Genomic DNA, 51383 nt, shown 5'->3' with positions numbered 1-51383 from the left:
CATGAGTTCCTTGCCCGGGGCCCTGTCGGGGTCGGGGAATACGTCAGCGCCGGGGTGCTGGTCCATGCCTTCAGTGTAGCGAGGAGTCACATTGCGGGGGATTGTCCCGCCGGTGGCGTGCCGCCGCCGACGGCGGCGGCGGGCACCGCGTAAGGTTTGGCCCATGCCGCAACTCATCCTGCAGTGGTTTGCCGCCGACCCGGCCCTGGCCACGGTGGCGGGAATCCTGGCAGCGCTGGCCCTGGCGCTGTACCTGTTCAACGCCGTGCGCCTGACCATCATCGACTTCAAGTCGCACCTGCTGCCCAACCGCATCCTGGGACCATGGTTCATCGCCGCCCTGGCGTTGCTGGGCGCTGCCGCATTGTTGGCCGGGGAACCCATGATCTTGCTGCGCATGGTGCTGGGAGCCGTGATCCTGTTCGCCGGCTACCTGGTGCTGCACCTGATTGCGCCCGCGGGCATGGGGCTGGGGGACGTGAAGCTCGCCGCCGTGCTGGGACTTTACCTCGGTTTCCTCTCCTACACCCACCTGTTGTGGGCCACCGCGTTTGCCTTCATCATCGGGGCCCTCTGGTCGGTGGTGTTGCTTTTGGCGCGCAAGGTCACGCTGCGGTCCTCCGTTGCCTTCGGCCCCTTCATGCTGGCGGGCGGGGCCCTTGCCCTGGCCGTGGCCGGTTAGCCAAGCCAAGACCACGCCCGGAATCCACGACACACGAAAGACACCGGAACATCTCCATGCCCACACCGGAATTCATCATCCAAATGCGCCGCAAGATCGGCAATGACCCGCTGTGGCTGCCCGGCGTGAAGGCCGTGGTGATCCACGAGGGCCGCGTGCTGCTGGTCCGCCGGGCCGACAACGGACGCTGGACGCTTCCGGCCGGCATCCTGGAGCCGGGCGAGGAGCCCGCCATCGCGGCGGTGCGCGAGGTGTTCGAGGAGACCGCGGTGCACTGCGCAATCACCCGGCTGGTCGGGGTGGCCACCACCGACGAGGCGGTGTATCCCAACGGGGACCGCGCCCAATACCTGGACATCATCCTGGCCGGCGAGTACCTGGGCGGGGAGGCGAAGGTCAACGACGACGAGAACCTCCAGGTCGGATGGTTCGGGTTGGGCCGGCTGCCGGCCCTGCCGCCCAAGCACCAGCGCGCCATCGACTGGACCCTCGAGCCGAAGGAAGCCGGCCACTTCATCACCGGCACCCAGGGCACCGCCTGATCCACTGCCGTCCCGACGAACGCAAAAAGCGCCCAGCAAGACCCTGCATCCCCCCCGCGCGGGAAGGAATGCAGGATCTTGCGGGGCACCATTGTTTGGCGGGGAAAGAACCTTAACGCTTCGTCTCGAAGGTCCCGTCGGTTTCTGCCGGGCTGCCGGAGGCGCCGGCGGGCAGCTTGTCGCCGAACCGTGCCGCGTCCTCCAGCGCCTTGGCTTCCTCGCCGCCGATGGCCTCGCCGCGGGCCACCATGCCGGCGGTGTCCGAGAGCTTGACCTGCTTGAGGAACAGCGCCAGCACGAAGGCGATGAGGATGAACGGGATCAGGTACCAGAACACCGGTGCCAGCGAGTCGGCGTAGGCATTGACGATGCCCTCGCGCACGCCCTCGGGCAGCTGCGCCATGGTCTGCGGGTCCAGGGTTGCGGTGGCGTTGCCCGCATCCGCGGCGCTGGCCCCGGCGCCGGTGAAGACGTCGGTGAGCTTCTCGGAGAGCCGGTTGGTGAACATGGCACCGAAGATCGCCACGCCCAGGGACGCACCGACCTCGCGGAAGTAGTTGTTCGTGGAGGTCGCCGTGCCGACCATGGCGGGATCCACGGCGTTCTGCACCACCAACACCACTACCTGCATGATCAGCCCCAGGCCGGCACCGAACACGAACAGGTACACGCAGATCAGCCACAGCGGGGTGGTTGCCGAGAGCGTGGTGAAAGCGAGCATTGCCAGCGCTGTGACCAGGGCACCGGCGATCGGGTATCCCTTGTACTTGCCGGTCTTGGTGATCGCGATGCCCGACCAGATGCTGGTGCCCATCAGGCCAAGCATCATCGGGAGCATCAGCAGCCCGGAAACGGCGGCCGAGGTGCCCGAGGACATCTGCAGGAACGTCGGCACGAAGGCGATGGCCGCGAACATGCCAAGGCCCAGGGTGAAGCCGATGGCCGTGGCATTGACGAAGATCCGGTTCTTGAACAGTGAGAGCGGGATGATCGGGTCCTCGGCACGTGCCTCGGTGATCACGAAGAGCACGATGGCCGCGAGCATTCCCACGCCCCAGGCCCAGGTCTCGGGGGCCGCCCAGCCGTGGTTCTTGTTCCCGCCGAAGTCGGTGAAGAAGATCAGGCAGGTGGTGGCGATGGAAAGCAGCAGCACCCCGAGCACGTCGATCTTCTTGGTGGACTTCTTGTTCGGGATGGTGAGGGCGAACCAGGCGATCAGGAAGGCGCCGATGCCGATGGGGATGTTGATGTAGAACGCCCACTGCCAGGTGAGGTGGTCGACGAAGAATCCGCCCAGCAGCGGACCGGCCACGGCCGAAAGGCCGAAGATGGCACCCAGCGGGCCCATGTACTTCCCGCGCTCAGAGGCCGGGACGATGTCGGCGATGATGGCCTGCGAGAGGATCATCAGGCCGCCGCCACCCAACCCCTGCATGGCGCGGAAGAACACGAACATCCAGAAGCTCCCGGCAAAGGCCGCGCCGACGGAGGCCAGGGTGAACAGGGCGATCGCGATCAGGAAGAGGTTGCGCCGGCCCAAGACGTCGCCGAACTTGCCGTAGATCGGCATGACGATGGTGGTGGCCAGCAGGTAGGCGGTGGTGATCCAGGCCTGGTGTTCGACGCCGCCGAGTTGGCCCACGATGGTGGGCATTGCGGTGGAGACGATGGTCTGGTCGAGGGAGGAGAGCATCATGCCGGCGATCAGCGCGGAGAAGATGATCCAGATGCGCCGTTGCGTCAGCAGCAACGGCGCCGGGCCCGGGGGTGTCCGGGGCGCGGTGGTGGTTGACATGGTGGTTCCTTGGGTGTGGTGGGAAAGATGAGTGGCGGGTCGGACCGTCGGGTCAGGGGGCGGGGGGATGCTCCCCGTGAAGCAGGGGCTGGCCGAACAATTTCCGGGTCTGGCGCATGACGGAGAGGAATTCTTCCTCCAGCGATGGCCCGTCGGGTGAAGCCAGGTAGCGTTCGATGGCACGGTGGGTGGCGAACTGCAGGGCGTGCACCAGCATGCCGATGCCGCCGTGGTCGGCTTCGACTCCTTCGCGCCTGGCCACCATGGCGGTGAATTCGGCCTGGCGTTCCGGGCCGACCTTCATCATGCGTGCCAGCAGTTCCGGCTCGCGGTGCAGGATCGTGAAGAAGCCGTGGACACCGCGGATCTCGGCGTCGTCGATGCGCAGCTGTTCCCGCACCAGGGCCACCAGGTCGGCCAGCAGGGTGGGGGAGATGCCCACGGTGCCGACGGGCCGGGCGTTCATGAACCGCTCGAGCGCCTCGGCTGGCAGCCCGTCCTCGGCGTGCCCGAAGACGGCGTCGAGCTTGGTGGCGAAGTAGTTGAAGAAGGTGCGCCGCGAGATCCCCACGCGGGCGCAGAGTTCCTCGACGGTGAACCCCGCAAAGCCGTTTTCCGCCGTCAGCTCTCGTGCGTTCCGCGAGATGGACAGCCGGGTTTTCAACATGCGGGCGCTGAGGGTCGGCGGGGTGGCCGAGTCGGCGGAAGGACCATTTGCACTATTGTTCACAGAGTGCAGTTTTGCACTATTAGTTGCTGAGTGCAACTTAAGTGGGCCCCCTCACGGAACGCCCCAGCGCCCCTCGGCGCCGCCGCCCGGACACTCAAACGGCGGCCCGCCGAGGAATGGATATACCTTCCTCGAGGGGCCGCCGCTGCTTGCGGGGGTGTTGGGTTGGTGTCAGTGCTTGCCGGTCATGGTGGTGACATCGAGCAGTTCATCGAGCTGCGCCTCGGTGAGATCGCCACGCTCGACGAAGCCGAGCGCCACGGTGGCCTCGCGGACCGTGAGCGAATCGGCAACCGCCTTCTTGGCGATCTTCGCGGCGTTCTCGTAGCCGATGAGCTTGTTCAGCGGGGTGACGATCGAGGGGGAGGCCTCGGCCAGGAAGCGGGCGCGTTCCACGTTCGCGGTGATCCCGTCGACCATCTTCTCGGCCATGACCCGGGTGGTGTTGCCCAGCAGGCGGATGGACTCGAGTAGGTTCGAGGCCATCACCGGAATGCCGACGTTCAGCTCGAACGCCCCGTTGGTGCCGGACCACGCGATCGCGGTGTCGTTGCCGATCACCTGGGCGGCGACCATGATCGCTGCCTCGGAGATGACCGGGTTGACCTTGCCCGGCATGATCGAGGAGCCCGGCTGCAGGTCCGGGATCGCGATCTCGCCCAGGCCGGTGTTGGGGCCCGAGCCCATCCAGCGCAGGTCGTTGTTGATCTTCATCAGCGAGATCGCGATGTTGCGCAGCTGGGCCGAGGCCTCGATGAGCCCGTCGCGGTTGGCCTGCGCCTCGAAGTGGTTCCGGGCCTCGGTCAGCGGCAGCCCGGTGTCCGCGGCGAGCAGCTCGATGACGCGTTCGGGGAACCCCTCGGGGGTGTTGATGCCGGTGCCCACCGCGGTGCCGCCCAAGGGCACCTCGGCCACCCGCGGGAGCGAGGCCAGGATGCGCTCGATTCCGTAGCGCATCTGCGCGGCGTAGCCGCCGAATTCCTGGCCCAGGGTCACCGGGGTCGCGTCCATCAGGTGGGTGCGCCCGGACTTCACCACGTCCTTGAACTCTGCGGCCTTGGCCTCCAGGGATGCTGCCAGCACCTCGAGGCCCGGGACGACGTCACCCAGCAGCCCGGCGGTCGCAGCGACGTGCACCGAGGTGGGGAACACGTCGTTGGAGGACTGCGAGGCATTGACGTGGTCGTTGGGGTGCACCACGGTGCCGGAGCCGGCCGCGGCCAGTGCGCGGGTGGCCAGCTCGGCCAGCACCTCGTTCATGTTCATGTTGCTCGAGGTTCCCGAGCCGGTCTGGAACACGTCGATGGGGAAATGCTCGTCGTACTTGTTGGCGGCGACCTCGTCGGCGGACGCCACGATGGCGTGCGCGCGCTCGGAATCCAGCACCCCGAGTTCCAGGTTCGCCAGGGCGGCGGCCTTCTTCACCTGGGCCAGAGCCCGGATGTGCGCGGCCTCGAGCTTCTTGCCGGAGATCGGGAAGTTCTCCACGGCGCGCTGGGTCTGGGCCCGGTAGAGGGCTGCGGCCGGTACGCGGACCTCGCCCATGGTGTCGTGTTCAATGCGGAAGTCTGCAGAAGTGTCCATGCCAGACACGCTACGCCGCATGCACCCGGTTCGGCAGTGGCCGGGCGCACAGTTCACCCCAATGGCGAACGCGGGAATAAAAGCGCCCGCGGCAGGACCCCCGGCAGGATCCGGAAAACCGGTCCGGGAGGGGCGCGGAGGTGCTGCCTAGAGGATGCCGAAGCCCGAGACCATTTCCGCCTTGCCCTCGGCCAGGCGGTAGGTCACCCCGATCACCGCGGTGCGGCCCTCCTCCACGGCGGAGGAAACGATGCGCGACTGTTCCACGAGGCGGTGGGTGGTCTGCTGGACGTGCTCGACGACGGTGGTGTTGACGTCGCGGATGCCGTTGCGCCGGGCGGTGATCACCGAGGGGGTGATGTGCTCGACGAGGTCGCGGATGAAGCCCGGGGGCATGGTTCCGCTTTCCACCGAGTCGATCGTTGCCGTCACCGCGCCGCAGGAGTCGTGGCCCAGCACCACGATCAACGGGACGTTCAGCATCGCCACCGAGTACTCCAGGGAGCCAAGCGCCGCCGAGTCGATCACGTGTCCGGCGGTGCGCACCACGAAGACGTCGCCCAGGCCCAGGTCGAAGATGATTTCCGCGGCGAGGCGCGAATCCGAGCAGCCGAAGATCACCGCGAAGGGGTGCTGCTTGTCCACCAGGAACTGGCGGCGCAGCGCATCCTGGTTGGGGTGGTCGGTGTGGCCGGCCACGAAGCGGGAATTGCCCTCGCGCAGCTTGCGCCAGGCTTCTGCGGGAGTCAACTCAAGGTGGTCGACGGAGACGTCGGAATCATTCATGTTTTTTAGCTTAGACGCCCGAGACGGGGCACGCCGGTGAATGCATTGTGTCGAATGTCTCATTCGGGCGCAGTTACCGCATGCCCGGGGGCGGGGAGTTAGTTGGCGGGGATCTCGTGCTGGGCCAGGCGGGCCAGCTTGTCGAGGGTGTCCAAGCCGCTGTCACTGGTCAGCACGATGGTGGAGGTTCCGCGCGTCGAGACCAGAATTTGGTCCTTGTCCTTGGTACGCAGTTCCCAGTCGGTCCCGTCGACGGAGTGGGTACCGGCGGGGGAGGCGTTTTCGGTGGCCGCTGCCAGCCATGACGGGTTGGCCCCGGCAGTCTGCCTGACCCACACGAACTCGTCGTCCTTGGTGACGACCCCGAACTCCCAGTACTTGATCCCGTCGACATTCCCGGTGATCCAGCGCGCGAAGTTTACGTAGTCACCCTCGGGAAGGTTCGGTGCCCAGGGCGTGAAATCCGCATCCGCCGCGGCCTGCGAGGCAACATCGGCGACATCCACCGGCGCGCGGAAGGTCTCGGCCTTGTCCGCCGGGTTGATGAGGATGACGGGGACCGCCACCGCCACGGTGAGCAACACCGAAATGATCATGCCCTTGAGCGTTTGGTTGGCGCGCTTGGCCTGCTTGGGAGTCAGCACCGGCTTGGCGGGCTGCTGCGCATCGGCAGGTGCCGAGTCAAGCCCGTGCGACGGCATGGCCGTGTCCGCGGACGCCGGGGTGTTGGCGGATGCGGGGGTGTTGGCGGGTACGGCTGGGCCTTCGGGGTGTTCACTCACCCCTCCATTCTCGCGCATCCGCCGCGCAGAATCTAAACGGGCGGACCCGGGCACCGCAGGGCGCCGGATGCGTCGCACAAGTCGTAGCCAAGGGGGGCGCAGCCAGTGACGGGAGATATGATGGGAGCTGTTGGCCCCTCGGCAAACTAACAGATCTCAACGACGAGGAAGACCGTGACTGAAGCCACGAATTTTGCCCACCTGTCCCCACGACTGTCTGTCAGCGACGCGTCGCCCGACCGCAACCTGGCCCTTGAATTGGTGCGTGCCACCGAGGCCGCAGCGATCGCCTCGAGCCCCTGGGTCGGTTTCGGCGACAAGAACGCCGCCGACGGCGCGGCCGTCGACGCCATGCGTTCGCTGCTCTCCACCGTGTCCTTCAATGGCGTTGTCGTCATCGGCGAAGGCGAAAAAGACGAAGCCCCGATGCTGTTCAATGGCGAACGCGTGGGCGACGGAACCGGCGCCGAATGCGACGTTGCAGTTGACCCGATCGACGGCACCCGCCTGACCGCCCTGGGCATCAACAATGCACTCTCGGTCCTGGCCGTTGCCGACCGCGGCTCCATGTTCGACCCCTCTGCGGTCTTCTACATGGAAAAGCTTGTCACCGGACCCGAGGCGGCCGAGCTGGTCGACCTGCGCCTGCCGGTCAAGCAGAACCTGCACCTGATTGCCAAGGCCAAGGGCAAGAAGATCAACGAAATCACCGTGTGCATCCTGGACCGCCCGCGCCACCAGGGCCTGGTTGACGAGATCCGCGCCGCCGGCGCACGCACCAAGTTCATCATGGACGGCGACGTTGCCGGCGCCATTGCGGCCACCCGCGACAACACCGGCGTGGATGTGCTGATGGGCATCGGCGGAACCCCCGAAGGCATCGTCACCGCCTGCGCCATCAAGTCGCTCGGCGGCATCATCCAGGGCCGCCTGTGGCCCACGGACGACGACGAGAAGCAGCGGGCCATCGACGCCGGCCACGACCTGGACCGGGTGCTGACCACCAACGACCTGGTCACCTCCGACAACTGCTACTTTGCCGCCACCGGCATCACCGACGGCGACCTGCTGCGCGGGGTGCGGTACAAGAACAACCGCATCCACACCCAGTCGATCGTGATGCGCTCCAAGTCGGGCACCATCCGCATCGTCGACGGCGAGCACCAGTCCGACAAGTGGGAAGCCTACACGCGCTAAGCCACACCGGCGGCAGTGCCGCCCGGACATAGCGAGGCCCGGCAGGAAGCGAATCCTGCCGGGCCTCTCTGTGTCTTGGCTGCCGCGGGACCTAGGGGAGCGCCTGCGGCGTCACGGCGAAGGCGCGCCCCGCAGCATTCGCGCTGCGCCGTGCCATGGCCGGGGCCTCGTTGGCGCCGATGAACAGCGAATCGCCGCGACGCAAAAGCTCGTCCCCGCGCGGGGTGTCAATGAGCACCTCGCCCTCGATGCAGAGCACGATGACCGGGCCGTTGGCGGCCACCGGCACGTCCCCGCCGCCCATGTCGGCGGCGTCGGCCACGGCGGACAGTTCGATGTGCTGGAGCTGGAATTCGGCAAAGGGCGGGGTGAAGACCTGCTGGCCGTACATGGTCTCGGTGGCTTCCAGGTGCGGGACGCCCAGTGCCTCGAAGCTGCTGACGCGCAGCAGCTCGGGCACGTCGATGTGCTTTGGCGTCAATCCGCCGCGCAGCACGTTGTCCGAGTTGGCCATGACCTCCACGCCGAGCCCGCGCAGGTAGGCATGCACGTTTCCGGCACCCAGGTAGATGGCCTGCCCGGGTTCCAGCACCACCAGGTTCAGCAGCAGCGAGACGAGCACGCCGATGTCGTCCGGGTAGTGTTCGTTGATCCGCGGCAACTCCGCCAGCGAGGGGTGGTCGGCCAGGGCGGGGTTCGCCTCCATGGCGCGCAGCGCGGCGGCACCAAGCCGCCCGAGCTCCGGGGATCCGCCGAGCAGGTATTCGCAGGTCGAGCGCAGCGCCTCGGCCTCGTCGCGGTTCGAGAGCAACGAGACGATCCTGGCGCAGGTTTCCGCGGCCTCGGCTTCCAACGCCGCGCCCAGGGTGCCAAAGAGCCCGGCGGTATCCGCGGGGGAGCGGAAGCCGCTCAGCGCGGCGAAATCGGTTAGCGCGTAGATCATTTCCGGCTTGTGCGAACCGTCGCGGTAATTGCGCTGCGGAGCATCGGCGGCAAGGCCCGCGGCGTTCTCCGCCGCGTACCCGGCTGACGCCTGATCGGCGGAGGGGTGCACCTGGATGGACAACGGCTTGCCCGCTGCCAACAGCTTCATCAGGAACGGCAGCCTGCCGTAGGCAGCCGCGACCTCGGGACCCAGCAGCCCCTGGGGGTCGGCGGCGATCAGCCGGTCCAGGCCGGTGTCCGCGCCACCGGGCCGTCCGTCGGAGGCCAGCGAAGGCGCGGAAGGGTGGGCTCCGAGCCACATTTCGGCTTCCGGCTTGCCGCTGGGATCGGTACCCAGAAGCCCGCTGATGGCGCCGGTGGATCCCCAGGCATAGTCACGGATGGTGTTTGTCAGGCGATACATCATGGTCCTTCAGGCTATGGGGGATTTTGTGCCCGGACGGGTCAGGGCACCGAGCATTCATTGTTGTTGGCTGCGATTTTCCCCAGCAGGTCGGTGCGACCAATTTGCTCCAGGGTGACCAGGTAGCGCTCGGTCAGTTCCGACCCGTCGGCCTGGGCCGTGGGTACATCCGCAGGCGCCGTGTTGATCTTGCCGGGCTCGGAATTGCGCTTGGTCCCGGAATCCTTGGTCGACTTTGCCGGCGCGGAGGATTCCGTGTCCTTGGCCGATCCCTTGGTGGCCTCAGCGGACTTCTTGGCCGGGGATTCGTTTTGTGCGGCGATGAGTCCATCGATGCGCGAGTGGATCTCGTCGAAGTCCGGGTAGGTGGAGAATTTGTCACCAGCGGACCCGAAGTCAGGGGCACCCAGGGTCAGGCGCTTGAACGGGGTCTGGCGGGCCTTGTCGGCCAGGTTCAGGAAGGAACCGAGCTGCTGCTGCGGGATGTCGGTCTCCACCAGCTGCTCGCCGGCGTCCATGATGGAGGTGAAGCGCGTGAGCATGGTCTTGGGGCTGAACTGGGAAATCATGGCCTGCTGCAGGCACTGCTGGCGCGCGATGCGGTGGTAGTCCGTGGTGAAGTCGCGGGAGCGGGCAAACCAGAGGGCCTGCTTCCCGGTGAGCGTCTGCTCGCCGGGGGCGAACCAATGCGTGTTGACCGAGGAGTTGGGCCAGTACTTGCCGTTGTAGGGGACCCAGCCGCCGGAGTCGACCTTGACCCCGCCCATGGCGTTGATGAACCCGGCGAACCCGGCCATGTCGATCATCACGTACGACTGGACCGTCAGGCCAGTGGTGCCCTCGATGGCGTCCATGGTGGCTTCGGCACCGGGATTCGCCGCATCCGGGTACAGGTCGGCGTGGTTGTCGGTGGCGTCGCGATAGATCGCATTGAACAGGCACTCATCCCCGCAGTTGTACCCCTTGGGGTAGATCTCGCGCATGGGGGAGTCCTTGGAGAACTGGGCGTTCTGCATGTTGCGCGGGATGGAGATCAGCAACGACTTGCCGGTCTTGGCATCGACGGACAGCAGCGACATGGAATCGGTGCGCACCCCCTCGCGGTTGCCCGCCGAGTCGGCGCCGAACACCGCGATGTTGTAGCGTCCGTCGACCGGCTTGAAGGCGGGTCCGGCGGTAAAGACGCTGGAAATGGTCTCGCGGCCCTTGTTCATCACAAATGCGCCGTAGCCCAGGGACCCGGTGATGGCCAGGGCCACCACCAGCAACGTGGCAGTCAGCCCGATCCTGGCCCCGGGGGCCAGGTACCGGGGGCGGATGATCGCCAGCGTGTTCAGGAACATCAAGAGCCAGCCGGCCGCCAGCACCATCAGCAGCAGCGAAGATCCCAGCTGCACCCAGGCCTGGGCAAAGAATCCCAGCAGCCAGTCGCGCTTGAGCAGTGCGAGCGCCAGCACCACCAGGAGCAAGGCCCAGCAGGCGATGGTGACGCGCATGACGAACCCGCCAAGGGCGCGATTCCCGGAAACCCATTGGGCGCTGCCGGGGAAGAACGTTGTCAGCAGCAGCAGGAACAGTGCGCGCTTGGAGCGCACCGGTGCCGGGGCCGAGACAGGGTCCGGTAGCAGGTCGGGGTCGTGGGACGAGCGGCGGGTCGAAGTCATAGGGGTCCTTACGTGCCGGGGGCTTCGGAGGCGACGGCGGCCCGCAGGGCGGCGCCCTTGTCGGCTGCGACCTGGCGCAGCTCGGCGGCGAAGTCAATGAGCTTTTCCTGCAGTGCGGCGGCGAGTTCGTCGGTACCGGTGGCCAGCATCCGCACTGCAAGCAGGCCCGCGTTGCGCGCCCCGCCAATGGAGACGGTGGCGACCGGCACGCCGGCCGGCATCTGGACGATGGAGAGCAACGAGTCCATGCCGTCGAGCGTCTTAAGCGGCACCGGAACGCCGATGACCGGCAGCGGGGTGACCGAGGCGAGCATGCCCGGCAGGTGGGCGGCTCCGCCGGCTCCGGCGATGATCACGCGGATGCCGCGGGTGTGGGCTTCCTTGCCGTAGGCGATCATGTCCTCGGGCATGCGGTGGGCCGAGACGACGTCGGCTTCGAAGGGTATGCCGAATTCGCGCAGCGCCTCGGCGGCCAGCTTCATGACGGGCCAGTCCGAGTCGGAGCCCATGACCAGGGAAACCAGGGGTGCGGGAGTGCTCAAGAAGTTTGTCCTTCGGTGGTGGATGCGGGGGCCGGGGAAGGCGCGCCGTCACGGATCAATGAGGCCACGGTGTTGGCGCGGGCGCGCAGCGAGTCAACGGATTCCCCGGGTTCGGAGACCACGTTGACGTGGCCGATCTTGCGTCCTGGACGCACGGACTTGCCGTAGGCGTGGACCTTCACGCGCGGTTCCGCGGCCAGGGCGGCCTGGAACGCGGAGAACAGGTCCTGGTTGGCCCCACCGAGGTAGTTCTTCATCACGGTGGTCTCTGCCAGCGCGTCGGTGGCTCCCAGCGGCAGGTCAAGGACCGCGCGCAGGTGCTGTTCGAACTGGCTGGTGATCGAGCCGTTCATGGTCCAGTGTCCGGTGTTGTGCGGGCGCATGGCAAGTTCGTTGATGACGAACCCGGCACCGGAGCCGGGGGTCTCGAAGAGTTCGGCGGCCATCACGCCGGTGACGCCGAAGGCCTCGGCGATGCGCAGTGCCGCCTGCTCGGCGGCCTCCTCGACGGCCGGGTCCAGGCCCGGTGCGGGGGCGATGACTTCGTCGCAGACGCCGTCGACCTGAATGGTGTGCACCACTGGCCAGGCCTTGGCCTCGCCGCCGGGGTTGCGGGCGACAAGGGCGGAGAGCTCGCGGGTGAAGGCGACCTTGTCCTCGGCCAGCAGGGCGCCGTTGCCGAACCAGTCAGCCGCAGCGCGGGCATCCTCTTCCGTCTCGATCATGCGCACGCCCTTGCCGTCGTAGCCGCCGCGCGGGGTCTTGAGCACGACCGGCCAACCGATTTTCTCGCCGAATGCCACCAACTCGTCAACGGTTTCCACCGCTGCCCATTCGGGGTTTGGCAGGCCCAATGCGGCGATGGCCTCGCGCATCACGAGCTTGTCCTGGGCGTGGATCAGCGCGGCCGGGCGCGGCTGGACGTTGACGCCCTCGGCGATCAGCGCCTGCAGGTGCTCATTGGGCACGTGCTCGTGGTCGAACGTCAGGACATCGACTCCGCGGGCGAATTCACGTAGCGTCGCCAAATCCGTATAGTCACCTACCGGGGCGGAAGCAACACTGCGCGCGGCAGAGACATCCGGGCCCTCGGCCAGGATGCGTAGTTCGAAGCCGAGATTCAGGGCCTCGGGAGCCATCATTCGGGCAAGTTGACCTCCGCCAACAACGCCAATCACTGGAAACATCACCCGCTTAGCCTACCGAACGCGGGGCCCAACCTATGTTGTCCATGGCGAGTTTGGACACCATTGGCGGTGAACATTCAGTGAACCGCATTAGAATAGTTTGGTTGGCCGTCCAGGGAAATGACGGCCCAACCGCACCGGACGCGCAGTCAGCGAGCCCGCGGCGCACGGTGCATTGAGACGAATCCATGGAGGATCATGCTGAAAGAGATCTGGCGCAAACTCTTGGGCCTGGCGTCCATGATGTGGCGCGAAGTCGCCAAATTCGGCGTGGTCGGGGGTGTCGCGTTCATCATCGACTCGGGCATTTACCTGTGGATGCTTGAGGGGCCGATGGATGACTCCGAGGTCAAGGCAAAAATCATTGCCGGCGTCGTGGCCACGATGTTTTCGTGGGTGGCCAACCGCTTCTGGACCTTCCGCCATCGGCGGCAGGCCAACGTGGTGCGCGAGCTCGTGATGTTCCTCATCATGAACGCCATCGGGCTGGGAATCGCCGCAGCATGTGTGTTCATCACCAAGTACTGGATCGGCCTGACCGACACCACCAGCCTGTTCATCGCCGGCTCCGTGGTCGGCCTGGTGCTGGGCACGATCTTCCGGTTCTTCGCCTACCGTTTCTGGGTCTTTGGCGAGGAAATGGATGCCGAAGAGGAATTCGCCCACGACCGCGAACTGCTGCACGTCGGCCACGAGCAGGCTGATGCGGAGCGTGGTGCTTCCGCACCGGCCCGGAGCCCGGGAACGCCTGACGGCGTCGCCTAGCGCCTTTGGGCCCGGCACGTTGACACCTGCTGCCCCGGGATGTTCCCCCTCTTGCTTCTCCACCACGGTGGAGGGAAAAGCCAAGGAGCATCCCGGGGTTTTTCCTGCCCGCCGCAGGCCGGGCCTTTGGCTTGGGCCTATGATTCCCGGTCCAGGCGCGTCACCACGCGTTCGCCGCCGAGCAGCGAGTCGCTGATCTTCACGCCGTCTTCCACCAGAACCACAGGGTTCCCCGCGCTCCACAGCGACACCAGGGCCGGAAGGAGCCGTTCCAGTGGCCACGCGGTGCTCAGCAGGGTGGTGCCGGTTGCCCCGGTTTCGGGCAGCTCGGCGAACAGCTGGGTGTAGGCCAGCGAGCCGGCGGCCCCGTGCAGTGCCGTGGCGGAAGTGTCGATGGGGGAGGGGCTGAAGGAATCCGCGTAGGCGCGGACCTCCGAGGCGTAATCGGTGGCACCAACCGGCAGCGGGCCGTCGAAGGCCATGGCCAGGGCGGGCAGGGGGACGGCGATGACCTCGACGCTGCCGTTGACTGCTAGGGTTTGCGGGTCGGCGGTAATAAATACGTCGACATCTCCGGGATCCGTTCCGGGGGCCACGCAGCGCACTTCGGCGCCCAGGTGCCAGCACGCCAAGGCCAGCGCCGCGGACTTCCAATGGCCGGGCATGTCGGTGGCAACAATGCTGCCGGGGGCTAAATCGAATTCTTCGTGCAATAGGTTCGCGCTCTTGGCGACCCAGTTGTCAAAAACGCGTCCGCTGAGTTCCACGCGTTCCCCGCCCTGGGAGTACCAGGTCAGGTATGGGTGGGTGGAATGGCGCATTGGAGCGAGTAGTGATTCGACGGGAGATAACGAGTTGGTATCAATGGTCATGGGAAGCTCCTTGTCAAGCCTGTGAATTCCCCGGGAATCCGGGGTCGGGCGAAATCGTGTGTGATCACGGCGAAGTCTCGGGCGTGGCGTGACTCCAAATCTACGACATGTGTGGCTAAAATCGTCGGCCGCACTTGACGCAACCGGAGTTACACCAGTGTAATTAGATAGTGCACCGTCAGGGAGAGGGAAATTGTCTCGCGACGGCTTTTTCTTGAAAGGCCGTCGACGTCGCTCTTTTTGGGTCATATTAGGTATCAAGTTCGTAACGGCGGAAGGTTAGTAAACCATGGGAAACGTGGATCGAAGCTTCAACGAGGCCGCAGCGACGGCGCCTACGCCACCTTATAGCGGGGGCAGAAGCGTTCCGGCGGACTGGTTTGTCGATCCGGCCGAGACAAGCCGGGAACAGGAAGCCGACGGTTCGAAGATCTTGACTCCCGCAGAGGAGACAGCCGCATTCCTGTTGGCGCACGACGCAGCCAGCGATCTGGTCGCTGACCCGACTCCCTCGTGGGCACCCAGCTTCGATGCCATGCCCGACGGCAAGAGCCCGGCCCAGGCCATCTGGATCGGGCTGGGCGCCGAGGACGAAGAAGGCGAACTGGGCTGGCAGTCCGAGGCACTGTGCGCACAGACCGACCCCGAGGCATTCTTCCCCGAAAAGGGAGGATCGACCAGGGACGCCAAGCGCGTCTGCGGCGCCTGCAATGTGCGCTCCGAATGCCTTGAATATGCACTGACCAACGACGAACGGTTCGGAATTTGGGGCGGACTGTCCGAGCGTGAACGTCGTCGCTTGCGGAAACGAGCAGTCTAATTCTCCCTACGATCCACGTCACCGCCATTGTGGCTGCCCACAATGGCGCAGCTTTTCTCCCCCGGACCCTGGCCGCCCTGCGCGACCAAACTCGACTGATTGACCGCTTCGTCGGAATCGACGCGTCGTCCACCGACGGTTCCGCCGACCTCCTGCGCCGACAACTGCCCTCCGACGCCACCTTGCTTCAGGTCCCGGAGCACAGCTTCGGGCACTCGGTCATGGAAGCCGTGCAATCCCTCGGCGAGCCCCGCCAGGGTCGCACCGAGTGGCTCTGGCTGATCCACGACGACTCGGTGCCCGAACTCAATGCCCTGGAAAAGCTCCTCACCGTGGTCGAGGCCACCGAGTCGGTCACCATCGCCGGGTGCAAGCAGCTTGACCTTGACTCCCCACGCCGCCTGTTGGATGTGGGCCTGGGCATGAACAAGCATGCCGAGCGGCTGACGCTCATCGAGATCGACGAGGTTGACCAGGGCCAGTATGACGCCCGCACCGACTCCTTTGCCGTGACCAGTGCCGGAATGCTGATCCGCCGTGACGTCTTCGAGGCCCTGGGCGGTTTCGACCCGGCGCTGCCGGGACTGGGCGACGACATGGACCTGTGCTGGCGCAACCGCCTCATGGGCAACCGCGTGGTCATCGTGCCCGCAGCCAAGATCCACCACAAGGCAGCGGTGGTCCGCGCCCTGGCCGGACCGGCGGAAACCCGCCGCGCCGAGGTGTTCATGCGCCTCAAGCACGCCCCGGCCTGGGCCATCCCCTTCCTGGTCATCGGAGCGGTGCTGGGCGGGATCTACCGCTTCCTGCTCTCGCTGCTGGCCAAGGACCCGGGCTACGCCTTCGGCCAACTGGGCGCCACCTTCAGGGCCGTCGGAACCCCCGTCAAGCTCTCCAGGTCCCGCTCCGCCGCTGCCGCCACCCGGCGGGTTCCACGCAAGTCCATCGCCCGGCTGCTCACCGAGCAGGACCTGGTGCGCGAGCACCGCAAGCACATGCTCGACTCCCTCGATGGCGAAAGCGTCTACGGGGACGGGACCGGCGCCACCGCCGCCCAGGTCCCCAGCGGGGACGCCCGCAACGACTTTGCGGCGCTGGCCGCACCCAACCGCACCTCAGCCTTCGTCAGTGCCATCATCGCGGTGATTGCCACCCTGGCCGCGTCGCTGGTGGGTTTGCGGGCCCTGATCGGCGCCGACGCCGTGGCTGGCGGGGCAATGCTCCCGCTCTCCACCAAGGCCTCCGAGATCTTCGCCAACGCCACCTCCTGGTGGGCCGACCTCGGGGCCGGCAGCCCCGCCGGCGGGGACCCCATCGACTACGTGTACTGGCTGGCCGCCCTGGCCGGGGGCGGAAACGCCAACGCCGCGGCCGTGGTGCTGACCTTGCTCGCCATGCCGCTGGCGGCGCTGGCCGCCTGGCTTGGCCTGGCCGCCGTCACCCGTTCCCGGGCCGCGCGCATGGTCGGCGCCCTGCTCTGGGGCCTGGCCCCGGCTCTGCAGGTTTCGCTGGCTTCCGGCCGCGCCGGCAGCGTGCTGGTCCACGTCCTGGCACCGCTGTTCCTGCTGGCCCTGCTGCGCTCGGTGGGAGCCGCGGTTGATTTCCGCACTGGCCGCGGAAACCGTCCGCTGCCGGCCTCGCGCCCGGGCACCGGAATGGTTCCCTCCTGGACCGCCGCCGCGGCGGCCGCCCTGCTGCTGGTGGCCATCGCCGCAGGTTCCCCCGCCGTGGGTCTTGCCCTGGTCGTGCTCATCGTCCTCGCCGCCATCGTGCTCCGCTCCCGTGCCCGGACCCTGTGGTGGGTGCCGCTTCCGGCACTGGTCTTCCACCTGCCGCTGGTCATCGCCGCGCTGGGCAATCCGCGCGTGCTGCTCACCGATCCCGGACTGCCCCTGCCCTTCGCCCCGGCACCGCTGTGGGCCCAGGGCCTGGGTTTCCCCACGGCCTTTGACCCGCTGGGAACCCCTGCCGGATTCGGCTTCCTGCCCGCCGGGCCCTGGGCACTGGTGCTGGCGCTGCTGGTCGGCGCCCCGCTGCTGGCCTCCGCGCTCACCGGGCTCTTCGCCGGGGGCCGCGACAACTCCGCCTCGCTGGCCCGCACCCTGTGGCTCGGTGGCGTGCTGATGCTTGCCGCCGGGTACGGCGCCTCGCTGGTGCCCGCCGCCGTGGCCGGAAACACCTTCGTCGCCGCCTTCAACGGGCCCTTTGTCTCCTTCTTCGTCCTGGCGCTGGTCTTTGCCGCGGGACTGGGGATCTCCGAGTTCCGCGCCGAGCGCCGCCAGGGCGCACCCTCGGCCGCAGGTGCGCGCACCGCTGCCACCGGCACGCTAGCCTGGGCCTCGGCCCTGCTGGGAATCTCCGTCCTGGTCGCCGGCGGGAACTGGATCGTGGCACAGCTCCCGGCCCCTGCGGGTGTTGCCGCGGAAACCGACCTGGGCACCACCAGCTCCTTGCAGGCGGTTTCCGCCCGCACCCTTCCTGCCACCGCCGCCGACCGCGGACTGGGACCCTACGAGGACCGCACGCTGGTCCTCGCGCAGAACGGCGGCGGGGCGGTCAGCGCCGCACTGATGAACGGGGCAGGCACCACCGCCGATGCCCTGTCCCAGCCCGCCGCCGCAAACCGCCTCATCGGCAACTTGCCGGCCCCCGCCCTGCGCGAATCCGACGACGCCGACCGGCTCATCGAACAGACGGTTGCCACGCTCGTCTCCGACTCCGCCCTGGACCCGCGCGCGGAACTGGCGTCCCTCGGCGCCGGGTTCGTGGTGCTGCAGGATGCCCGGGCCACGGCCTCGGCGCTGGTGGCACGCCTCGACGCGGTGCCCGGCCTGGTCCCGGTGGGACAGACCGAAGCCGGATGGCTGTGGCGCGTGGAACCGCTTGAGCGGATCCCCGGCGTGGACAACGCCACCGACTCCACCTCCCGCGTGCGCATCGTGGCGGGGGACAAGACCGTGGCACTGCTGCCCTCGCACCGCGGGGAAGTCACCGCTGCAAGGGTCGAACCCGGCGAGGCCGGCAGGGTGCTGGCGATGGCCGAACGCGCCGACGCGGGCTGGAGCGCAACCCTGGACGGGGTTGAGCTCAAGCGCCTCGCCGTGGGCGCCGAGGCCGGCGGCGCGGCGGACGCCACCGGGACGGGCGTGGAGAACGCGAAATGGGCGCAGGGCTTTGAGCTCGGTGCCGCCGGCGGCACCCTGGAGGTGCACTACCTGAGCCCGTACAAGCTCCCGGTGGCCATTGCCCAGCTGGTGGTGCTGCTGCTGACCCTGCTGTTGGTCATCCCCATCCCGCGCAGCCGCCGTTTTGCCGCGCGCCGCCTGGATGAATACCGGACCCGCGGCAACGCGGAAAGCATCGACGAGCTCGACCGCGGGCACCATGGGGCCCACGCCAAGGAGACGAAGTGAAAAACGATTCCCGCAAGGCACGACGCGAAGCCGATCGCGTAGCCCAGGCCGCCCGCGAAGCCGCGGGACTGGCTCCGGGTGCCGCACTGCCCGCGGAACGGGACGAGGTGCCTGCCCCCGTGGCCGCCGCGCCACCGGCCCCGGAATCCGGCGACGCGGCATCGCCCGAATCGGCGACAGCACCCGCGGCCACCGTTCAGCCCGCCAAGGACGCCGACGCGGGGACGGACCCGAAGACCGAGGCAGCCTCCCCGGAACCCGCCCCGGAGCGCGTCCACCGTGCCAAGAAACGCGGCAGGGCCCTGGGCCTGGTGGGCTCGCTGGGGGTGCTCTGCCTGGGCGCCGCGGCCATTGCCGCCGGATCGGTGTTTCCCCCCGCCACCGCCGCCACCGGCACCCCGGTCGCACTGACCTCGCTGCCGGCCGGAGACGCGCTGGCCAGCTGCCCGGCGACGATGAAGCTGTTCACGGGCGCCGGTTCCGGCGTCGACCCGGAGTTCGCCCCCGCATCCAAGGACGCCAGGACGGGTGTGCGCGCCGCGGTGCTCTCGGATTCCGCCGGCCGCATCCCGGGCACCGAAATGCTCAGGAACGATGCGGGCGTCGAGGGAACCATCGCCCCGCGGCTGTCGGCAGCCGAGGCAGCGAAGGCCACCGGCGCCGGCGCCGACGGCACCTCCGAGCGCAAGGGCGCACCGGGCGCGGTCAGCAACTACGCCGAGTCCCTCACGGTGCATGCCCAGCCGCTGGGCGGGGTGCAGTCCCTGGTCTCCGCCGTGCGTTCCTACTCCGCCGCGGACGGTGACCTTGCAGGGCTCGCCGCCGCGGGCTGCACCGCCCCGTCGGCCGAATCCTGGCTCACCGGCGCGGTGACCACCCCCGGATCCACCGCCGTGCTGAACCTGGTCAACCCCTCGGTCTCCGTCGCCCAGGTGCGCGTTGACCTGCGCGGTGCCGACGGCATGATCTCCGCACCCAGCCTCGGCGCGCTGGCGGTGGCACCGGGCGAGTCCAAGTCGGTCATCCTCGCCGGGTACGCGCCGAACGAGAAGGCCCTCTCGGCCAAGGTGACCTCCTCCGGCGGGCGCATCAACGCCACCATCCAGCAAAGCACGTTGCGCGGGCTGGTCCCGGGCGGCGTCGACTACCTGGGTGCCTCGGCAACCGCCAACAACACCCAGGTGATCCCCGGGGTCGCGATCCTGGACCCGAAGCTTGCCGGCGAGCTGGCCAAGCCTGCGGCCAACTCCGACGCCGCCGCCGAACTGGTGCTTGCAGCGACCTCCGCCGAGGGCGCCACCGTCAAGGTGCGGGCCCTGGGCCGCAACGGCGAGGTCCCGATTCCCGGCGGCGGGGAAGTGGTGGTGGCCTCCAACGCCACCGCACGCATGCCGCTGGGCGGGCTTCCCGCCGGGCAGTACACCATCGTGGTCGAGGGCGACTCCGCGGTGAGCGCGAGCGTGAAAATGGTGCGCGGCACCAAGGCAAACGAACCCATCGACCTGGCCTGGGCCGGTGCCGCCAACCGGCTGGGCAGCGAAAACCTGATGGTTCTTCCGCCCGTGGGCAGGTCCACGCTGGTGCTCAACGCCCCCGAGGACACCGCCACCGTCTCGGTGCGCGCGCTGGGTGCCGACGGCAAGCTCTCGGCAACGCGGAAAATCGAGCTGTCCGGCGGCAAGACCGTTGCGCTGGCCGCCACCGACTTCGGGGCCGGCACCACGGCCCTGGTGCTCTCGGCCACCGGCGCCCCCGGCTACGCCGCCGCGGTGGTCCAAGACGGGGCCTTCGGCATTGCCGCGGTGCCGGTCAGTGACGCCGCACTGGGAAGCAAGGGCGTCCAGGTCCTGCTGCGCGACTAATCGCCCGGGCCGGCATCCCAGGACCCGTACCCGGGGTCAATGGCCTGCGGGTCCATGGCCCACAGGTCGGCCAGCTGTTCCACGATCGCCATGTGCACCATCTCCGGAAGCAGCTCGGCGCCGTGGCCGCATGCCTCCTCGATGGGGCGGCGGTAGAGCGTGACGCGTTCGGGGCGGCCGGGCCGCGCCGAACGGCTCGTGGCCCACGGCACCCGGGTCCCGGCAGCCCGCGCACGCTCCAGCACCTTGGCGGCGGGGACCATCATGATGCGGAAATCGATGGCCGTCACCCGCTCGCCCCAGCGGTCGGCCAGGCGCTCGGCCGATTCAACCAGCAAGTCCTCGAAGCGCTCGGCCCGGGTGCGCGACCCGGGCAGCGGCGCCAGGAGCAGTGGCCCGCGCCGGCCGCGTCCGTGACGGTTGCGCTTGCGGTCGGCGTATCTCCGGGTACTCCCGCTGTGCAGCGAGGACGGATCGCGCCCGTCCAAATCGATCGACAGTTTTCCGGACATGACACCTAGCCTATGCCACCTCGGCCCCGCGGGAACCGCCTGCCGCACGGCGGTGCGCCGACGCCGTGCCGCCGCGCTGCGGTAGTCTGTGTAACCGTGGGATCATCCAGACTTTGTTCACGTTCGGCGTGCCGCCAGCCGGCCATCGCAACCCTGACCTATGTGTACGCCGACTCGACGGCGGTGCTCGGTCCCTTGGCGACCTTTGCGGAACCGCATTGCTACGACTTGTGCTCGCTCCATGCCCAGCGCCTGACCGTGCCGCTGGGTTGGGAAGTCATGCGCCTGGCCCTGCCCGAGCAGGGACGGCTCGGCAACGACGACCTGTACGCGCTGGCCCATGCGGTGCGGGAAAACGAGGCCGATGCGGCCCTCGCCCCGGCCCCCGAGGTCCCGGCTCCACGCGCCTCCCCGCCGGCCATCGAGCCGGGCAACGCCCAGGGCATGACGCGGCGGCACCTGCGGGTGCTGCGCGAAGGGAACCTGGAGCCCTAAACTGGGTTCCATGTCGAATCTCTCAGCCCAGCTCACCGCCCAGCTCCGTTGCCCTCTCACCGGCTCCACCCTCATCCAGCACGGTGACACGCTGGTGTCCACCGGAACCGGGGACAACGGGGAAACCTACAGCTACGACATCGTCGAGGGCATCCCGGTCATGCTGGCCCCCGAAGCCACCGTCATCCCCGCGAAGACCCAAGGCTAGGGGCCGGGGACATGGCCATCGATTTCCGGGTCGCGAACCTGTCCCTGCACGAGGCGGGACGCCACCAGATCCGCCTGGCCGAGCACGAGATGCCCGGATTGATGTCCCTGCGCGCCGAATACGCGGCGGCGCAGCCGCTGGCCGGTGCCCGCATCGCCGGGTCCCTGCACATGACGGTGCAGACAGCGGTTCTCATCGAGACCCTCGTGGCCCTGGGCGCGCAGGTCCGCTGGGCCTCCTGCAACATCTTCTCCACCCAGGACGAGGCCGCGGCCGCCGTGGTCGTGGGCACCGGCACCCCGGAGAACCCGGCCGGCGTCCCGGTGTTCGCCTGGAAGAACGAGTCCCTCGAGGACTACTGGTGGACCGCCGAGCAGATCCTTACCTGGCCGGGGGCCGAGACCGAGCCGGAGCTCGGACCGAACATGATCCTGGACGACGGCGGGGACGCCACCATGCTGGTTCACCTGGGCGCGCAGTACGAGGCCGCAGGAGCCGTGCCCGGCCCCGAGGCCGCGACAAGCCACGAACACTCCATTGTGCTGGACACCCTGCGTGTTTCCCTGTCCAATGACCCGGCCAAGTTCACCCGCATTGCCGCGAGGATCAAGGGCGTCACGGAGGAAACCACCACCGGGGTGATGCGGCTGAACCAGATGGCAGCTGCCCAAACGCTGCTCTTCCCGGCGATCAACGTCAACGACTCGGTGACCAAATCCAAGTTCGACAACAAGTACGGCATCCGCCACTCCCTGCCCGATGGGCTCATGCGCGCCACCGATGTGCTGATCGGCGGCAAGGTGGTCGTCGTTTGCGGCTACGGGGACGTGGGCAAGGGTGCCGCCGAGGCCATGCGCGGCCAGGGCGCCCGGGTGATCGTCACCGAGATCGACCCGATCTGCGCGCTGCAGGCGGCCATGGACGGCTACCAGGTGGCCCGGCTGGAAACCGTGCTGGAACAGGGCGACATCTTCGTCACCACCACCGGCGGCAAGGACATCATCACCGCCGGGCACATGCAGCTGATGAAGAACAAGGCCATCGTGGGCAACGTCGGGCACTTCGACAACGAGATCGACATGGCGGGGCTCGCCGCGATCCCGGGCGTTCAAAAGGTCGAGATCAAGTCCCAGGTGCACGAGTGGACCTTCGAGGCCGGTTCCACGGCCGAACGCTCCGTCATCGTGCTCTCCGAGGGCCGGCTGCTGAACCTGGGCAATGCCACCGGCCACCCCTCGTTCGTGATGTCCAATTCCTTCGCCAACCAGGTGATCGCGCAGATCGAGCTGTACTCCAAGGCCGGCACGGGGGAGTACGCGAAGTCCGTCTACGTGCTGCCCAAGATCCTGGACGAGAAGGTCGCGCGCCTTCACTTGGCCGCCCTGGGTGTCGAACTGACGGAGCTTTCGGACGCGCAGGCCCGGTACCTCGGACTTGATGCCGCCGGCCCGTACAAGCCGGAGATGTACCGCTACTAGGCGGATCGCGGCCCGGCCGCCGAAGCACTCCCGGCCGCAGGTATCGACGCCCGCCTTGCCTCCACGCCTCGTGGCGGCAGGGCGGGCGTCGGTGCGTTGCCCGTCCGACACGCGGACCGAAAACACGCTGGTGGGCCGCGGGTGAACCCTCGGCTCGATAGGCTTAGCTGTGTGTTTGGCAGTGGGCGTTGGTGGCCCGCAACGCCCCGCACCGCAAGCGCACCGCATGTCAGAGTTTTGAGGGAGAAGCATGGCTGAGCAGGACGAACCGCAGACCGGCAAGCCGGGAAAGCCGGCGACCGCACAGGCAGTGCCCGGTGCCGGCGCCAAGACCGAGGCCGGATCCGGCTCGTTGAGCGCCGCCGCCGCGTCGGCCGCCGCCCGGATCGAGGCCTCGATTGTCGCCTCGCGGACTGCCGCCGCGCAGAAGGCCGCCGAAGCCAAGACGCCCGCAGCGCAGGGAGCGAAGCCCGCAGCAACGACCGGCGCTGCGCCGGCCAAGCCTGCGCAGGCCCCCGCCGCCGCACCGGCGGCCGCGGCCCAGCCAGCTGCCGCACCCCTGAAGCCGGCCGACCCGGTAAAGCCGAGCCCCGCCGGGGCAGGCGGCCAGAAGCCGGCCCCGGCCAAGGCGGAGGAGCCCGAGGAAGTCGAGGACATTATCGCCAAGATCCCGGTGGAACCGCTCCCCGAAACCGCCAAGGTCGACAAGTCGTCGTCACCGGCAACTGCCGGCTCCGCAGCCTCGACGGAAAACGACCAGACCCGCGCCATGCCGCGCCCGGTGGCCCCGGCCACACCGCAAACCGCCTCCGCGATCGCCGAGGCACGCAGCCGGGTCTTCGGCGCCTACACCCCGGTGCCAGAGCCGACCCCCGCGGCCCGCGAACGCAGGGCGGCCCGCGAGGCGGCCCTGGAATCCAAGCCGCCGCTGGCCCGCACCCTGCAGGTGCTGCTGGCCATCGCCTACCCCTTCGTGCTCTTGATCCTGGCCATCCGCCTGGTCGCCAGCCCCATCTTCCTCTGGATCGCCTACCAGCGCCCCGGCTTCCCGGCCGACAGCTTCGGGTTCACCACCGCGGACCGGCTGACCTACGGGTCCTTCGGCGTGGACTTCCTGAACAACGTCGCCGACAACCGCTACCTGGGTGAACTGCGCGACCCCAACGGCAACCCGCTCTTCCTGGGCACCGAGGTCCAGCACATGGCCGACGTCAAGAACGTCATGTCCTTCACCTACCTGGGCGGGACGATCCTGGGCGTCATCGCGCTCATTGCGCTGATCTACCTGGGCAAGCGCTACGCCGGTGGCATCCGCCGCGGGCTCTTTGCCGGATCGATCGCCACCCTGGTGCTGTTTGCAGGTCTCACCGTCGTGGCGATCCTTGGCTGGGAAAGCTTCTTCAGCACGTTCCACCGGATCTTCTTTGCGGACGGCACCTGGACCTTCAACTTCTCAGACACGCTGATCAGGCTCTACCCGCCGCAATTCTGGATCGACGCAGCCATCGGCATCGCCGGCCTGGTGGTCATCACGGCGCTGGTGACTCTGATCGCCACCTGGCCCACGGCCAAGCGCCGCGAGGGCTCGCGCCTGCGCCAGGAAAAGCGGGTCTTCGGGCTGTAGCGCTCCCGGCCGCACTGCCGACCACAGCAGGTTCCCGGGTGTTTCCCGGCTTCGATTCGGAAGCCGGGAAACACCCGGGAATCACTGTTTGTGCCGACCTTTCAGCGCCTGTACAACTGGTCGATCAGATCCTGGAAGTCGCTGATGATGCTTCCCCGCTTCACCTTCAGCGAGGGCGTCAGGTGCCCCGACTCCTCGGTGAACTCCCGGTCCAGGACCACGAACTTCCGGATGCCCTCGGCCTTGGACACCGTGGCGTTCGCTGCATCCACGGCGTCCTGGAGCTCGGCGAGCACCTTGGGGTGCACCGCTGCCTCGGCCGGGGAGAGAACCGGAAGGGCGTTGGCCCGGCACCACGGGCCGAGTTCATCGGGATCCAGGGTCAGCAGGGCGGCGATGAACGGACGGTTATCACCCACCAACACCACCTGGGAGACCAGGGGCGAGGTTCGGATGGCTTCCTCCAGCGGCCCCGGGGCCACGTTCTTGCCGCCGGCGGTCACCAGGATGTCCTTCTTGCGCCCGGTGATGCCCAGGAACCCCGACTCGTCCAGCGTCCCGGTGTCGCCGGTCCTGAAGAATCCCTCGTCGTCAAAGGCATCGGCAGTGGCCTGCGCATTGTGGTGGTAGCCGGCAAAGACCCCGATTCCCTTGACCAATACCTCGCCGTCAGGCGCGATGCGGATGGTGGTGCCGGGGATCGGCAGGCCCACGGATCCCACCCTGAGGTTCCGCGCCATGTTCACTGTTGCCGGGGCCGTGGTCTCGGTGAGGCCGTAGCCTTCCAGCAATCCCACGCCGGCGCCGCGGAAGAAATGGGCCAGGTCGGCGTTCAAGGCGCTGGCGCCGCAAATGGCGTAACGCACCCTGCCGCCCAACACCGCCCGCAGCCGCGGGTAGAGCACCTTGTTGAACAGGGCATGCCGGGCCAGCAGGAGCGGGGAACGGCGCGAGGCCAGGCCGCGGGCCCGGGCGTCGGCGCTCCGGGAAAATTCGATGGCTGTCGACTCCGCCTGGGCGAAAAGCTGGCCCTTGCCCGCGGCCAATGCCGTGCCGGCCGCTGTGGTGCGGATCTTTTCGAAGATCCGGGGCACGGCCAGCAGGAAGCCCGGTTTCACGGCCGCCAGGTCTGGCACCAAGGTGGAGGCCGAAGACGTGTGCGCGATTGTCGATCCTGCGTGCACGCAGACCTGCTGGACGGCGCGGGCCAGGACGTGGGCCAACGGCAGGAACATCAGGGTCCGTTCGTTCCGGCCCAGCACCGGGGCCATGTGCCGGGCCAGGTTCACGGCAATCAGCGAGAAATTCGCGTGGGTCATCATGCAGCCCTTGGGACGCCCGGTGGTGCCGGAAGTGTAGACCAGGGTGGCGATGTCCTTCAGGCCCGCCGAGGACCTGGCGGCCTCGACCTGTTCATTGCCGATCCCGCCGGCAGCCCCCTCCGCCACTAGTTCCCGGAGTCCTGCTGCCGGGATGTCGGTTGGCCCGGGGGCCTCGGGCCCCTCGAAGGTCCACACGGTGACCTCCTCGTCCAGGGATCCGGCGGCCTCCGCGAGCACCCGTGCGCAGGCTGCGTCCTCGGCAAACACGTGCCGGGCGCCGGAGTCCTGCAGGATCCACGCCACCTGGTACGGGGAACTGGTCTCGTAGATGGGAACCGACACCGCACCGGCAAACCATATCGCTTGCTCGGCCAGCGCCCATTCATAGCGCGTGCGGGACATGATCCCGATCGTTTCCCCGGGGGCGATCCCGGCGGCCAGCAGCATCTTGGCCAGCGAGCGGACGTCGGCGACGAACTCGGCGGTGGACACGTCGGTCCACGACCCTGCGCGCTTGACGCTGAACAGCGGTGAGCCGGTGCCACGGGCCAGGCGGTCCACCAGCAATTGGGTGGTGTTGAAGTCCTGCGGCAGGTCCTGGAGAAGTGGTGTGCTGGCTTCGCGCATGGTGTGGTGGTTCCCCGGATGTGGTCGGTGTGTGGTCTGGACCATAGTCTATGTTACCCATGGGTAATTTAGGGTCTATCCCCAGCTGGGCATCCAAATGTGGTTGCGCCAATTCTCGTAGGTGACCATCTCCCCGGTCCATACCGGCAGGAAGTAGGCGGACACGGCAACGACCAGGGCCAGGAAGATCCCCACGCCCCACAAGAGACGGCGCCGGTGCCACGGCACCTGGCCCCCGACGGGCAGGCATCTGCCCAGCACGTAGCACAGGGAGAGGATGAGGAAGGGGGCGAAAGGCAGGGTATAGAAGAAGAACATTGTCCTCTCCGGATAGGCGAACCACGGCAGGAACCCGGCACCCACTCCCGCCAGGATGGCCCCGGCACGCCAATCGCGGGCACCGATCCAGTGGAAAAGCACCAGCAACAGGCTCAGCGTCGCGGCCCACCACATGATCGGGTTGGGCAGGTCGGTGATCGCCTGCACGCAATCCGCAGAGGTGCACCCGAACTCGCCATTGCCGCGCGATTCGTAGAAGAAGAGCACGGGGCGTCCGGCAAAGAGCCAGCTCCAGGGCGAGGACTCCCAGCCGTGTGGCGAGCCCAGGCCCTCGTGGAAGGAATAGGCGGCCCGGTGGTATTCGCCCAGTGAACGCAGAACCTCCGGCACCCAGCCCCAGGTCTCCGAGGGATTCTCCGAAGCCCATTGGCGGTAGCGTCCGTCGGAGGAGAGCAGCCAACCGGTCCAGGTGGCCAGGTACACCACGATGGCCGTGGGGATGATGAGCAGGAACGCCGGGACCCCGTCGCGGGTCAGCCCGGCGGCGATCCAGTGGCGGATCCCGGCGCGGCGCCGGGCCGAGAGATCCCAGAGCACCGTCATCAGTCCGAAGACGGCAATGAAGGACAACGCCGACCACTTGACCCCGGCTGCACAGCCGAACATCACCCCGGCCACCAAGCGCCACGGCCGCCACCACAGCCACGGGCCGTAGGCCAGCAACCCCTCGGCGGGGCGGGCGCCATCGGCGGTGGCCAGGGCGCGGGCCAGCCGCTCGCGTCCGTCGAAGCGGTCAAGGAGCAGGGCGAAGAACCCCGCCAGAAGGAAGAACATCAGGAAGATGTCGAGCAGCCCGGTGCGGGACATGACCAACTGGTGCCCGTCGATGGCTGCCAACAGGCCGGCCACGCCGCCCAGCAGCACCGAGGAGAACAGCTTCTGCGCCACCAGCGCGCACAGCAGCACCGCGAGGGTGCCAAAGAGCGCGGCGGAAAAGCGCCAGCCCAGCCCGTTGTCACTGCCGAATAGCCACATCCCCGCGGCGATCAGCCACTTGCCCAGCGGGGGATGGACCACGAAGGAGGCGGAGTCCTTGGGCTCCGGGCGCCCTGCAATGAAGGCGTCGTTCGGCTCCTCGCCCCACTCCAGCTCGTAGCCCGCCTGCATCATGGTGAAGGCGTCCTTGACGTAGTACGTCTCGTCAAAGATCAGCAGGTGCGGATGGCCGAGGTTGGTGAAGCGCAGCACCGCCGCGAGAGCGGTGACCGCCAGCGGAACGATCCAGCCCCAGATCCCGGGACGGTGCAACGGGCCCGCCAAGCGGTCCCTCAGGGCTTCGCGCCCGAAGGCGCCGGCCGGTGGGAGGACCCAGCGCCGAAGTCTCTGCGTGGAAGCTGTAGTCACCGTCAATACTCTACCGGCGCCCGTCGGCGGGATCCGGCGGCACGCGCGGGCAGTAGGCTTGGGGCGTGGAAACTCAAGAAACCCCGGGCCAGATCGTCTTGGCGGCAACCCCCATTGGCAACCTTTCCGACGCGTCCCCCCGCCTGATCGAGCTCATGAAGAGTGCAGACATCGTGGCCGCCGAGGACACCAGGCGTTTCCTGCACCTGGCCACCGGCCTGGGAGTCCGCGTTCCCGGGCGATTGATCAGCTACCACGAGCACAACGAAACCCACCGGCTGACCGAGCTGCTCGAGCTGGTGGCCGGCGGGGCGACCATCCTGGTGGTCTCCGATGCCGGCATGCCCGCTGTCTCCGACCCCGGGTTCAAGCTGGTCGAGGCAGCCGTGGCCGCCGGTGTCACGGTCACCGCCGTCCCCGGGCCCTCCGCCGTGCTCACCGCGCTGGCCCTGTCAGGGCTTCCCACCGACAGGTTCACCTTCGAGGGTTTCCTGCCCCGCAAGGCGGGGGAACGCTCCAAGCGCCTCGAGGACCTGGCCACCGAGCAGCGGACCATGGTCTTCTTCGAGGCCCCGCACCGGCTGGACGCGATGATCCGTGCGCTGCGCGATGCCTTCGGACCCGAGCGCAAGGGTGCCATTGCCCGCGAACTGACCAAGATGTATGAGGAAGTGATCCGCGGAAACCTCGACGAGCTGCTGGTGTGGGCCGAGGGGGAAGTCCGCGGCGAAATCGCCGTGGTCATTGCCGGTGCTCCGGCCGGGGAGCCCGCACGCGCCACCGACCACGTGGCACAGGTGCAGCAACTTGTCTCGGAGGGCCTGCGGCTCAAGGAAGCGGTGGCTGCGGTCGCCGAGACCGAACGCGTGTCCAAGCGCGAGCTCTACGCAGCGGTCCTCGAAGCCCGCGCCTGACCACTGCGCCAAGAAATCCGCCGGGATGCGCATGGGATACCTGCACAAAATGGCGGCTTCGTCATAGTGCAGATAGAAATTTACAGTCACTTGCCGCGGCGCTAGCGTGGAGACCAACACGATCCTGCAATTCTCGCAACACCCCACAGTTCAAGGGAGAACGCCGCTATGACCATTACCCCCGAGCGCGAAGCCGAGCTGCTCGCCTCCGTCCCGACCGGTTTGCTGATCAACGGCGAATGGCGCGACGCCTCCGATGGCGGTACCTTCGACGTCGTTGACCCGGCCACCGGCAAGGTGCTTGCCACCTTGGCGAGCGCCACCTCGGAAGATGCGATGGCAGCCCTCGACGCAGCCGACGCCGTCCAGAAGACCTGGGCGCTGACCGCACCGCGTGAGCGTGCCGAGATCTTGCGCCGCGCCTTCGACATGGTCACCGCGCGCGCCGAGGACTTCGCGCTGTTGATGAGCCTGGAAATGGGCAAGCCGTTGGCCGAGGCCCGCGGCGAGGTCACCTACGGTGCCGAGTTCCTGCGCTGGTTCTCCGAGGAGACGGTGCGCGACTACGGCCGCTACCTCACCACCCCCGAGGGCAAGAACAAGATGATCGTGCAGACCAAGCCGGTCGGCCCGTGCCTGCTGATCACCCCGTGGAACTTCCCGCTGGCCATGGCCACCCGCAAGGTCGCCCCGGCCATCGCCGCCGGCTGCACCATGGTGCTCAAGCCCGCCAAGCTCACCCCGCTGACCTCCCAGCTCTTCGCCGCCACCATGATGGAAGCCGGCCTGCCGGCTGGCGTGCTCAACGTGGTCTCCTCCAAGAGCGCCTCGAAGATCTCCGGCCCGCTGATGCAGGATGACCGCCTGCGCAAGGTCTCCTTCACCGGTTCCACCGCCGTGGGCAAGATGCTCATGAAGGACGCAGCCGACAAGGTGCTGCGCACCTCCATGGAGCTCGGCGGCAACGCGCCGTTCCTGGTCTTCGAGGATGCCGACCTGGATGCGGCGGTCGAGGGCGCGATGGCTGCGAAGATGCGCAACATGGGCGAGGCCTGCACCGCCGCCAACCGCTTCCTGGTCCACGAGTCCGTGGCCAAGGAGTTCATCGCCAAGTTCGCAGCAGCGATGGGCGCGCTGAAGACCGGCCGCGGCACCGAGGCCACCACCAACGTCGGGCCGATCATCGATGCCGGTGCGCGCGACGACATCCACGCGCTGGTTTCCAAGGCCATCGAGGCAGGAGCCACCGCCGTGACCGGCGGCGCCCCTGTCGAGGGCCCGGGCTACTTCTACGCACCGACCGTGCTGTCCAACGTGGCCAACGACGCCGAAATCCTGCGCCAGGAAATCTTCGGACCCGTCGCCCCGGTGACCACCTTCCGCGACGAGGCCCATGCCATCGAACTGGCCAACGCCTCCGAGTACGGCCTGGCCTCATACATCTACACCCGCGACCACAACCGTCTCTTCCGCGTGGCGGAGCAGATCGAATTCGGCCTGGTCGGCTTCAACGCCGGCGTCATCTCCAACGCCGCAGCACCGTTCGGCGGAGTGAAGCAGTCGGGCCTGGGCCGCGAGGGCGGCGCCGAGGGCCTGGCCGAATACACCACCACCCAGTACATCGGCATCGCCGACCCGTACGCGGCCCGCTAAACGCCAGCGGCACCGGCGGCGGCGCCCCCTCTGCTCCACTCGGAGCAACGGGGGGCGCCGCCGTTTTCGTTGGCGGGGCCCCCGTGTGGCGATGCCGCTCTCGGGACCGCCGGCGGGATCGCCCTGGCCCAGCCAAAGGGCAGGGCAAACTACCTGGCCGAGGCGTAGCCGGAGGCTCCCAACGGGCGGGGAGCAAAGAGCGACCGCGGCCAGAGGCTGCGCCCCAGGCGCTCGCCATCCCCCATCGAGGCCGCCAGGACCTGCCGCACCTCGCCGAGGGCCGCTTCCAGTGCGGCGGGGTCTTCTCCATCGCCGGGGCGTGCGTAGCGCTGGCGTTCATACGCTCCGGCCAGCACGTCGAGGGATTCGGCGGCAGCGGGGAAGGATCGGGACAGGCGCCGGGAATAGTCCCCGGCCGATTCGTCCAGTCGCATGGGCCAGGAGAAGTCAAGGCCAAGGGCCACGAGTTCGGACCAGGCAGCCGCCGGTCCGGTTTCCTTCCCGTGGCGGATGTCCGCACGCCCGTGCACGGCCATGCGCGCGATGCGTCGACTGCGCTGGATCCTGCGCACCATCCACGGCGCCGCCCCTGCCAGCAGCACGACGAGCAGGATGCCCGCCAGGCCCGACGTCGGGGACCCGGCCCCGGGGCCAGAGCCCCGCGCGGCCTCCGCAGCCCCGGACGAGGCCTCGGAGGAGCTGGCGGACGCGGAATTTGAGGTGCTGGGCACGGTCGGGTTCAGGGTCGGGTCGACGTCCGGGGCAGGCAGCGCAGGTGCGTAGGCCGGGGGGATCCCGCGCCCCGGGGTCGGCTCGAACGCGACCCATCCGGCACCGGGGAAATAGAGCTCCGGCCAGGCGTGGGCGTTGCGCGAGTTGACGGTGAACTCGTCCAGTTCAGAGCCGTTCTGCCCGGCGATCGACACCCCGGTGGGGGTGCCGGGGGCGTAGCCGGTGACCAACCGGCTGGGGATGCCCAGCTCGCGGGCCATCAGGGCCATGGTGGAGGCGAAATGCACGCAGTACCCGGCCTTTTCCTGCAGGAAGGCGTCGATGACGTCCATCCCGCTGCCGTCGTAGCCGTCTTCGACCGGTGTCTGTTCCGAGTACCTGAACGCCGCCGAACGAAGGTAGTCCTGGATGGCAACGGCCTGGTCGTAGGGGTCGCTGGCGACATCGCCCACCGCGGCCTCGGTGGCTTCTGCCAGGGATCCGGGAACGTCCTCGGGCAGCTGCAGGTATTGGGGGTCGACCTCGGCAAAGAAGCCGCGCGGGATCGAGGAGGACAACTCGGCGAGCATCTGCGCGCTGATCTCCGGGTTCACGCTCATCACCGAATAGTCGGCGGCCGCCGGCGGCTGGCCCTCGGCGGCCAGCAGGGTGCCGGTGTCCGGGCTCCATCCCCAGTTGCCGCCCAGGCCGTTGAGCGTGATCGCGTTTCCGGGCAGCGGCATCCACGCGCCGCGGTACCTGTCGGTGATGACCCGGGTAAAGGCGGGCTTGGCCGATTCGAAGGCCCGCGGAAAGGCGCGGGTGACCAGGTTCTCGGTGGCAGGGACCCGGCCGGCCTCGGGGTCAGGCAGCCAGCGGTCGGCGGTGAGCTGGCCGATCACGGAGGTCCGCAGGTAGGTGGGGGAGTCCGCATCGGTGAAGTAGCGCAGCACGGTGCCGGAAGAGCGGTTGCGCAGGTCGTTGCCCAGGGCGATCATCGGGTCGATGTTGGTCGCGATCCTGCCCCAAGACGGACGGGTGCCCTCGGTGAGCATGCCCTTGGAGAACCCTGGAATGGCAGCGGGCAGCACCAGCAGCGCGACGAGGGCGCCGGCCAGGAGGGCTGCCCCCTGCAACAGCGCCCCGCGGGCCTGCGGCCCGGGGGAGGTGCGCCCGCCGGTTGCCTCCTGCGGGCCGGCGAGTTCCAGGGCGCGGCGCTTGCCCGATCCGGCGCCGGAGGACTGCCAGCGCGATGCCGCCAGCACCAGCAAATAGCCCGCGGCGGTGAGGGCAACGCTCATGATGCCCGCACCGTGCGGCTCGAAGAGCGAGGCGATGGACAGCAGCAGTGCCAGCGGGATGCCGGCCAGGGCCGCGGCGCGGAGCTCGAAGGCCAGGGCGTCGACGGCCAGCGCGACCGCGGCGGCCCAGACGCAGATGGAGAAGACGATGACCCCGGTGGTTTCCACCGGCGGCACCTGGGAGCCCATTTGCTCATTCGCCATGGCCCAGACCTTCAGCAGGGCGCGGTAGGTCGCCCCGGTCGGCACGACGCCCAGCCAGGCGGTGTTTGAGAAGAACAGGAAGGTCAGCGCCAGCACCGCCGCCACTGCCCCGGCCAGGGTCCCCAGGTAGCGGCGCAGGGAGAGGCAGCGCACGAGGTTGGCGGCCACCACGATGCAGGCGACCACCACGAACACCTGGAGCATCCACCCCCAGCCGCTGATCACCCCATGCAGCGAGGCGGTGGCCCCGAGCATTGCCGTGAGCGTGGCCAGGGCCGCGAAGGCGGCCGCGGGGATGCCGGACACGGCTGCGTCGGGTGCCTGCCGGGGTGAACCCGGGGGCGGTGTATCGGTCCGGGGCAGGGTCGCGGTGCTCATGACTGGTGCCACAATCCGGCCCAGGCCTCGGTGAGCGTGGTCTTCGGGTTCACCGCGACGGCCGACCAGCCTGCCTGGCGGAAGCGGGAGATGATCGGGAACAGGTGCGCCTCGCGGTTGGCCACGCACAGCACCGTCACCTTGCTCCGCGCACCGACGACCTCCAGCCAGTCATCTGCCTGTTCGGGGGTGGGTTCGCCCAGGATCAGCACCAGCCTGTCGCCTCGCTCGCGCATGCGTTCCTTCAGTGCCGCGGCGAGCGTGGACCTGGCCGTCTCGTGGCGCTGGACCCCGGAGTCCTCAAGTGCCAGTGCGGCGAGTGCCTGCTGCATCCGGGCCGTGGCGTGGGGACCTGCAAACAGCTCGCCGGCTTCCTCGGTGCCGGAGGCGGAGACGTCGTTGACGCAATCGCCGCGGTGGTCGATCAAGTCGATGCCGAACCCCGTCTGCGCCAGGTAGGAGCCGACGCCCAGGGCCGCGTGCAGAGCCCATTCGAAGCGCCGGCTGGAGTCCTTCGGCGCGGAGGTGAATTGCGGGATCTGCAGCGACGGCTCGGAACCGGCGCCCTGCGACAGGAAGGCAGCGCGGGAACGGTCCAACATGATGACGGCCCTGGGGGTGGCCCGATAGTCCTCCTGGCGCACCATCAGCGAGCCGCGCCTGGCCGTGGCCGGCCAGTGGATGCGCCGCACTGTGTCCCCTGGACGGTACTCGCGGGTCATCACCTCAAAGGAATCGGGGGTCAGTCGGCGGTTTGAAGCGGCCTGGCCGTGGGATCCGTGTTCGCCCGGAATGCCGGTGGGCTCCAGCGCCTCGCACACCGGCAGGGCAATCAGGGCGCTGGGCGCATCGAGGGCCGCGGGGCGGGCGGCAAGCCCGAAGACGTCGGCAACCTGCGCGCGCACCGGCCCGATCGCGTAGATGCCGCGCGTGGCCGGCCGCAGCCGGTATTCGTACCAGCTGCCGGAGCCGCCGGCCCCCTGCACCGCGGTGCGCGAGGGGTAGTTGAACTCCGGGCCCTTGCCGAAATCCTCGGGAAGCGTGTCGCTGAGCGGGATCGATGCACCGAAACGCCCCCGATGGGTGATGTGCAGGCGCACCCGCACCGATGAATCCGTGGTTGCCTGCGGCGGGTTGAAGGTCCGTGTCACCGATAGCGCGGAGTTGCCGAAGCGCAACAGGAAGGCAGCCAACAGCGGGGTCACCAAGAGGAAAAGGGACACCGCCATCAGCTCGCGCCGTCCCAGCAGGAAGGCGCCGAGCAGGGCAATCGCCCCGGTGGCAAAAAGGCCCCAGCCGCGCGCGGTGAGGAATCCCAGGTGGACCTTTTCGCGCAGCGTTGCCGGAGGCTCGGCGATTGCCCAGCGGCCGCGGGAAGGGGATTCGCGGAATTCGTTGGGTTCCCCGGTGTCGGTGCCCATGTCTGCCCTCACCTTGCCTCTTCGCGTTCGGCGCTAACCGCGTGCCCCAGCGCGCACCGGTATCGCGTTGAGGATTGCCACGAGGACGGATTCGGGATTGGCACCTGCGGCCTCGGCCCGGCGGTGCAGGATCAGCCGGTGCCCGAGCACCTTGGCGGCGATGTTGCGCACGTCCTCGGGCAGCACGTAGTCGCGGGCATTGAGCGCGGCCTCGGCCTTCGCAGCGCGCAGCAATTGCAACAGGGAGCGCGGGGAAGCGCCCAGGCGGATGTCGGAATGCTCGCGTGTCGCCCGTCCCAGGGCCACGACGTATTCCTTCACGGGTTCGGAGACATAGACCGCGGCAACGGTGTTGATCAACATGTGCAGCGCGGGCAGGTCGAGCACCGGGGCCAGGTCATCGAGCGGCGAGGTCGATTGGTGGGTTTCGAGCATCGCCATCTCGGCGGCTGCGTCCGGGTACCCCATGGAGATCTTGGCCATGAACCTGTCGCGCTGGGCCTCGGGCAATGGAAAGGTGCCCTCGAGCTCGATGGGGTTCTGCGTGGCGATGACCATGAATGGCGTCTCCAGCCGGCGGGTGATCCCGTCGACGGTGACTTGGCCCTCCTCCATGCATTCAAGCAGCGCGGACTGGGTCTTGGCATTGGCCCGGTTGATCTCGTCGCCGATCACGATGTGCGCGAAGACAGGGCCGGGCCGGAACTGGAACTCGTGGGTGTCCTGGTTGAAGATGGACACCCCCGTCACGTCCGAGGGAAGCAGGTCCGGGGTGAACTGGATGCGGTGCACCGTGCAGTCAACTGACTTGGCCAAGGTCTTGGCCAGCATGGTCTTCCCGACCCCCGGCACGTCCTCCAGAAGCAGGTGCCCCTGGGCCAGCAACACGGTCAGCGCGGTGCGGGCCACCTCGGCCTTGCCGTCGATTACCGTGGCAATCCCGGCCAGCACTTCTTCGCAGACCCGGCCGAACTCGTCGGCGGGCAGAACCTGGGACTCGGTGGAAAGCGACATGCAACGTCCTCCTGGAGCGCATCCGTTGGGTGGGCGGTAAAGGCCCTCCATCCCAACGATACTGCCAAAGTTGTGCCGCGCATCACGCTGAATCACTCGTCTCTTCCTTCCGCGTAGGCTGGATGGGCGAGTGGTCATTGCCCCCGGGAAGCCGGGGGCATCTAGTGAAGGGGACGTGTCAACCATGTCTACGGCGGAACAAACGGCGCAAACCTCGAGGACGCAAGGGGTGCCGAGGGCCTACCTGCCCGCCCCGGTAGCGGGGGAGTCGGGCGCCCCGATCCGGAATGCCAAGGACGAACAGGGCAAGAAGCGCGACCTCTCCTACCCGCCGGCGCCGGCCCCGCTGCCCTTTGGCGTGCCGGATAACCATACGCACCTGGACTTCCGCGACGGCTCGGTCCACGTCACCGTCGCCCAGGCGCTGGATGCGGCAAATGCCGTGGGCGTTCCCGGCGTCATCCAAGTCGGTTGCGACGTTGAATCCTCTGAATTCGCTGTCCGCGCAGCAATTGAGGACCCCCGGGTGCTGGCCGCCGTGGCGATCCACCCCAACGATGCTGCGCGCCTGGCAGCAACGGGCGAGCTGGATTCCGCGATTGCCCGGATCGAGGAGCTGGCGGCCCATGGCCGCGTGCGTGCCGTGGGGGAAACCGGGCTGGACTATTTCCGCACCGGTGAGGCCGGCCGGCCGGCCCAGGAACGCTCCTTCCGCGAGCACATCCGCATCGCCCGCGAGCACTCCAAGGCCCTGCAAATCCACGATCGTGATGCACATCACGATGTGGTGCGCGTCCTGGAAAGCGAGGAACTTCCCGAGCGCGTGGTATTCCACTGTTTTTCGGGCGATGCCGAACTGGCCAAGATCTGCAATGCCAACGGCTGGTACCTGTCCTTCTCCGGGACCGTGACATTCAAGAATTCGCACGACCTGCGCGCGGCATTATTGGTAGCCAACCCCGAATTGGTGTTGGTGGAGACCGATGCTCCGTTCCTCACCCCGCACCCCTACAGGGGTCGGCCAAACGCCAGTTACCTGATCCCGCAAACGGTGCGGTTCATGGCCGAAACCGTGGGTGCGGAGCTGGAGGAATATTGCCGGACACTGGCGGCAAACACGAACCGTGTCTATGGGGACTTTTAGCCCGTTTTGGGCACAAGGCAAGCACGAAGTGCTTGCGACCTTATTACGATTCGGTTACGGTTGGTTTTTAGTAGCCGGGATCGGGGAAGGTTCCCGGGTGCATTTGATTCTGCCTGCGGAGGGTAACCTCGCACCGCAACGCGACATCGACAGATGAAAAGAATTGGATTGTGCTCGCACCAATCAATGGGCACACGGTGGGCTGCGCCCGGTTTTGCCGGGAGCAACCGTTCACCCGCCGTGTACGCATCGATCTGCCCCCGTGCCCGGGTTAGACCTAAGTTTGGAATCCTGTGCAGAATGCCCTCAAGAATCGTTGGGTGAAGATCGGCGCGCAAGCAGCCGTTTTGACCGCGTTGATACTCGGTCTGGTCATGTTCGTCGGAGGCAACAAGACCCTTGCCGTCGCCGTCGATGGCGAGAGCCAAAGCATCACCACTCGCGCCGCCACCGTGTCAGATGTCCTGGAGGACTCGTCGATCACCCTTGGTGAGCTCGACGAAATCTCCCCGGCACTGGATGCACCAGTCGCCGAGGGAACCCTTATCGACATCAAGCGCCACAAGGAAGTCAATGTGAGCATCGACGGCGTCGACCGCGTCGTGCACACCACCGGACTGACCGTGGCAGATGTCGTGGACCAACTCAACGTTTCCGAAAAGGCACAGATCGAGCAGGCCCGCGCAATGGCCCTGGCCTCGCTGGCCAGCACCATCGAGATTTCCACTCCCAAGGACGTTTCGATCACAGCCGATGGCAAGAACAAGAAGCTGAACACCACCGCCGAGACCGTCGGCGATGCACTCAAGCAAGCCAAGATCTCCCTGGACAAGGATGACGAGATCAACGCCAAGGTCGCGGACGCCGTCGTGCAGGACATGGAACTGAAGGTCGTCCGCGTCAAGACCAAGACCGTCACCGAGACCGAGTCCATAGAACACGGCACCGACACCGTCAAGGACTCGGACGCACTGGTTGGCACCAAAAAGACCATCGAAGAGGGCAAGGACGGCGAACGCACGCTCAACTACACCGTTACGTTGCGCGACGGCAAGGAATCCAAGCGCGAGCTGACCAGCGACAAGGTCACCACCAAGGCTGTTGACGCCGAGGTTTCCGTAGGCACCAAGCCTAAGCCGAAGCCCAAGCCCAAGCCCGCGACCAAGGCACCCACGACTTCGGGCAGCGTCTCGAGCACCTGGGCCGCTTTGGCCAAGTGCGAGTCCGGCGGCAACTGGTCGATCAACACCGGCAACGGCTACTACGGCGGACTGCAGTTCTCAGCCAGCAGCTGGCTCGGCGCCGGCGGCGGCAAGTACGCGCCGCTGCCGCACCAGGCATCGCCTTCCGAGCAGGTCGCCACGGCCGAGGTGCTGCGCGGCAGCGGCGGCTGGGGCCACTGGCCCGCATGCTCCAGCAAGCTGGGCCTGCGCTAGCAGACACACCGGGCCCGCGGCCCGATGCACCACCGCACAGGTGCACATGATTTCACAATGAACAATGGGTTCCGCCTGGATAGGGCGGGACCCATTGTTTATGGCAGCAACAACCCCCCGTGAGCCACCCTCAGCGGACGCCCCGGTCGGCGGCCCACGGGCCCTGAACTAGGATTGATACGTGACTTCCGTAGAATCGACCCCGCCACCACTGCTCGGTGCCACCGAGATCCGCCGCCTCGCCGGTGAGCTCGACGTGCGCCCCACCAAGACCCTGGGGCAGAACTTCGTCATCGACGGAAACACCATCCGGCGCATCGTGGCGACCGCCAAGCTCGATCCGGCCGAGACCGTGCTCGAGGTCGGGCCGGGCCTCGGCTCGCTGACCTTGGGCCTGCTCGATGCCGCCGCCCGCGTCGTTGCGGTGGAAATCGACCCGAAGCTTGCCGCCCGTCTGCCGCGGACCGCGGCCGAATTCCGCCCGGAGAAGGCAGCGAACCTCACCGTCATCCTCTCCGACGCGCTGAAGATCACCGAGCTTGAACACCCGCCCACCGCCCTGGTGGCGAACCTGCCCTACAACGTCGCGGTGCCCGTGGTGCTCCACCTGCTCGAGCATTTCCCCTCGCTGCAGCACGGGTTGGTCATGGTCCAGGACGAGGTCGCAGACCGCATGGCAGCCGGTCCGGGCAACAAGACCTACGGGGTGCCCTCGGTCAAGGGCGCCTGGTACGGCACCATGCGCAAGGCCGGCGTCATCGGCATGAACGTCTTCTGGCCCGCACCCAAGATCAACTCCGGGCTGGTCAGCTTCGAACGCGGTACCCCTCCTGAGACCACAGCCACCCGGCGCGAGGTCTTCGCCGTCATCGATGCCGCCTTCGCCCAGCGCCGCAAGACGCTGCGCGCGGCCCTGGCCGGCTGGGCGGGTTCCCCTGCCCTGGCCGAGGCAGCCCTGCTGGCGGCGGGAATCGACCCGCAGGCCCGCGGGGAAAAGCTCGGCATCGCCGAATTCGCCGCCATTGCCGAGGCAAAGGTCGCCAACGAACCGGCAGCCCCATGACCCAATCGGTCGTTGCCCGTGCCCCGGGAAAAATCAATTGCTACTTCAGGGTCGGCCCGCCCCGCGAGGACGGCTACCACTCGGTGGCCAGTCTGTACCTGGCCGTCTCCCTCTATGAGGACGTTGCCGCCACCGCCCGGGACGATGAGGAAATCCAGGTCTTCCTGCACCCGGACTCCACCGCGGTCTCCGATCCGGAATCATTCCCGCTGGGTCCGGAAAACCTCGTGGTGAAGGCGGCAATGCTGCTGCGCGAACACACCGGACACTACGCCGGGGTCGATTTGTGCATCACCAAGCGCGTGCCCATTGCCGGCGGCATGGGCGGGGGATCGGCCGACGCCGCGGCCACGCTCGTGGCTTGCAATGCGCTGTGGGGCACCGGGCTGACCCGCGAGGAACTTTCCCGCTTGGGCGCCCGCCTGGGCGCCGACGTGCCTTTCGCCCTGCAGGGCGGCGCCGCCGTCGGCCTGGGTGTGGGCGACGAGCTGGCCCCGCTGTTGTTGCGCACGCGCACCGACTGGGTGCTGGTCCCTGCCTCGTACGGGCTGTCCACCCCGCGCGTGTACGGCATGCTCGACCGGTTGCGGGCCAACGAGGTCGTCGAAACCCCCACCGAGGTCGACCCGCGGATGGTCGGGGCACTGCTGGACGGGGACCTGGACGCGTTGGCGCCCCTGCTCGTGAACGACATGACCCGTGCAGCCCTGGCCCTGGCCCCGGAACTGGGCGTGGTGCGCGACGTCGGCGAGGCCGCCGGCGCCCTGCACGCGCTGGTCTCCGGATCCGGTCCCACCCTGGCCCTGCTCGCCCGCGACCAGCCCCACGGCGCTGAAATCATCGCCCAGCTTTCCGACGAAGCGGGCGTGGCAACCCTGCAGGTCCACGGCCCGGTCCCCGGCGCCGGCATCCTGCCCACCGTCATCGAATCCCCGTAACAAAAGGAGCACCAAACCGTGGCCCACCTGCTCGGCGCCGAAAACGTTTCCATGTCCTTCGGCACCCGTACCGTCCTTGACTCGCTGTCCCTGGGCTTGGAGGACGGGGATCGCATCGGCATGGTCGGACGCAACGGCGACGGCAAATCCACGCTCATGCGCCTGCTGGCCGGCCGCATGAGCCCGGACGAGGGCCGCGTGACCAAGCGCGGGGACGTCCGTGTGGCCTATCTGGACCAGTCCGACGTGCTCGACGGGGCGCTCTCGGTCGGGGAAGCCATCGTCGGTGAGGCAGCCGACCACGAATGGGCCTCCAACCCGCTGGTGCGCGAGGTCATGGGCGGTCTGGTCGGCGAGGTCGACTGGCACGCGGAGGTCAACTCCCTCTCCGGCGGGCAGAAGCGCCGCGTCGCCCTGGCCAAGCTGCTCATCGGCGAGCACGAAGTGATCATGCTCGATGAGCCGACCAACCACCTCGACGTCGAGGGCGTCGCCTGGCTGGCCAAGCACCTGAAGGACCGCTGGCGCGCCAACGCCAACGGGCTGCTGGTGGTCACCCACGACCGCTGGTTCCTGGATGAGATCTGCACGCGGACCTGGGAAGTGCACGATGGCACCGTGGACCCGTTCGACGGCGGCTACGCCGCCTACGTGCTGGCCCGCGCCGAACGCGACCGCACCGCCTCCGTGATGGAGTCCAAGCGCCAGCAGCTGGTCAAGAAGGAACTGGCCTGGCTGCGCCGCGGCGCCCCGGCCCGCACCGCCAAGCCCAAGTTCCGCATCGAGGCCGCCAACACGCTCATTGCCGACGTCCCCGCGGCCCGTGACACCGTGGAACTGAACAAGATGGCCACCGCCCGCCTGGGCAAGGACGTGCTTGACCTTGAGCATGTGTCCCTCGACTTCGGCACCGGCAAACCGCTATTCAACAACATCACCTTCCGCCTGGCCCCGGGCGAACGCGTGGGCATTGTGGGCGTCAACGGCGCCGGCAAGTCCACGCTGCTGCAACTGCTCAACGGCCAGATCGAGCCCACGTCCGGGCTCATCAAGCGCGGCAAGACCGTAAAGACCGCCATCCTGACCCAGGAGGTCAAGGAGCTCGACGAGGTCAAGGACATGCGCCTGATCGAGGTCATCAAGGCCGAGCGGATGTCGTTCGAGGTCGGCGGCAAGGAAGTCTCCGCAGGGCAACTGGCCGAGCAGCTGGGCTTCGGCACCGACAAGCAATGGACCCCGGTCAAGGAGCTCTCCGGCGGTGAGCGCCGCCGGCTGCAGCTGCTGCGCCTGCTCATCGGCGAGCCGAACGTGCTGATGCTCGACGAGCCCACCAACGACCTGGACACCGACACCTTGGCCGCCATTGAGGACATGCTCGACGGCTGGCCCGGCACCCTCGTGGTCGTCTCCCACGACCGCTACCTGCTCGAACGCGTCACCGACCACCAGGTCGCGCTTCTGGGAGACGGCAAGCTGCGCGGGCTGCCCGGCGGCGTCGACCAATACCTGGAGCTGCGTGCCGGCGCGCAGGGCGGCGGTAACACCGGAGCGCCCACGGACAAGTCCGGACCCGCCGCGGTGGCCGAATCCACCGGCCCGAGCGAGGCCGAGAAGCGCGAGGCCCGCAAGGAGCTGAACCGCGTCGAGCGCCAGATGAACAAGCTCGAGTCCTTCATTGAGAAGCTCCACGGTCAGATGGCGGTGGCGTCCGAGGCCATGAAATTCGACGAGGTCTCAACGCTAAATGCCACCCTGCGGGGAGTCGAGATGGAAAAGGAAGAACTCGAAATGGCTTGGTTGGAAGCCGCTGAAACCTTGGGTGAGTAACTGTTCGACCCACGCCTTCGCTACCGGCCACTCCTAGAAAACCTCACGTGACCTAACAAATTCGCTTCCCTGTTTGGCAAAAATGCCGAACGGGGAAGGGCGGAAGTCGTGGATTGGTTCGATTCACACTCCGAACCACATACGTCACCAAGGGAACAACGGCCACTGGCGGATGTGGCCGGGATTAACCGGCTTGCCTAGGCGAGGTTGAAACCGAACTATTCGATGGCGTGGGCCTTCTTGACGGGGCCACAGCCAGTGAGGCCGCCACCGGCTCTACCAGTCGCCTAACCTCCGAACGGTTGCACAGAAGGTTCGCAATGTTCAGGGCCACCTACACCAGATCCATCAGCGCCTGGATATAAAGTCGCAGGCCGAACTGAAGACGTTTTGCTGGTTCCGTCACCAAGTGGTTCATCCCCATTGACATGAGACACGCGGGGGACCCACGTGGAAAGTCTGCACAAAAGGGAATGAAAATGTTTGAAACTGGTGATTACTTGGCCAAGTCGCCGTAGGATGGCTTGCAAGTTGCATGAGACTGTCTTGGGGACGGGCACACGCATTTTTTGCCGGTAGTTGGGGAACAGGTGAATAACGATGTTGGATCTTGCTTGGCGTCCTGATTTATTGGGCACCGCCAACGGTACAGGGGAAAAAAACAGCGGGACGTCCTGGGGAGGACGAACGCGTGAGCACTATTTGGATCTGATCAAGGACGCCATCACAGACAACAGCTCAATGTCAGTGGTGTTGACTGGAAGCCATGCTGACGACCGTGTGGATTTGGTGGCCCAGGCGATCAAGGCAGTGGATGCCTCGCGCGAGCCGATTCATGTCATCGGAACGGTATATGCACAAAAAATGGGCTTCGGTGCGTTGGCGTTCCTGCTGGCCGATGTCGCAGAAATCGAACAGCTCGGCTTGACGGGAATCATGCGGGCCATTGCCAGGCGAAACCCTCATCGGCCAGTGGTTGTCGTTCAGTATCCTCAGCTGTTGGACCGTCAATCCAAGGATGCGCTGGCCCAAATGGCATTCAGCCGTAGCGCGTTGGTCATACTGCTGATGGTGCACGGTGAAATCATGCCCCCTGAATTCCTACCTATCACCGGCAGAGCAGGGTGTACCGAAATATGCTTTGAGCCGTTGGGTCTTGACGAAGTGCATCGGGTTCTCATCAAAGAGTTCAATGCCGTCCCAACCCCTCTGACAACGGGCGCCCTTTGGCATCGCGCGCATGGAAACATGGGCTTTTTGGTGGCGCTCGCTCGTGAGGCGCTAACGAATGGCAAGCTGTGCCTCCAGGGGGAGCACCTCGTTTTGCTCCCCGGGGCATGGCCGCGGGGCGGCCGCGTGGAAGCGTTGGCCTGGGCCCAAATGTCAATGCTAAGTCACTCCGAGAGGCGCTTTCTCCAGAAACTTGCGAGACATGGAACGATAAGGCTCGTGGGGCTGAATCGGGATCGACTAAGAGACGTCGACCACCTCATCAGCTCTGGATTTGTTAGAAGAATCGGCCAGTCACTCGAGCAGGTCACGCACAGCTCCACGTTTCTCCAGGAATCCCTTGGAAGCGAAAGCCACGTGGCCGCGGTTGGTCATTCAATCAGCGACAAGGGCAACTTCTTTGCTTTCATTTCAGGGCAGGGAAGGCCATGGTGCGAACAGACCCCCACAAATACCCCACCGTCAAGGAACCTGTGTCGACTCCTCGACGTGCTGCGGAACAGTCTCTTGGACGGCGAACTCGAAATCGCGGAGCAATCCATAGCCAGCATCATCACTCGCTACCTCGATGAACTGCCTGCAGAACTGTTCGAAGCCGTTGTCATCGCCGAAACCATTTTGGACGTAACCGCAGGTCGCCTGAGTATTGCACTTCCCGTACTGGAATCGTCGCTTGCCCAACTTCAGGTATCAGGGCATGACTACGATCTTTGGATAACCCGGGCCATGCTTGGCTACGCGAGTGAATCTGGCCGCGTTGCCGAACACGCCAGGATGCCTTTCGACAGAAGCTGGGAAACAGCACGCTGGTGGTTTACAGAGTTGCTGTCTTCGGTTGGAACCAGCTCCTCTATAGGGCGGAACATGGGGGAGAGCCAGCTCCTGGGGACTGGCAACGGAAAGATCCTTTGCATGCTAGCTGCTTTGCGGAACGGGCTTCAGCCAAGCGTCCGACCTCGGCGGCTTTCTCCGCAAACGACGACGACAGTCGGGCGGGCATTCGCACTCATATATGCGGGCTGGGAAAACGGACACGAATCGTCAACGCTGGCCGGTATCGAAAAGTTGGTGGAAGCGGGTTTTGTGGTTTACGCCTTGCCGGAGTCAAACCGTTTCCTTGATTCAATCTCGGCGGCAGGGAAGACCGCAGTTGCAGGTTTCGTCAAGCGCAAGCGCAGGGGAAACGGGGCCCATCCCACCTCAGGCAATGATCAATTCCCGGGTCAAGAATCCGAGGTGCTTCAAATGCTAACCAACCGCGAAAAAATGGTGGCCTCGGCTGCGGCGCAAGGAATGAACAACCAGCAAATTGCCGATGACGCCGGTGTCTCGATCCGCACGGTTGAGGGGCATCTCTATCAAATCTATTCGAAACTGTCCCTGGGTGGACGGCGTGAACTTAGCTCCTTGGTCGGGTCCTTGGGTCTCAATAACCGTGTCGCGTCATGAGCGGGGCGGAGCGGGAAGTTCCCGATCGTGCCAGGCCGGCGGCACGCCGGGAACTGGCAAAAATATTGACAGATCCTGCATCAACGGGTGTAGTGCTCTCCGGACCGATTGGATGCGAAAAATCATCGTTGGTGGACAGCGTGCTGAGAGGAGAAAAGCTGGAGGCGGTTCGATTGCTTTGTTCTGCCGTGCTCGGCGAAAGCAGTTTCGGGAGCTTGTCACCACTATTGGTCGACTTCACTGAACCCCTGACAGAATCAGGAGTCCTGAAACACGTATGGAACCTCTTGCATTCACCGAACCCGGGCGGAAAGACAATCGTGATGGTGGAAGAGGCCGAACACCTGGATGAGGCGAGTGCCTTTGTCCTGACACAGCTGGCATCGGCTGGCTGTATCAAGTTGATTTTGATGACAGTGGGGCAGGGACACAGCGAGCGTGTGGTGGCGGGGAGTGAGCTTGGAGCGCGACTGGCCAGGATCATCCTGGGGAGGTTCTCCGACCGTGACGTCGCAGACTACTGCCAGGAAGAACTCGGACGGTTGCCGACCACAGCCTCTGCGCGGGTTATCGCCGCAGCCTGTGGCGGCAACGAAATGCTCGTAGGAGCTTTCCTGCGTTCTGCCAAACAACAGGAGATCCTTGTTGAATCACGGGGCAGGTATGTCCTCAAGCAATCGCGGATCAATCTGGACGTGCATCTGGCCGATGCAGTCATTCGAATTCAACAACGTCTCGACTCCGCTGATGCGACGGCGCTGGAAATACTGGCCCTGGGCGGAGCAGAAGAGGTCACGTTCTTGGCGAAGTACACTGGTGCGGACGTCGGCAGGCTAATCGACGCCGGACTGGTGAGGCAAGTTGCCGAGTCTCGGGTAGAAATTGCGGCGCCTATTCATACCCAGATCCTTCGGGATCTCATCCCGCCCGGGCGCAACTTGCAACTGATGGAGCGGGTCATCCAGCGCTCAGTCGACCATGGCAGTCTGTCCCAGTCCGTGTTGTGGGCATGTGAAAACGGCAGACACCTTGAAACCCGGCTTGTCCTTGAAGCAACCACGTTGGCCAATAACCAGCTGGATTTCCCGACGGCTTGGCGCTTGTGTCAACACTCGAATGTACTTGGGAGCAGGCCAGCATTCGCCCGGGAAGAGGTGCGTGCCTTGATGGGTATGCGCAGGTACCAGGAGGCCATGGAAACGGTAGGAAAGTTCTGTTGGCAATGTCCCGATGTGGCGCACCTACGCGAAATGAAGCTAATGCAAAGCGTCGCCTTGCGCCGCAGCGCCGGCAGCCGAGAACAGACACAGCACCTCCTACAGGAATGGAAAAGCTGCACAGCAAGACTGGAATCAATGGACGACCCGGGGGATGCGCGAGAAATTGCCCGGAATCAGCGGGCCATCGAGATTCTTGAAATGCGTATCGAGCTTGTTGACCGTACGGACTTGGGATCAATTCTGGACAAGGCCAGGCGGTGTGAAAAATTATGCGACGACAACGGCACCGAATTGCTCATTTGCCGCGAACTCATATGCGAAATCCTGCTGGACATGGGCAGCTTTGTAGAAGCTGCCGATCTTGCCCTTGAATCTCTGCAACCGATGAGTGCAGGTTACCCCTCCGAAAACACTGAATTTCACCCCCTACTGGCAGCTTGCTTGCGATCATTGTTTGCTGTCGGCGACTATGCAGCGATCGTTGCTCTGAATGAATTGGGACGCTCCGGCTCACTGGAAGTGCAGCTGGACAGAAGCGGTATGCTCAATTTCTGGTCGGCATTTGCAACTATCCAGCAAGGGCGATGGCCGCTTGCCAGAAATTTCCTGGACGAAGCCCGGGCGGAATTGGCCAGCTACGACCCCGACGGTTTGTACCCCTTGGCCGAGGCGTTGTACGGTTTCCAAGAATCGCAAATGGAGGGTGCCACGTTCGGCGGGGGCCATGACCGTCGCGAAAACCCTATCGAACACGGAAATGGTCGCGTCGAAGACCCCGACGTTTTGATGTTGGCCACCGGATACCGGCAACTATCGAGGTCGCCGGAGGAACCGGAAGCCATGGTCGCACTTATCGAACGGGCCCGTGCAGAGAAACGCAGTCAGACAGAACACCACCTGCTGATCTTGTTGTGGAAAATGTCGAATGGTCTCCGAGACCGACCGCGGGCGCTGGACCGCCTCGAGACACTGAACTCCGAAGGTGTGGGTCGACGATACGGCACACTTGCGGAAGCCATGGGCTTGGTGCGCTCAGGGCAATTGGTGGACATCGTCGGTGCAGCTGAGCTGATGTTCTCTTGCGGGGAGACCTGTCTTGGAGCCGAACTTCTTGCTTCGTGTCTGCGTGGCCACAGCGATGGCATCGACGAGAGGAAGCGTGGGGTCCTGCTGCGTCAATTGGCTTCGTGGGTCACGGAACTTGGTGGCCAGAGCTGGGGAGCGTTGAGCGAAGCCATGAATGAACGTGGGGTGACAAGCCGTGAAAAGGAGATCATCGAGTTGGTCGGCCAGGGGAAAAGCAACAGGGAAATTGCACAAAGCCTGACGGTTTCGCAACGCACAGTCGAGGGACACCTCTACCGGATCTTCGCAAAGCTAGGGATCAGTGGACGCGCGGAACTAGGCAACCTTGGTTAGGATCAGCAACCACTGGAGTTGGTGGAAATTCGAGTGGACGATCGCCAAGTTCGCGTAGTCTCCGGTCAACAATAAGGTATCCAATACGCGTGGTTATCCCCCCATTCGCTGACTATTCTTTGAATTAGCCCGGGGAAGAATATTGGTTGGTGGATCGAATTACGTGCACTGGATTCGCGATTTCCATTCGAATAATACGCCGGGTATAGGCAGGCGTTAGCGTAAACCGCCTGCGTATTCAGGACTGGAGTCGGCGGTTGGCGATTGTCCATCTTGGGCGATCGACCCCCCAGCAGCCGCCGGCTCCTTGTCCCACGGAAGAGTCACCTTAATCGGAGAAAACATGCGGGAGGGCTTGCCCGGCATGCCGTTGGACCTCTGCCGGATATTGTCCGGAACCCGGTTCCGGACAACACATGTTGCTACCAACCGTTAAGCAGTTCAAGGCAAAAGCTCGTCGCCCGTCAATCTTCGCTAATTGGTCTCGAGCGGTCGGCGAAGGCTGATGTCGATTCCTACACGCACTCACTCGCTACAAGGCACGATGTCCAAGATCACGTACCACAAGGTTGCTCCCCATCCTTGGATGGGGAGCAACCTTTTGGGCTTGACGGGCGCCCAGATCGGCGTACGCCCTACCTTCGTCCTGTACGGATCCGGGGAGCAGTCTACCTACTTCGAAAGTGAGTAGTGGGCTAGGTGAAACGCCGGGGAAAACGCCCACACTAGAGTGCTTTTTACGCGTGTCCGACCCCTTCTTGGTGCCTAGCCTTGGGCTTACAGCGCTCACAGAATGCCCCGTCGCCGCGATGGGGATACTGCGCGTTTGCGTCGCTATTGATCGGACAATGCGACACCGCATCCACATTTTTGGGATGCAACTTTCCTAAACTACTTGGGGGTAATTTAGATGCGCGGTTCACAAGGTGGTGCAAGCGTTTCGCTTGTCGTGCCCACATTCAATGAAGAACTAAACGTGGGCCAAGTGCTCGAGGCGTTGCCGCCTGGAATAGATGAGTTCATTCTCGTCGATGGAGGATCGACCGACGGAACAGTGGGGGTTGCTCGGGACGTCATTCCTGACATCGTGGTGATTCAACAAGCTCGAAAGGGCAAAGGCAACGCCCTCGTCGCAGGTTTCGCTTCGGCGAGTTGTGAACGGATCGTGGCCATCGATGCGGATGGTTCCATGGACCCATCCGAAATTGCGGCTTTTCTTTCGGCCATGGACGACGGCGCGGAATATGTCAGGGGCAGCCGGTTCCTCCCGGGAGGCGGAAGCACTGATATCACGAGACTTCGGACTTTGGGGAATCATTTCCTGAATGGCATCGCCAACGCTTTCTTCAGAACCGCCTACACAGACCTCTGCTACGGGTTCAACGCCATGACAAAGGAAAGCGTGGAGGCATTCGACTTCCCGGATCCTTTCAACTCGTCTCTTGGCCATGTTTGGGGTGACGGCTTTGAGATCGAAACGATGATGAGCATTCGTGCAGTCAAGGCGGGACTGAGGATCGCAGAAGTTCCAAGCTTCGAGGCGGATCGGCTCAACGGTGAAAGTAACCTAAACACCTTCCGGGACGGTGGCCGCTGTCTGCGCACCTTGATTGTCGAAAGAATGTCTGTCGCGCAGTCAGCGGGCGTCTCCGATTCGTCTTGGAAAGCCCGAACAGCTGGGAACACCGGGTACCGGAGAGGCCTAGGCCAGGAATGAAACGTCTAGTTTCTGTTGTCATTTGTGCATTTACGGAATCACGCTGGAACGACTTGGTCAGGGCCAGGGCTTCACTGGCCTGCCAGTCGATGGATCCAGCAGAAGTGATCATCGTGATTGACTACAATCCACGATTATTGGAGCGGGCACGGGAGCAATTCTCGGATGCAGTGGTGGTCGCGAACACTGAAGCCAAAGGGCTCTCGGGGGCGAGGAACTCGGGAGTCGCCAGGGCATCGGGAGAAATCGTCCTTTTTCTTGATGACGATGCCGTTGCGGACACGCAATGGGTCCAGTACATGAGCGAGCCGTTTATTCATTCCCACGTGGTCGGAGTCGGCGGAATGGCGCTGCCTAAATGGGATGCAGGACAACGGCCATCCTGGTTTCCCGAAGAGTTCCTGTGGGTTGTCGGTTGCAGCTATGTCGGGCTTCCCGCGGATGGCGATTACATCAGGAACCCTATTGGATCATCCATGGGATTTAGACGGGCGAGCATAGTCGACAGCGGTGGCTTTTCGTCCGGACTTGGAAGGATCGGTGCCAAACCTGTCGGCGGCGAAGAAACCGAGCTATCCATGCGCATCAGGCAACATTCGGCAAACCATCGGGTGGTGCTTTGCCGCAAGGCTGTGGTGAATCACCGGGTCACCCTGGAACGTCACCGGATGGCTTACTTCATGAGGCGCTGCTATTGGGAGGGAGTGAGCAAGTCAGTCATAGTCAGGCGTCAATCCGCCCGGATCAACGAGCACGCGGAAAGTCTGCACACGGAAAAATCCTACGTATTAACCGTTCTGCCTGCCGGGTTCAGCCAGGGCATTGGAACGGCGTTGAGGAACCGTTCGCTTAGGCCGTTGGGAATGTCCCTAGCGATCGTAGGTGGGCTCCTGGCGACATGTGTAGGTTATGCGCGTGGCTTGCTTGTCCCGGAACCTGTCAGGAATGTCGCATAGTTGTCCTGCAACGTGTGGCCGGCGCATCGTCAGACCGTGTGCGACAACGACGATGATGCTGATGTGCAACCGAGGTGACCTAGAGTCTCGCGATTGCCAAATAGTCCAACCGCTCTTCAAAATTTGCCTGTCAAGGCGTAAGGTGCTGTTTCAACGGCGAACAAGTCTTCGCCACCTAAAACCACCACTGGGGGCGGCTGTGGTTATCTTGATTCAATGGCGGGCGACACGATGCCCGGAAACAACGGCTTCGATCCCGGGCCCATTTCATGGCGGAACAGCCGCGCCGACACCGACGGGACACATGACCGGTCCATGCGATGCTTCTTGCCGCGCAGAGGGAGGTCTTTCCGCGATTACGCCAAGCGGATCAGCAATTCTTTAATGAGCACCCTGCCACGAAACAGCTTTGGGAGCTGGATCCAGGCGGTCGAACTTGGGGGAAGAAAGCATGAAGTCGAAAACGAGCCCGAAAATTTTACCGGGCTACCAGGGACAACCTGAACATCTTGCGCGGGGTCTTGGTCTTATCACTGTCGGTTCCCGTGTGATGCGGGATCGAGTCAACCGTCAAGGGTTGAAATGGCCTCGAAGAGGCACGCAGGTCGGCGCGCAACCCGGTACGGCTGAAATCGGTAGAGCGGCAGCCAATGCGTTGTTCGCGAGCGTGTTGGCCGGAATGGCGTTGGCGACCACCAGCCATTTCAAGATACGGAAGTCTGGCGGGAGGTCCGCAGGGATCGGGATGGTCCTGCCGGTGCTGCCGTTGATCATCGACCTGAAGAACCCATCGGCAACGCTGGATGCGCTTGAATCCGGAGCCAGGTACCGGAAAGTGCAGTGCCTGCTCACCAGGGACGGCGACCCA

39 protein-coding genes (1 of these 39 only partly in view) are annotated in these 51383 nt (G+C 65.9%); 23 read left to right on the top strand and 16 right to left on the bottom strand.

Annotated elements, in window-relative coordinates:
* Positions 1-163 precede the first annotated feature (163 nt).
* Together ACIPUB_RS07755 and ACIPUB_RS07750 are read left to right on the top strand one after the other, a co-directional pair.
* Positions 164-682, top strand: a complete 519-nt coding sequence (locus ACIPUB_RS07755; protein WP_407606863.1) for a prepilin peptidase — start codon at positions 164-166, stop codon at positions 680-682.
* A 56-nt stretch (positions 683-738) separates the two neighbouring features.
* The gene (locus ACIPUB_RS07750; RefSeq protein ID WP_407606862.1) at positions 739-1224 is read left to right on the top strand and encodes an NUDIX hydrolase; all 486 of its coding nucleotides are present in this window, start codon (positions 739-741) and stop codon (positions 1222-1224) included.
* A 112-nt stretch (positions 1225-1336) separates the two neighbouring features.
* Here ACIPUB_RS07750 and ACIPUB_RS07745 read toward each other — a convergent pair whose 3' ends face one another.
* The 5 genes from ACIPUB_RS07745 to ACIPUB_RS07725 form a co-directional block, all read right to left on the bottom strand.
* The gene (locus ACIPUB_RS07745; RefSeq protein WP_407606861.1) at positions 1337-3019 is read right to left on the bottom strand and encodes an MDR family MFS transporter; all 1683 of its coding nucleotides are present in this window, start codon (positions 3017-3019) and stop codon (positions 1337-1339) included.
* 52 nt (positions 3020-3071) lie between these two features.
* Complete coding sequence (locus ACIPUB_RS07740; protein ID WP_407606860.1) at positions 3072-3749, bottom strand: TetR/AcrR family transcriptional regulator; 678 nt, start codon at positions 3747-3749, stop codon at positions 3072-3074.
* A gap of 171 nt (positions 3750-3920) precedes the next feature.
* On the bottom strand, positions 3921-5333 hold the full coding sequence (locus ACIPUB_RS07735) for a class II fumarate hydratase (protein ID WP_407606859.1): 1413 nt from the start codon (positions 5331-5333) through the stop codon (positions 3921-3923).
* Between the two features lie 147 nt (positions 5334-5480).
* Positions 5481-6119 carry a carbonic anhydrase gene (locus ACIPUB_RS07730; RefSeq protein WP_407606858.1) on the bottom strand — a complete coding sequence of 213 codons (639 nt, stop codon included), beginning with the start codon at positions 6117-6119 and terminating at the stop codon, positions 5481-5483.
* A gap of 98 nt (positions 6120-6217) precedes the next feature.
* Entirely contained in the window at positions 6218-6901 is a 684-nt protein-coding gene (locus ACIPUB_RS07725; RefSeq protein ID WP_407606857.1) for a DUF4245 family protein, read from the bottom strand.
* A gap of 174 nt (positions 6902-7075) precedes the next feature.
* On the opposite strand from ACIPUB_RS07725, the gene glpX reads away from it, so the two are divergent.
* Positions 7076-8098: a class II fructose-bisphosphatase gene (gene glpX / locus ACIPUB_RS07720; protein ID WP_407606856.1), complete on the top strand. Its 1023-nt coding sequence runs from the start codon at positions 7076-7078 to the stop codon at positions 8096-8098.
* A 91-nt stretch (positions 8099-8189) separates the two neighbouring features.
* Here the strand turns inward: glpX and manA are convergent, their stop codons facing one another.
* Genes manA through ACIPUB_RS07700 form a run of 4 tightly spaced genes read right to left on the bottom strand, consistent with a single transcriptional unit; the run spans position 8190 to position 12794 of the window.
* Entirely contained in the window at positions 8190-9446 is a 1257-nt protein-coding gene (gene manA, locus ACIPUB_RS07715; RefSeq protein ID WP_407606866.1) for a mannose-6-phosphate isomerase, class I, read from the bottom strand.
* 41 nt (positions 9447-9487) lie between these two features.
* Positions 9488-11110 (bottom strand): LCP family protein, encoded by a 1623-nt coding sequence (locus ACIPUB_RS07710; protein ID WP_407606855.1) that lies wholly within the window; start codon positions 11108-11110, stop codon positions 9488-9490.
* Between the two features lie 8 nt (positions 11111-11118).
* On the bottom strand, positions 11119-11619 hold the full coding sequence (gene purE / locus ACIPUB_RS07705) for a 5-(carboxyamino)imidazole ribonucleotide mutase (protein ID WP_407606865.1): 501 nt from the start codon (positions 11617-11619) through the stop codon (positions 11119-11121).
* A gap of 29 nt (positions 11620-11648) precedes the next feature.
* Positions 11649-12794, bottom strand: coding sequence for a 5-(carboxyamino)imidazole ribonucleotide synthase (locus tag ACIPUB_RS07700; protein ID WP_407606854.1), 1146 nt, complete (start codon positions 12792-12794; stop codon positions 11649-11651).
* Positions 12795-13037: 243 nt separating this feature from the next.
* Between ACIPUB_RS07700 and ACIPUB_RS07695 the strand changes: the two genes are divergently transcribed.
* On the top strand, positions 13038-13604 hold the full coding sequence (locus tag ACIPUB_RS07695; RefSeq protein WP_407606853.1) for a GtrA family protein: 567 nt from the start codon (positions 13038-13040) through the stop codon (positions 13602-13604).
* Positions 13605-13741: 137 nt separating this feature from the next.
* Here the strand turns inward: ACIPUB_RS07695 and ACIPUB_RS07690 are convergent, their stop codons facing one another.
* Positions 13742-14476, bottom strand: a complete 735-nt coding sequence (locus ACIPUB_RS07690; RefSeq protein WP_407606852.1) for a TIGR03089 family protein — start codon at positions 14474-14476, stop codon at positions 13742-13744.
* 289 nt (positions 14477-14765) lie between these two features.
* Between ACIPUB_RS07690 and ACIPUB_RS07685 the strand changes: the two genes are divergently transcribed.
* The 3 genes from ACIPUB_RS07685 to ACIPUB_RS07675 are packed head-to-tail and all read left to right on the top strand — an operon-like array spanning position 14766 to position 20571.
* A complete protein-coding gene (locus ACIPUB_RS07685) occupies positions 14766-15296 on the top strand; it encodes a WhiB family transcriptional regulator (protein WP_407606851.1) in 531 nt (176 codons plus the stop codon).
* 29 nt (positions 15297-15325) lie between these two features.
* Entirely contained in the window at positions 15326-18709 is a 3384-nt protein-coding gene (locus ACIPUB_RS07680) for a glycosyltransferase (protein ID WP_407606850.1), read from the top strand.
* Positions 18706-20571, top strand: coding sequence for a DUF5719 family protein (locus tag ACIPUB_RS07675; protein ID WP_407606849.1), 1866 nt, complete (start codon positions 18706-18708; stop codon positions 20569-20571). The genes ACIPUB_RS07680 and ACIPUB_RS07675 overlap by 4 nt, the downstream gene beginning before the upstream one ends.
* Here the strand turns inward: ACIPUB_RS07675 and ACIPUB_RS07670 are convergent.
* Entirely contained in the window at positions 20568-21083 is a 516-nt protein-coding gene (locus ACIPUB_RS07670) for a metallopeptidase family protein (RefSeq protein WP_407606848.1), read from the bottom strand. The genes ACIPUB_RS07675 and ACIPUB_RS07670 overlap by 4 nt on opposite strands.
* A 96-nt stretch (positions 21084-21179) precedes the next feature.
* On the opposite strand from ACIPUB_RS07670, the gene ACIPUB_RS07665 reads away from it, so the two are divergent.
* From ACIPUB_RS07665 to ACIPUB_RS07650, 4 genes are all read left to right on the top strand, one after another.
* Positions 21180-21578: a DUF3499 domain-containing protein gene (locus ACIPUB_RS07665; protein WP_407606847.1), complete on the top strand. Its 399-nt coding sequence runs from the start codon at positions 21180-21182 to the stop codon at positions 21576-21578.
* A gap of 10 nt (positions 21579-21588) precedes the next feature.
* Entirely contained in the window at positions 21589-21786 is a 198-nt protein-coding gene (locus ACIPUB_RS07660) for a Trm112 family protein (protein ID WP_407606846.1), read from the top strand.
* Positions 21787-21797: 11 nt separating this feature from the next.
* Positions 21798-23264 carry an adenosylhomocysteinase gene (ahcY, locus tag ACIPUB_RS07655; protein WP_407606845.1) on the top strand — a complete coding sequence of 489 codons (1467 nt, stop codon included), beginning with the start codon at positions 21798-21800 and terminating at the stop codon, positions 23262-23264.
* A gap of 250 nt (positions 23265-23514) precedes the next feature.
* The gene (locus ACIPUB_RS07650) at positions 23515-24888 is read left to right on the top strand and encodes a TIGR01906 family membrane protein (RefSeq protein WP_407606844.1); all 1374 of its coding nucleotides are present in this window, start codon (positions 23515-23517) and stop codon (positions 24886-24888) included.
* A 101-nt stretch (positions 24889-24989) separates the two neighbouring features.
* Here the strand turns inward: ACIPUB_RS07650 and ACIPUB_RS07645 are convergent, their stop codons facing one another.
* Together ACIPUB_RS07645 and ACIPUB_RS07640 are read right to left on the bottom strand one after the other, a co-directional pair.
* Complete coding sequence (locus ACIPUB_RS07645; protein WP_407606843.1) at positions 24990-26837, bottom strand: AMP-dependent synthetase/ligase; 1848 nt, start codon at positions 26835-26837, stop codon at positions 24990-24992.
* A 75-nt stretch (positions 26838-26912) separates the two neighbouring features.
* On the bottom strand, positions 26913-28520 hold the full coding sequence (locus tag ACIPUB_RS07640; RefSeq protein WP_407606842.1) for a dolichyl-phosphate-mannose--protein mannosyltransferase: 1608 nt from the start codon (positions 28518-28520) through the stop codon (positions 26913-26915).
* A gap of 65 nt (positions 28521-28585) precedes the next feature.
* Between ACIPUB_RS07640 and rsmI the strand changes: the two genes are divergently transcribed.
* Positions 28586-29434, top strand: a complete 849-nt coding sequence (gene rsmI, locus ACIPUB_RS07635; RefSeq protein ID WP_407606841.1) for a 16S rRNA (cytidine(1402)-2'-O)-methyltransferase — start codon at positions 28586-28588, stop codon at positions 29432-29434.
* Between the two features lie 168 nt (positions 29435-29602).
* Positions 29603-31087: an NAD-dependent succinate-semialdehyde dehydrogenase gene (locus ACIPUB_RS07630; protein WP_407606840.1), complete on the top strand. Its 1485-nt coding sequence runs from the start codon at positions 29603-29605 to the stop codon at positions 31085-31087.
* A gap of 149 nt (positions 31088-31236) precedes the next feature.
* Here ACIPUB_RS07630 and ACIPUB_RS07625 read toward each other — a convergent pair whose 3' ends face one another.
* From ACIPUB_RS07625 to ACIPUB_RS07615, 3 genes are read right to left on the bottom strand one after another with little or no spacing between them, the layout of a single operon-like run.
* Positions 31237-33681, bottom strand: a complete 2445-nt coding sequence (locus tag ACIPUB_RS07625; protein WP_407606839.1) for a DUF3488 and DUF4129 domain-containing transglutaminase family protein — start codon at positions 33679-33681, stop codon at positions 31237-31239.
* The gene (locus tag ACIPUB_RS07620) at positions 33678-35102 is read right to left on the bottom strand and encodes a DUF58 domain-containing protein (RefSeq protein WP_407606838.1); all 1425 of its coding nucleotides are present in this window, start codon (positions 35100-35102) and stop codon (positions 33678-33680) included. Before ACIPUB_RS07620 ends, ACIPUB_RS07625 begins: the two co-directional genes overlap by 4 nt.
* A 33-nt stretch (positions 35103-35135) precedes the next feature.
* Positions 35136-36116: an AAA family ATPase gene (locus tag ACIPUB_RS07615; protein ID WP_407606837.1), complete on the bottom strand. Its 981-nt coding sequence runs from the start codon at positions 36114-36116 to the stop codon at positions 35136-35138.
* Between the two features lie 184 nt (positions 36117-36300).
* On the opposite strand from ACIPUB_RS07615, the gene ACIPUB_RS07610 reads away from it, so the two are divergent.
* The 10 genes from ACIPUB_RS07610 to ACIPUB_RS07565 form a co-directional block, all read left to right on the top strand.
* Positions 36301-37260 carry a TatD family hydrolase gene (locus tag ACIPUB_RS07610; RefSeq protein WP_407606836.1) on the top strand — a complete coding sequence of 320 codons (960 nt, stop codon included), beginning with the start codon at positions 36301-36303 and terminating at the stop codon, positions 37258-37260.
* A gap of 320 nt (positions 37261-37580) precedes the next feature.
* On the top strand, positions 37581-38696 hold the full coding sequence (locus tag ACIPUB_RS07605; RefSeq protein ID WP_407606835.1) for a transglycosylase family protein: 1116 nt from the start codon (positions 37581-37583) through the stop codon (positions 38694-38696).
* Between the two features lie 181 nt (positions 38697-38877).
* Complete coding sequence (rsmA, locus tag ACIPUB_RS07600; RefSeq protein ID WP_407606834.1) at positions 38878-39759, top strand: 16S rRNA (adenine(1518)-N(6)/adenine(1519)-N(6))-dimethyltransferase RsmA; 882 nt, start codon at positions 38878-38880, stop codon at positions 39757-39759.
* A complete protein-coding gene (locus ACIPUB_RS07595) occupies positions 39756-40697 on the top strand; it encodes a 4-(cytidine 5'-diphospho)-2-C-methyl-D-erythritol kinase (protein ID WP_302262762.1) in 942 nt (313 codons plus the stop codon). Before rsmA ends, ACIPUB_RS07595 begins: the two co-directional genes overlap by 4 nt.
* An 18-nt stretch (positions 40698-40715) precedes the next feature.
* Positions 40716-42524: an ATP-binding cassette domain-containing protein gene (locus ACIPUB_RS07590; RefSeq protein ID WP_407606833.1), complete on the top strand. Its 1809-nt coding sequence runs from the start codon at positions 40716-40718 to the stop codon at positions 42522-42524.
* A gap of 600 nt (positions 42525-43124) precedes the next feature.
* On the top strand, positions 43125-45203 hold the full coding sequence (locus ACIPUB_RS07585) for a response regulator transcription factor (protein WP_407606832.1): 2079 nt from the start codon (positions 43125-43127) through the stop codon (positions 45201-45203).
* Positions 45200-47842: a LuxR C-terminal-related transcriptional regulator gene (locus tag ACIPUB_RS07580; protein ID WP_407606831.1), complete on the top strand. Its 2643-nt coding sequence runs from the start codon at positions 45200-45202 to the stop codon at positions 47840-47842. The genes ACIPUB_RS07585 and ACIPUB_RS07580 overlap by 4 nt, the downstream gene beginning before the upstream one ends.
* A 949-nt stretch (positions 47843-48791) precedes the next feature.
* Positions 48792-49559, top strand: coding sequence for a glycosyltransferase family 2 protein (locus tag ACIPUB_RS07575; RefSeq protein WP_407606830.1), 768 nt, complete (start codon positions 48792-48794; stop codon positions 49557-49559).
* Complete coding sequence (locus ACIPUB_RS07570; protein WP_407606829.1) at positions 49556-50515, top strand: glycosyltransferase family 2 protein; 960 nt, start codon at positions 49556-49558, stop codon at positions 50513-50515. The genes ACIPUB_RS07575 and ACIPUB_RS07570 overlap by 4 nt, the downstream gene beginning before the upstream one ends.
* A gap of 436 nt (positions 50516-50951) precedes the next feature.
* Positions 50952-51383, top strand: the start of a protein-coding gene (locus ACIPUB_RS07565) for a glycosyltransferase family 2 protein (RefSeq protein WP_407606828.1). The gene runs 1110 nt beyond the window's last position; the window shows 432 of its 1542 coding nt (coding positions 1-432); its start codon is at positions 50952-50954; its stop codon lies beyond the right edge, outside the window.

It is taken from the genome of Paeniglutamicibacter sp. ORCA_105, assembly GCF_045798545.1.
Classification (GTDB): domain Bacteria; phylum Actinomycetota; class Actinomycetes; order Actinomycetales; family Micrococcaceae; genus Paeniglutamicibacter; species Paeniglutamicibacter sulfureus.
Note: the sequence above shows the minus strand (reverse complement) of the source record. Positions and strands in the feature narration are given on the sequence as shown.

Bases quoted from the DNA above. Each gene is read 5' to 3' on its own strand.
- ACIPUB_RS07745 (WP_407606861.1), bottom strand. From the start codon at position 3,019: ATGTCAACCACCACCGCGCCCCGGACACCCCCGGGCCCGGCGCCGTTG.
- ACIPUB_RS07625 (WP_407606839.1), bottom strand. From the start codon at position 33,681: ATGAGCACCGCGACCCTGCCCCGGACCGATACACCGCCCCCGGGTTCA.
- ACIPUB_RS07750 (WP_407606862.1), top strand. From the start codon at position 739: ATGCCCACACCGGAATTCATCATCCAAATGCGCCGCAAGATCGGCAAT.
- ACIPUB_RS07670 (WP_407606848.1), bottom strand. From the start codon at position 21,083: ATGTCCGGAAAACTGTCGATCGATTTGGACGGGCGCGATCCGTCCTCG.
- ACIPUB_RS07585 (WP_407606832.1), top strand. From the start codon at position 43,125: ATGTTGGATCTTGCTTGGCGTCCTGATTTATTGGGCACCGCCAACGGT.
- ACIPUB_RS07755 (WP_407606863.1), top strand. From the start codon at position 164: ATGCCGCAACTCATCCTGCAGTGGTTTGCCGCCGACCCGGCCCTGGCC.
- ACIPUB_RS07735 (WP_407606859.1), bottom strand. From the start codon at position 5,333: ATGGACACTTCTGCAGACTTCCGCATTGAACACGACACCATGGGCGAG.
- purE (WP_407606865.1), bottom strand. From the start codon at position 11,619: ATGGGCTCCGACTCGGACTGGCCCGTCATGAAGCTGGCCGCCGAGGCG.
- manA (WP_407606866.1), bottom strand. From the start codon at position 9,446: ATGTATCGCCTGACAAACACCATCCGTGACTATGCCTGGGGATCCACC.
- ACIPUB_RS07595 (WP_302262762.1), top strand. From the start codon at position 39,756: ATGACCCAATCGGTCGTTGCCCGTGCCCCGGGAAAAATCAATTGCTAC.
- ACIPUB_RS07620 (WP_407606838.1), bottom strand. From the start codon at position 35,102: ATGGGCACCGACACCGGGGAACCCAACGAATTCCGCGAATCCCCTTCC.
- ACIPUB_RS07730 (WP_407606858.1), bottom strand. From the start codon at position 6,119: ATGAATGATTCCGACGTCTCCGTCGACCACCTTGAGTTGACTCCCGCA.
- ahcY (WP_407606845.1), top strand. From the start codon at position 21,798: ATGGCCATCGATTTCCGGGTCGCGAACCTGTCCCTGCACGAGGCGGGA.
- ACIPUB_RS07695 (WP_407606853.1), top strand. From the start codon at position 13,038: ATGCTGAAAGAGATCTGGCGCAAACTCTTGGGCCTGGCGTCCATGATG.
- ACIPUB_RS07580 (WP_407606831.1), top strand. From the start codon at position 45,200: ATGAGCGGGGCGGAGCGGGAAGTTCCCGATCGTGCCAGGCCGGCGGCA.
- ACIPUB_RS07645 (WP_407606843.1), bottom strand. From the start codon at position 26,837: ATGCGCGAAGCCAGCACACCACTTCTCCAGGACCTGCCGCAGGACTTC.
- ACIPUB_RS07685 (WP_407606851.1), top strand. From the start codon at position 14,766: ATGGGAAACGTGGATCGAAGCTTCAACGAGGCCGCAGCGACGGCGCCT.
- ACIPUB_RS07615 (WP_407606837.1), bottom strand. From the start codon at position 36,116: ATGTCGCTTTCCACCGAGTCCCAGGTTCTGCCCGCCGACGAGTTCGGC.
- ACIPUB_RS07650 (WP_407606844.1), top strand. From the start codon at position 23,515: ATGGCTGAGCAGGACGAACCGCAGACCGGCAAGCCGGGAAAGCCGGCG.
- ACIPUB_RS07610 (WP_407606836.1), top strand. From the start codon at position 36,301: ATGTCTACGGCGGAACAAACGGCGCAAACCTCGAGGACGCAAGGGGTG.
- ACIPUB_RS07700 (WP_407606854.1), bottom strand. From the start codon at position 12,794: ATGATGGCTCCCGAGGCCCTGAATCTCGGCTTCGAACTACGCATCCTG.
- ACIPUB_RS07660 (WP_407606846.1), top strand. From the start codon at position 21,589: ATGTCGAATCTCTCAGCCCAGCTCACCGCCCAGCTCCGTTGCCCTCTC.
- ACIPUB_RS07710 (WP_407606855.1), bottom strand. From the start codon at position 11,110: ATGACTTCGACCCGCCGCTCGTCCCACGACCCCGACCTGCTACCGGAC.
- ACIPUB_RS07690 (WP_407606852.1), bottom strand. From the start codon at position 14,476: ATGACCATTGATACCAACTCGTTATCTCCCGTCGAATCACTACTCGCT.
- ACIPUB_RS07630 (WP_407606840.1), top strand. From the start codon at position 29,603: ATGACCATTACCCCCGAGCGCGAAGCCGAGCTGCTCGCCTCCGTCCCG.
- ACIPUB_RS07570 (WP_407606829.1), top strand. From the start codon at position 49,556: ATGAAACGTCTAGTTTCTGTTGTCATTTGTGCATTTACGGAATCACGC.